This is a genomic window from Bacillus sp. AFS015802 (genome assembly GCF_002561455.1).
In the GTDB taxonomy this organism is placed as follows: Bacteria; Bacillota; Bacilli; order Bacillales; family Bacillaceae_B; genus Rossellomorea.
This window is the reverse complement of record NZ_NTUP01000019.1, coordinates 57672-106605: the sequence shown is the minus strand read 5'-3', so window position 1 is coordinate 106605 and position 48934 is coordinate 57672. Positions and strand designations below refer to the sequence as shown.

Genomic DNA, 48934 nt, shown 5'->3' with positions numbered 1-48934 from the left:
ATTAATTTAGGTTAGTCTAACCCTCTCATAGAGGATTCCGGAGGCTTTTCTATTTTAAAGCTGCGTCAACGTATTCGTCACCGTCATGACTGTAATGATAAACGCATTGATGAATCCTGCTAGATAAGGATTTCCCGTCACCTTGTAAATCTTTCGGGAGACAACGGCGGCCACCATCAGGATCACGATGATCGGGAACAACCAGATTCCGATGATGTGGGACAAATCATTGTAATATACTTCCCCGGTCACAAAGAAGGCAATATACTGGATGGCCACCAGGATGATGATGGCAAGTGAATTGAACAGGGTTAATACTGCCGTGTTCATCCATTCTTTCTGCCCGAGTTTGATAAAGTTAAAGCTATTGATGGCAATGGAGTTCGCTACATAGAATACCAGGAAGAAAGGCAGATACTTCAAAGCAATCAACAGCTTATCCGGCGTAAATGCTTTCACGGTCAACACCCATAACCGGAAGTCCGTCTTGAAGAAATAATCCGCTATGAACACGATGCTGTAGGATAATGCCGTGACACAAAGGGCAAGGCCGATTGTTTTGATCAGTGTTCTGAAGCTGATGACCACCCCTGTCGCCCTCAGGTCCATTCCGTTTTTCCTGGAATAGAAGAAGTAGCATGCCCCCACAACAATCACCGTAAATAGACCCGTGACCAAACACCACATCCCTATATAAAAAGGCGGGAACTGTGGAAAGAACGGCGTAATATGTTCCACGGACCAAGTGGATAATTTCAAGTAACTGAAGTAGGAAACGAATGCACCTGCAATGAGGCCACCCCAGAACCAAAGCTTCCCTCGTCCATCACGGAATGTCATCGGCTCTGCTTCCTTTTCAGCCCGCAGTGAAGCAAATGCTTCAGTGAAGAGAAGCCATTTGGTGATGCTCACGATGAAAATCACAAATCCTACCAAGCCCAAAGCATTAAAGAACACTTTGTACTGCCACACCTGATTGTCCGACGCTATTGGATGAGGCGCTCCAAGAGAATCCTCGAAAAACTCCAGGGTACTCGTGACCACATTCTTTGAAATATGGTTCCATGGATGGATCTGGGCAGGATTATAAATGACCCTCGCTGCTTCCTTACCGTCTACGTCTTCCTTATAAATCTCGTAGCTTTTCCTCTTCTCACCGCCGAATGGATCAATCCCGAAATTCAGGAATGATTGGGCAGCCTCTGTATTAATAAAGTCCCTCGGTACGGTCGCAGTTCCGTCCTCTTTCAAACTTCTAAAGAAAAATTCATCGTACTGGGCTGCCACGATGCCGACATCCCTGGATCCATATACATTCACATACTCACGATCCTTCGGCTGCATGGACCAATATAATGGCTCTGCCGGATCACTCGTATACATGGCATCATTGGCAATTAACAGCACCGACGAAATCAATGGCTCATCCTTTTTATTGTCTTCATTGATGGACCAGTTGGCGGCACGTGCCCCATTGGAATGACCCGTAACACCAATCTTACTACTATCTACATAAGGAAGATCTGCCAGAAGCTCCACGGCATCATACATGCCCGTGCCCCGATTCATCCATTCCTCCGGTTTCACGGCATCCGAATTCCCGTGCCCGTACATATCAATGGATATGACCACATACCCGCGCCTCGCAAGCTCCACATAATTCAGATCCTGCATCTCCCGCGTATTGTACCAGCCGTGACTTGTCACAATCCCAGGTACAGGATTGTCCTTCGACACCCCATCCGGCACATATAGCAAAGCACTCATCATGTGGCCCGAAGGCGTTTCCCAGCGAAGATCCTTCACAGTCACCTTCCCACCGGAAGTTTGCACCAACGATGCGCCTATCGCGCTAATTAAACACAAGACCAAAGCAATGACAACCCAACGGAACGACTTTCTCCTGCTCATCTGTTTACCCCCTGTAGCTCATTCTTATAGGCTTGTGATATGGATAACCCTACAGTATAAGGATATTGGGGTTGTCAGAAAAAAAGACCAAGGGCAACAGATTGATTGCCTATATGTGTGAAGGTCCGTCCCTCCCTCTCGAGGGACGGACCTTCTTCCTTACTCATTCATCCGATTCCAAAAACCGGTCTGTCACTTCGTCGTGTTCTTCTAAAAATGTGGCTATGTTGATGTCACTTAGTTCGAGGAACTTCTTTCTTGATTCGTCTCCCCATGTGGTTCAACAGGAGAACATACCCATTCCTTTTTATTCAGTTCACCCTGAAAAACAAGTAAAATAAAAGAAACATAAAGGGAGGAATAACATGATTCAACTTCAGCAAAATTCTAGTACGCTAGTGATAGTGATCCACGAAATCTATGGAATCAACCAACACATACAAGACTTCTGCGCATTCATCTCATCCCAAGGAAAGGACGTCATCTGTCCGGATCTTCTAGAAAAGGGATCGGCTTTTGATTATTCCCAGGAAGAGATGGCTTACCGTTATTTCGTCAAGGATATAGGCTTTCACGTAGCGGTTGTCAAAACAAAGGGCATTCTCTCAATCTATCGACAGAAATACAAGCGAATTGTGATCATAGGGTTCAGTGCAGGGGCGACGGTTGCCTGGTTATGCAGCGATGATGAAAGGGTGGACGGTGTCATCGGCTACTATGGTTCACGGATACGAAACTATTTAGAGGTCACACCACTGTGTTCAACCATGTTGTTTTTCCCCGAAGAAGAACCCTCTTTTCAAGTGGATGACGTGGTTGCCACATTAGGACGAAAGCACATCGACATTGAAAAATATAGTGGTAAACATGGATTCAGCGACCCCTATTCGACAAACTATCATAAAGAATCCGCACAAAAAACGAGGCACAGAATCATCGATTTTCTGGATGAAGGTTGAATGGATATCTAAGTCATGATTGTTTTCGTGCCCCCATTCAGAACGCGGAAACAATTTCCCCACGCGCGCCCGCTACACGCACGTTGTTGGTGTTTTCTCTCTTCTTTCTCTAAAGATCTACAGTCTGTTTTCGTTTGGGTTCCATGGGTGATTCACATCGTTTTGGGCAAGGGAAATAGGGGGTCGCAATATTGAGTCAAGACCCTTGAATGATGTTATTGTTCTACCTTACATATGTATTGCCCCCATTCACCCTCGACCTTAATATACTGACTTGGGTCTAAACTGGATACCTTGTGATACAAGTTTTCCGACTTGATTAATTATCAGAAAATTAACTTTATTTTTCTTCATCCCCATCATACAATGAATATATCGAAATTAAAGGAGGCTGTTTTCATGAGAAACATCGCGATGGTAACCGTACCTTCGTATAAGGGTGGGATACCTTTTTAAAGATGACGGTCTTCCCCCTTATATGTGTTTTGTGAACTAACACATAAAGGGGTATGTTATGACTTTTCCTGTGAAAAAGTTTTTTTCGTATTACAAACCGTATCGTTCGATTTTTCTGATTGTGTTGTTCTGTGTATTGATCACGTCTTCCCTCACTCTCGTTTTTCCGTTGCTTGTCCGCTATGTGACGAAGGATGTTCTCTCAGGAAGTCTGTCCACGGCTTTTACCGATGTCCTTTTGGTTGGCATTGTGATGGTGATTCTTGTCGTCGTCCAAAATGTAGGAAATTATATCGTGGATTACAAGGGGCATGAGATTGGGGCACGGATGGAGACCGATATGAGAGGTGAATTATTCGCTCATCTGCAAAAGCTGTCTTTCAGCTTTTATGATAAAGAGAATACCGGCCGGTTGATGAGTCGTGTGACGAATGATTTGTTGATGGTATCGGAGCTTTATCATCACGGACCTGAAGATTATGTGAAATATCTGGTTCGTTTTCTTGGGGCGTTTGTGATTCTGTTCTGGATCAATGCTCCTCTTACCCTTATCGTCTTTTGTTTCTTTCCGGTCCTGGGCTTCTTCTCCCTTTATTTCAATAAAAAACTGAACCGTGCGCTGACGGATAATAAAGAGCGGATCGGAGACATCAATGCCCAGGTGGAGGATTCCCTATCAGGCATCCGGGTCGTTCAGTCGTTTGCCAAAGAATCTCTTGAAATCAGTAAATTCAACATGGAGAATGAACGGTTTTTGGAAAGCCGAAAAGGAACCTATCGTGCAGAGGCGTACTTCTATAACGGGACGGAAGCGTTCATTCAACTGATTACGGTCACCATTGTGATCTTCGGGTCCATTCAGATTGTGAATGCGTCCCTTGACCTGGCCGACTTGATTACGTTTCTTCTGTATATCGGCTTTATGATCGAGCCCATCCAGCGGCTCACTCATATGAGTACTCAATTTCAAGAAGGTGTGACAGGGTTTCAGCGATTCATGGAGATCATGAATCTCAAGCCTGACATCGAGAACGCCCCTGATGCAAAGACTCTTTCAAGCGTAGAGGGCCATATTTCATTGAAGAACATATCATTTCATTATGATTCTGACTTAGAACCTGTATTCAAGAATTTAACTCTTGAAGTCCTCCCAGGGGAATTCGTCGCAATCGTCGGACCATCGGGAGTGGGAAAAACGACGCTCAGCTCCCTGATTTCCCGTTTTTATGACGTTTCTGCGGGTGGGGTTTTTGTAGATAAGGAAAATGTGAAAGATCTGGACTTGAATTCTCTCAGAAGCAATATCGGGATCGTGCAGCAGGATGTGTACCTTTTTTCCGGAACCGTCATGGATAATATCCGATATGGGCATCCGGTAGCGACAGACGAAGACGTGATGATGGCGGCTCAACAGGCGAACGCCCACGAATTCATTTCCCGTTTACCTCAAGGATATCATTCCGAAATCGGCCAGCGCGGCATCCGGTTATCCGGCGGGCAGAAACAGCGGCTCAGTATCGCCCGTGTCTTCTTGAAAAACCCGCCCATCCTCATTCTCGATGAAGCGACGAGCGCCCTTGATAATGAAAGTGAAAGCATCGTCAAGGAATCCCTGGAGTTGCTGGCAAGGGGAAGAACGACGCTCGTCATCGCCCATCGTTTATCTACGATCCGGAACGCCGGAAGAATCGTGGTGTTGTCAGATGGAAGGATTGTCGAAGAAGGAACACATGATGCGCTGCTTGAGCAAGAAGGTCCATATTCCAGACTGTATTCGAAGCAGCTTGAGATTCAGATGTAAAAGGAGAAGGCTTTCATATCATTTTGGTATGAGGGTCTTCTTTGTTTTGACATAAGATATTCTTATAGATTTCTATAAAATAATCATTATTACCTTATCCGTTGAATTCAGTTAGCATTAAACCTATCAATAGGTTTCACTTAGAGGAGGATTCATTTGGAGAGAGATTGGCAGTTTAGGGAAGCTACTGAAAAAGATGTAGAACGTATCGTCGAGATGCTCGCTGATGATGTGCTCGGAAGGAAACGGGAACGTTATGAACATCCCCTTCCTGAAAGCTACTTACAAGCGTTCAAAGCCATTGATTCTGATCCAAATAACGAATTGGTGGTCGCTTGTGACGGAGAAAGAGTAGTCGGGGTGCAGCAAATCACGTTCACTCCATTCCTCACCCATCAAGGCGGGTGGAGAGCAACGATTGAAGGCGTGAGAACCGCTGCTTCCGTAAGAGGGGAAGGGGTTGGAACGAAGCTGATCCAATGGGCCATCCGACGGGCTGAAGAACGCGGGTGCCACCTCATTCAACTGACCACGGATAAGCAAAGGCCGGATGCACTGCGATTTTATGAGAAGCTGGGCTTTAAAGCCACCCATGAAGGATTGAAGCTTAAGCTGTAAGACATGACAAAACGCTTGGGGCTCCAAGCGTTTTTTGGGTATTATTTTACTTCCACCGAAAACACATAACTCCCATCCCCCTGCCTCCAGTGGGCCACTAGATGATACACATAGACCCCTTTCTGCTCAGGAACCAAGAGCATATGATCCTTTAGCTCGACTCTTGTCACCTCTTCCTCCCCGATCCATTGCTCTGCATCGATCTTTTGAGGTTTCTTATTAAATTTCACTGTGATCTTTTCACCTGGTGACACGACGGTTGGTTTCTCTTCCCCCGCCATCGCTACTACACTTGAATACTCCTTATCTACGCAGTGACCTGAAAACAATCCATTCCAGCAATAAGAACCTTCATCTGTCGGAATGAAAATCTCTCCTGCTGTGACATTCGGTGTCGGCGGAGAAGTTCGGAATGGTTGGATGATAAACAGAATAATAGCGAACACGGCAATGATATTGCTGATTGCCAGTATCTTTTTCATAAACGTCACCCCTTTTCTATTTTGACGTATTTAGTGAGAAAAGGGTTACCCTTTGACCCTCTCCCTCTTCACAAGCACCCCCATTGGAATATACGTCACGAAAAACACGACAAGTGCCGCAATTTCCAGATTAATATAATATATGATTCCTGTTCCGAAAAAGGACAAGATCGTCTTCGATTCTGTAGGGTTTGCAAGGTAAAAGAAATTTGTATCGAGAAGGAGGTTCAGGAAAAAGATCGGCAGGGCGAGAAGATTGACCATGAGGTATCCGGTCCATATCGCTTTTCTTGGGACCCGGTAACCCTCATACACGATGAAATAAAGGACGGACCATGCAATGGCTGCATGATGGAGGAAGTATTTAAGAAAACGGTAATGAGGAAATTGATAGGTCATTTCAGGTGTCACCATGCTTAGGATCGGAGGGAGAAAACCGATAAAGAATAGCAGATAAAAGGCCTTCTGATTTTGTTTCATGAATAAATAAATGGCGATGAAGGTGCTGACGGAGCAAAGCTGCAGAGGCATATCCCCTACTTCCCACTGGCCTGTTGCCACGAGCCAGATATGCCATGACACTTCACTCAGGACCAACATCGTGAATAACGTCCACTTCAACACGGATTGATACCTCTTCAGGTAATGCCGAAAGGTCACCAGCCAAAACGATAATGCCACAAACATCAAAAGCACCGAGATATGGGGAACAGAAAACAACTCGAACGTCTGCATCTCTGTCACGGAAAACATCACGCCACCCCTATTCCTTTTGAAAAGTGGTTATCATGAATAGTGTATTCGGCTTACAGGATGGCTAAGAACGGATTTTAGAAATAGAAAAAGCCCCCTTTAAGAGGGGACGTCCATCCTACATCGTGAACGGCGGAACATACCGCCCATCCACATCTGTAAAGTCGTATTCCTTCGCAAGATCTCCTGCCTTCAACGCCTGACCCGTCTTCTCCATCACATTTGAGTCCATTGCGAGTGCCGTAATGGCACGCCCCACATAATAAGGGGTTTCGGATTTCTTCAAGTCCTCTGATTCCTGCCAGTTTTCCTCGTCCACACCCATATGTTCAAGTACAAGCTCTGTCCTCATGAATCCGGGGGATACGGCCATGACCGCAATTCCGTCTTCCTTTAACTCCTCCGACAGACCGTACGCCATGCGGATGAGGGCATTTTTGGCCAGATCATAATAAAATTGTCCCGTGTACTTGCCATCATCCCAGAATGTCGTATGAATGATGAGCGCCCCTTCACTTTCCCGCAGTAGAGGGATGGCGAAATGATTGGTCGCAAGCTGAGCCCTCACGCCTGCTGTGAACATCGTATCCCAATTCTCAAGAGACTGTTCCCAGAATGCTCCTGGATTCACGCCGATATCATGTGCGCCCCATACGTTATTGATGAGAATATCAAGCTTCCCCTGCTCTTCACGGATTTGCTCGATGACTGCTTTCGTTTCGGCATCGACCGTATGATCACAGCGTACCGCGATCCCTGTACCACCGGCTTCATCAATCTGGGCTGCCGTGTCATCAATCGTACCCGGAAAGTTCTGTGTTGAATTCCCTTTCGTACTGCGCCCGGTCACATAAACCGTGGCTCCTGCTTTCCCAAGTTCTATGGCGATTGCGCGCCCCGCGCCACGGCTTCCACCTGTTACGAGTGCTACTTTTCCTGTCAGTGTTTTCATCCAACCATTCCTTTCATCATCTAAGATAACCTCATTATACGATTCCATTCTTGACATCCTTTGTCATATTTCATTAAATAAAAGAAAATCCAAGAAAAAGGTGAGACATTTGAGAGGCGATCGATTGGTATCCATTCTGTTACTACTGCAAACTCACGGCCGAATGACCGCAAAGGATTTGGCGAAGAAATTGGAGGTATCCGAGCGGACCATCCACCGGGACATGGATGCCCTGAGCGGCACCGGGATTCCCGTTGTGGCGGAGCGTGGACAAAACGGGGGCTGGTCGCTTCTGGAGGACTATCAGACAGATCTGACCGGTTTGAAGGAATCGGAAATAAGGGCGCTGTTTGTGTCCCCTTCCGTCCATCTTCTTGAGGATCTCGGCCTGACCCGCACATCCGAGGAAGCCCGGAACAAGCTCATCGCCTCCCTCCCATCCACCTACCGTGAAAACGCGAAGGACGTATGGAACCGGATCCACATCGACACGAGTTCCTGGCGAAAGCAGAAGGATAAGACTGCCTCCCTTGAAATCATCAAAGAGGCGATTTGGAAGGAAATCAAACTTAGGATCACCTACCAGCGTGCGGACGGAGAAACGGACGAACGCGTGGTGGAACCACTCGGGCTCGTGGCGAAAGGGGATCTCTGGTACCTTGTCGCCGCCAAGGAAAATGGGGACCTCCGGAATTACCGGGTCTCCCGTATCCACGGAGCCGACCCTTTGAACGAAACGTTCGTGAGACCAGGGGGATTCGATCTTGCTCAATACTGGTCATCTTCTACTCAGTCCTTTGTTAAGACGCTGCCTTCTTTTGAAGTGAAAGTCGAGGTCTCACAGCAGGCATTCTCGAGGCTGACATTTACGGGACGATTTGCCCGGGTCATGGAAGTCGGGGAACGAATGAGTGCATCCTGGATTCCCGTGACCCTTTCGTTTGATACAGAAGAAGAAGCGACGGGATATCTCCTCGGATTTGCGGATCAGGTCAAGGTGATAGAACCCGTCGACCTTCAGGAGAGGATTGTGGCGATGGCAGAGGCTACAGTCGCATTTTATCGTCGAATGGAATAATTCCCCTCTTTCTCAGATAATTTATAGAAATACGATTATCGTGAGGAGAATTTCAATGAAGAACATCATATTATTTGCCGATCCGGGTATCGATGACTCTGTGGCCATCATGTATGCTCTCTTGAATCCTGATATTAATGTTCTCGGCATTGTGTCCAGCTACGGAAATGTGAAGAAAGAACAGGCTACCGATAACATCGCTTATCTGCTCAAGCTTGCCGGAAGGACGGATATCCCAATCATAGGCGGTTCCAATAGCCCTTCGTCAGGAAAGATCCCCACCTACTACCCGGAAATACACGGACAAGAGGGTCTGGGTCCGATCCGACCACCCGATAACTTCTCAGGTGAACTCACTAACTTTTCAAGGCTCTATACCATCATAAAGGAACACGAGGACATCACCATTGTCGATGTCGGAAGAAACACGTCACTCGCCGCCCTTTACATTTTAGGTGAAAATATCGCCAGGGAAGTCAAGGAGTTTTATATCATGGGCGGAGCCTTTTTCGTACCCGGCAATGTCACACCCTCAGCCGAAGCCAACTTTTACGGAGATCCCATAGCATCGGAGCTCGTGGTCAAGAATTTCGACAACCTCTACATCGCTCCCTTGAACGTCACAAACAGGGCCATCATCACCCTGGAACACATCAACATCATCCAGGAGATGAACGGTAACCCCCTCGTCGAAATCATCGATGACGTCATGAACTACTACATCGATGCCTATAAGAAGCTGGTTCCCGGCATAAACGGGGCTCCCCTCCACGATGTCGTCACCCTCTCCCTGATGGTGAACCCGGACATGGGGAAAGCGATCAGAAGGGACGTCGAGATCCTGACTTCAGGACTCGGACAGGGTACTTCCATCGCCGATTTCAGGGTCAGTTCCAAACCTGCTGAAAAGAATATCAACATCTACATGGAACTTGACTACCAGATGTTCGTCGAGGATTTCATTCAGGTCATGACAGGAAAGAAATAGTGTCATCAAAGAAAAGGGATGGGGCGTTTACTTCACCCCATCCCTTACCATTCAGCTCTTCTTCCCAATCGTGATCAATTCCTCAAGGAACACGTCTATGTCACCCACCAACACGCCGCCATGTCCTGTACACAGCACATCCGCATCATAATCCTTCATGATTCTCAGTCCGTTCAGGAACACAGGAAGGTCACTAACCCCTCCGCCCCGAAGATACTCCATCCACGCTTGTCTAAGGTCGTCCCCTTTTGACACAAGTCCACCCTCCGACAAAGGATCCCCAAAGAAACAGAGGAAGTCCCCCGTGAACAGTGTTCCGCTCGGCCGATGGAAGAACACGACAGAACCCGGAGTATGATAGCCGACTCTCGTATAGTCGTAATCCCCTATAGTCCCTTTATCCACGAGCTCCCCGGTGATGGAAGACCCGGGCGGCAGCATCTCGTCAGCATGAATGACCTTCCTTGCCTTCGTAAATAACGTCTCCCCTCCCACATGATCCTCATGACCATGGGTGACGAGCATCAGCTTTACATCGTCTGCCGTTTTCCCGATTTTATGCAGGGCGTGCTGTAGAAACACCAAGTGACCCTCTTTACACGAATCGATCACGGTCAGACCATCTTCTTCCTCAATCAAGTACGCATTATTGTATGAATTCCATTCAGCATCCCAAACCGCCAATACATATAGTTGACCGTTCACCTGTTCCAATCGATAATCCACTTTCCATTCCCCCTTCAGATTTCCACTTGAATCCATTCCACAAGCAGGGGACATTCTCCTTTATATGACGGAGAAGTCAGTGGATAAAGTCTTTGATCGTGACCAGGATCAAGAAAAGGGATACGGCAAAAAACAGGTAGCTTCGATACGATTTCCTATCCTTTTGATGCTCCTCCGCTCCCATGATGACCATCATGACCGCTAAGCCTGCCATCGTAAACGGCAGTAGATCGTTATGATCCGAAAAGAGACCATAGAGTGCTACTGCAAGGACGACGATGCTTATTGTTTTCCTTATCTTTGTTAACATTGGATTCCTCATTTCTTCAATAGAAACAACAAATTCAACAAAACGGCAGAAATAAATCCCAACCGCTTTTTCATCTTGTGTTGCTCACTGGTTCACGACGTATATAGTCTCACCTATTCATGAATTCCCTCACAACCGCTGCCATTTTTTCCGGTTCTTCCATCTGGATATAATGGCCGCTTTCCAGGAAAATCTCAATTTCGCTATTAGATAGATTCCGTTTGATATCCCTTGCCATATCAATCCCTGTATTCCCATCATAAAGCCCTGTCATGACAAGGACAGAACACTCAATCTCTTTGATCCTTCCAATCAGATTTGAGAATGGAACTTCTTGGATTTTCTGCTTCATCTTTTCATTCCCCACTTTTGGGGCATCATCCGTACTGATTTCAACCAGCTTCGCATAGGATTCCTTTTTAAAGAAGGAGAATGCCATTGTCGTTTGTTCATCCGCTAATTTCCATGCCTCTCCGTTCCTTCCAGTATAGGGACCCTCTTGTTCGAGAAGGTTCCTAAGCTTTTCTTGGACCTCCCCGTCGGTGATGGATATAAAACTCATAATCTGATTGAGTGCCAATCGTTCCCAATCACCAATGGCGGGTCCCTCAAGGATGATCTTCTCTACATTTTGAGGGTATTTCAACGCATACTCCAGTGCCAGCTCCCCGCCAAACGAATGGCCGATTGGGATGAAACGGTCCACCTTCAGGGCTTCTCTAATTTGTTCCAGATCATCGATGAGCACCTCAATGGAATATTCCTCTGAATCTGCCGGGGGATCTGAACGTCCGCATCCCCGCTGGTCATAATACACAAGCGTTGCGAATTCCTCGAGCAGCTTTCCCCCTGTCTTCTCCAAAATCCATTGATGTCCCCCAGGCCCACCATGAATCGCAATCAAGGGGATGGTATTGTGTTCTGCTCCTGCAACCCTCACCCAATGCTTCACACCATTTGCCTGTATCCACAACTCTCCATTTTCCATTACCTGTTCCTCCACGATCTCAACTCATCTATTAAGATTCTACTTGGCGTCCTTATCCGGCTGATGAATCCCGAACACATTGCCTTCCGTGTCTATGTAATACCCTTGCCATGCCATTCCCGGCAGAGCATACTTCGGCATGGCGACCTTCCCGCCGTGCTCAAGTATCAGTTTCTCGGTTTCATCATAATTCCCGACGCCCATCGTACACGAATACCCGTTCATCGGCTGATTCGGCTGAGGTGGAGGACTTTGACGCTGCATTAGAGCACCATTGATCCCCATCTCATTCTCATCCCCTGTCACAGCCCCCACATAAGGCATTCCGGCGTATTCGCTCCAGTCCTCGAACTTCCATCCGAATACTTCCCCGTAAAACGTTTTTGCCCGTTCCATATCATCCACATGCACTTCGAAATGTACCATTCTCCCCATTGTTCATCCCTCCCATATAGTGTCTTTCATTATAATGATTTCGATGTTGAGAGGAGAAAACCTTTTTAATATTTTTAAAATTACGGTTCATTCTAGTAGACTTGTTTTCTGATAAAAAAATCACAGAAGAATAACAATAACAAACAAAATAAACGGGTAATAAATAAACATTTTATGATCCAAACCCTCTATTATTACGTATTCTCCATATAAATCATTTGTGAGGAAATTCAAAAGTTTCTATGACGTTTATGTTACATATCAACATTTCTTCACTTTTTTTCACACAAAATCCATTGAACAAAGGTTGGAGCTTATCTATTATGAATCTAGTAAACAAAGAAGAAAGGATGATCACATGCTGCCGATCGATCGACAACAACAGATTTTGACATGGCTAAAAGAAGAAGGAACACTGCGAGTAACAGACATCAGCTCCCGCCTGGAGGTATCGGAAATGACGGTCTACCGGGACCTAAAGCCACTGATGGAAGCGAACAAAGTCCGTAAGACTTCAAACGGCATTTCGGCCATGGAATCTGAGGGCATCCCATCTGATTCCTGTGTATATTGCCTGAAACCAACGACCTCAAGAAGATCGGTCCAACTCGTTAAAAAGGATCATACGATCGAACAGGCCTGCTGCCCTCACTGCGGATTACTCCGCTATGAAGACATCCAGGAGGAAGTCATGCAGATCCTCTGCCGGGACTTCCTGACGGATATGACGATCAGCGGAAAGACAGCCACATATCTGATTGATGCGGACCTGAACCTGAACTGCTGTCAGCCACAGGTCATTTCCTTTGAATCGAGGAAGCAGGCTGAACAGTTCCAAACCGGATTCGGAGGTAAAATCTACACGCTTCCACAAGCCATCATGGCGATTTCGAATGACATGCAAGGATCGGGCTGTTGCCACGACTAGGAAAAGAGGAAAAAACGATGGACAAAAAATCATATCAAACGATTTGGAGATGGCATTTTTATGCGGGCCTCATTATCACCCCATTTCTATTGATTTTGGCTGTAACGGGATCGATCTATCTTTTCAAGCCCCAGATCGAACAGAATCTTTATCAAAAATACTACGAAGTCAATCCACAGGGTGAGAAGCTTCCTCCAACTGAACTTATCGATAAAGTGAAAACGCTTCATCCCGGTGCACAGATCACGAGCTTCCGACCCGGGGAGAGAGCCGACCGTTCCAGTGAAATCGGTATCAGTACAGAAGAAGGTTCTAGTACAGTCTTCTTGAACCCATACACAGGGAAGTCACTGGGAGAATTGAAGCCTGAGGACCGGATCATGAATAAAGTCGAGGAAATCCACGGAGAGCTGATGGCAGGTACCATCGGCGACCGCATTGTCGAACTTGTTGCCTGCTGGGCCATCGTCCTGATTGTAACGGGATTATTCCTGTGGTTCCCGCGTAAGAAAGACAAGCTATCAGGCGTGTTCCTCCCCCGCTTCAATAAAGGAAAGAATATCTTCAGAAGGGATCTTCACGCAGTACCGGCTTTCTGGGTCACAGCGGGAATGCTGTTCCTGATCATGACGGGACTGCCTTGGTCCGGCTTATGGGGAGCCAATTTCCAGAACCTCATGACGAACGCAGGAGCGGGGTACCCTCCTTCCATCTGGAGCGGGGAAGCTCCACAGTCCGTCGTCCAAACAAAGGAAATTGCCGACGTCCCTTGGGCGGCGGAAAACCTGGAAGTCCCTGTATCGGCACTTGAAGGGTACACACCACTATCATTGAATGATGTCGTCAATATTGCTGAAAGAGAAGGCATCGATCCAAGTTACACCGTATACATCCCTCAGGATGAAAAAGGGGTCTATACTCTATCCGCCTTCCCGGCCAAAGCACAAAATGAAGTCACGATGCACCTTGATCAGTACACAGGAGCCGTCCTTGCTGATTACCGTTTCGATAACTACGAGATCGGTGGCAAGATCGTCGCCATGGGGATCACCCTTCATACAGGAACCCAATTCGGCTTCATCAATCAGCTGATCAGCCTGCTCATCTGTCTTGGCATCATGCTGGTCGCAGTCAGCGGATTCTATCTGTGGCTGAAACGGAAACCGAAAAAAGAAATGGGAGCACCTAAATCACCTGGGATCTTGAAAATGAAGTACTTCCTGCTTGTCATGATTGTACTCGGGATTCTGTTCCCACTTGTGGGGGCTTCCTTGATTGTCATCCTGCTTCTTGACCGGTTATTGATCAAAAAAATCCCTGCTACGAAAAGATTCTTCGGTGCAGCATAAGAAAGGACGATGAGATATGAAAACAATCTTAAAATATGGTAGTATCCTCTTTCTTTGCACGCTACTTGGTGCCTGCGCCCCGAAGGAAGATGCAGCGGAATTGTACCATCAGGAATCACCTCTTCAGGCGGATATTACGATGCCTGACGATTTTTCCGGAAATGACCCGATCAAGATTGAACTTACACAAGACAACAAAACAGTGGAGGATGCCGACTTTGTTCACGTGGAAATCTGGAAAGGCGACGGATCCTTCCATGATGGAATGGAAGAAGCAGAGAATGCAGGAAAAGGCATTTACACATTCAAAAAGGACCTGTCTAAAGACGGACTCTACTACATTAAAGTCCATGCAGGAAACAACGGATCCACCATCATGCCGACACTGCCCTTTGCCGTCGGTGAATTATCCAAAGCAGACGTGGAAGCCTTAAATGATCAAGCTCCGGCTGAGAGTGGAGATCACAGTCAGCACCACTAACGTTCCAAGATCGAAAGCCTACGCTGCTTTCGATCTTTTTTTGACAGAATACGAGATGTCTTGTTTGCTATAATGGTCATAGAAAGGGGATGTTCATTTTATGATTATCCGGGAGACCGAGGACTCCTTCCTCATGATCAAACAGCACGATCACGCTTTCGTATCCGGTGAAACGATCAAACATATCAATCGCAATCTATTAAAATCCGATCAGTTTTTCGATGACTTCGTATACGCATCCCATCAGCACGACCGGAGCTGGATCGGACTCGACGACACGCCGGTCTGGAACGACGGGAAGCAGATTCCCTTCACCTTCTCAGACTATCCCCTCCTCCCCAAGCTTGCATTCTATCAAATCGGGCTGAATGAAATCGAGGAGGTCAACCTCTATGCGGCACTACTATGCAGCCTTCATTTCTGTTCATTCTTCGCCAAATCGAAGGACCCGCACTGCCTGCAATTTTTACAGGATGAAGCAAGTAGGCAACAGAAGATCCGAAAGCAGCTGCCAGAACTCGAGGAAGAACTGCTCATCCAGCACTTTCAGCTCCTTCAACTGTCAGACAATCTATCCCTCTATTTTTGCCTGAACGAGCCGGGGGTGGAGAAAGAAAACGAGCACCCGTGGTTCAAGGACGGATTTAAGAATACGGAAGGTTTCCATTCTGGGAATCAAAAGCTTAAAGCCAGGTGGGTGAATGAACATGAGGTGACGTTGGATGATTATCCTTTTGAAACGGATTTTCAAGTAACCTTGCCTTATAAAAAAGTGGACAAGTCGGCGATCCTGAAATCGGGCATCGCAGAGGCTTATGGAGAGAGTCAGTTGGAGAAACATACAATTTTCATCAGAAAGTAAAGAAGACCCTGCGATTAGGGTCTTCACTTGTTATCTTGCTTTCTCGTAAATGGATGGTGCAGGAAGTCAAAGTGAAGGCTTCGGTTCCTTCTATTTCTTTTCACTCATCAAACGCCCCGTTCATCCGAACCAGAAGTTCCCCGAACATTTTCTTCTCCCCATCTGACCAGCCTTCTAGCAGTCCCTCATACCACTGGAGCCTCATCCGGCTGTCGACGGCAAGCTTTTCTTTCCCAAGCTCCGTCAGGTCAAATAAGCTTACCCGTCCATCACTTGGATCGGAAAATCGCTGGATGAGCTCCTTCGATTCAAGGGCGGCCGCTTGCCTTGATAGCGTCGAAATATCAAGTTGGAACGCTTCGGCCAGTTCCTTTAATCGTGATGGTCCATGTTCATCAAGCTGCCTCATCAACAGGTATGCCGACCGCTCCAATATCCCGATTTTCCGTTCGGATTGATCCCGGAAGACCGCTTTTCTGATGAGACTGGTCAATTCATATTCAATCCGTTTAATCTCTTTGGACATAGATATCCCCCCTTTTCATTGACAACGGTTCAAGTACTTGTATAATACAAGTATATAGTTGTATAGTACAAGTAATCCCAGAGAATGTAAAGCGTTTTCATTGAAAGGTGGGAAACTAGGTCTCTTCTTAAGAAAGACCTGTATCATGAAAATCATTCGAATCATTTTACAAATCGGCATTCTATATGTCTTTTCCTTTATAGGCAGCGTCATTGAACAGCTCCTTCATATCCCGATACCCGGAAGCATCATTGGATTGATTCTGCTCCTAACTTGCTTATCGTTAAAGGTCGTCCCTGTGATCATCGTGGAGGATGGAGCAAGCTTTCTACTCGCCATCCTGCCGTTATTATTCATCCCGGCCATGACGGGGGTCATGAACTATCCCTCTCTTTTATCCGGGAAAGGTGCCACACTCTTTCTCATTGTAGTGATAAGCACCGTTGTGACCATGGCCGTATCCGGTTTTGCCAGTCAGCACTTAGAGAAACGATCTGAAAGAAGGGAACAAGCATGCAGCAAGCACTGATCGCCATCCTGATCATCATCCTGACCTCACTCCTTTATTTTGCCATGGTGAAGGTGTATCAGCGATTCTCCTATCCGATGCTGATCCCTGTCCTGACCACAACGATCGTGATTGTCGGACTATTGGTAAGTATGCATATTTCATATGATGATTATATGATCGGCGGTCAGTGGATCCATTCCCTGCTTGGCCCGGCAGTCGTCGCCCTTGCCTACCCCCTGTATAAACAGCGGACGATTCTGATGAAGTATCGTTTCCCCATCATCGGCGGCGTTTTCGCGGGACTCTTGACGGGAATGGTAAGCGGACTCCTGTTTGCACGGATTCTCGGCATCGACCATGACCTGATCCTGTCCATTGTGCCAAAGTCCATCACCACACCCGTCGCCATCCAGATCGCATCGGGTCTTGGAGGCATTCCTTCCATGACCGTGGTCTTCGTCATGATCGCCGGCTTCTCAGGGGTCATCCTTGGTCCACTCATCCTCAAATGGGGACGCATCCACAGCTCCCTCGGCCGGGGAATCGCCCTCGGCAGCGCATCCCATGCCCTTGGCACTTCGAAAGCGATGGAGTACGGGGAATTGACGGTCTCGATGAGCTCGGTGTCCATGACGTTGAGCGCCCTTCTAGGTTCAGTGTTTGGTCCGATTGTGGTGTGGTTGTTTCAGGTTTGAGGTTGAGCACAAAGATTTTTTGACAAACCGGTTGAAATACCGGGAAGCGGGATGAAATACCCGCCCAATCCTACAAAAAGACCCGTTCACAACGGGTCTTTTTGTATTTTTCCGTTTACGCGCCAGCAGGAACGAACAGAATGATACCAAGTATCCAACATTGAAAGGACCAACAATATGTCAAAAAACAAAATTGGCTATTCCCTTTTGATCATCATGATCTTAGTCATCATTCTGTCGTATTTCGCCATCAACCCGATCGGGGGTAAAAACCGGGAAGATGACGCCCATTCCCTGATCTCGAACATGACCCTCGATGAAAAAATCGGTCAGATGCTCGTAGCCGGCGTCAATGGCACCCAAATGGATGAACCGACGAAGAATTTGATCCAGAAGCACAAAGTCGGGGGATTCATCTTCTTCACGGATCATTTAAAGGAACCCGATCAAACCATTCAATTCCTGAATGAAATGAAGAAAGCCAACAAAGAAAACGCCCTTCCTCTTCTTTTGAGCGTCGACCAGGAAGGCGGGAATGTAACAAGGCTGCCCGGAGGACTCGCGGACTTCCCTACCAATCAAAGAATTGGGGAGGCAAATAATTCTGACGTGTCATACGAAGTGGGGACCCTTCTCGGCAAGGAATTGAAAGAGTTCGGATTCAATTTGAATTTCGCCCCCGTCCTTGACGTAAACAGCAACCCTGATAATCCGATCATCGGCGACCGTTCCTTCAGCCCCGATCCTGAAATCGTCAGCAAATTAGGGATTCAGACGATGAAAGGGATTCAATCCGAGAACATCTTGTCATCAATCAAGCATTTCCCTGGTCACGGTGATACTTCGGTGGATTCACATCTGGCCCTTCCCGTTGTCAACAAGAGCCTTCAGGAGCTGGAATCCATGGAACTGGTTCCATTCAAGCGAGCGATCAATGATGGAGCCGACCTTATCATGGTGGCACACATCCTGCTTCCCAAACTAGATGACACGTATCCGTCATCTTTATCAAAGGCCATCGTGACCGATCTTTTACGAAAAAAACTGAACTACCATGGGGTCGTCATCACCGATGATATGACCATGAAAGCCATTGCGGACAACTACGGAATGGGTGAAGCAGCAGTGCAAACCGTCAAAGCCGGCAGCGATCTGGTCCTCATCGCCCATGACGCCCGTAAAGCAGAAGCTGCGATTCTCGCTTTGAAATCAGCAGTGAAAAACGGCGAAATATCCGAAGAACGAATTGATGAAAGCGTCATGAGGATCATTCAGTTGAAACAAGCCTACAATCTGGAAGATACCCCAATAGATAAGGTAGACCTGTCGGAACTGAATCAAGAGATCCAATCAGTGAATAAAAAAATCCAGTGAAAAATAAAGCGGATTCCTCTATTTAGAGAAATCCGCTTTTCTTAAGACAATGCTCTTTCAAATATAATCTCATAATCCGTCGGCTTTCCATGCCCGTTTTACTTGAGGGGAAGCACCTGGACGAGCCGCCACCCGTCAGCGGCATACTCCTCGATGATCTCCCTGTGTTTAGGCTCGGTGAAAAATCCGCCCAGACTGGTTTGGACGTATGTGTATTCGTACATGGTTGCACCTCCGTGGGTTTTCTTTCTTTACGGATAGACAGTGCTGATGGTTTCATTTTTTTCATTGGAACAGACCAGCTCAACCAACTTTTCAACTGCTCTAACCACGACCTCAGGTTCATCCCGTTGAATGTAATGGGTACTATTCTTCGCAAGTTCATATTCCCCTTTTGAAGAAATCAGTGCCATCTCCCTCTGCATGTCATTCCATAAATCCTGGGATGCTTCGGAATAGTGATCTTTTTTCCCGGCTGCAAGCACGATGACAGGCATGCTTAAAGTCTCCTTATATCCTTTTAACTGCCCCAGGCTTTCCATAAATTCTTCGTAATTTCCTTCACGGACAAATTGCTTGCGGTACGCTTCCTGGAAATCTTCCGGCATCGTTGGGAGAAATCGTTCCCGATAATCCACCGGTGTGGCGTCCACCAGCACCAAACCTGCCACCTCTTTAGGATATTCGTGGGCATACACGCTCACATTCACTCCACCGAAAGAGTGCCCGACAAGAAGGTAAGGAGGCTTCATGTCCAATCTGTTTAGCAGTTCTTTCAGCTCTTTTACCATCTCAAGGCTCGTCCGCGGATTCGGACTCTTCTCGCTTTTGCCAAGTCCGGCACGGTCGTATACGACAACTTGGGTGGATTTTGATACATCCTCCATGATTGAATCCCATGCTTTGGAATAATCCCCGTAGCCGGCATCCATCACGACAGTGGGTTTACCGTTTTTCTTCCCCATCAGTTTGGCGTATAATTTGAAGCCGCCAACTGGCACTAGTACTTCTTTATTCATTATGTGAATTCCTCTCTATGCTATGATTTCTATCCTCTTCCCCTGTCACACGCTCAATCTCCCCGATCTTCCATTCTATGATTTCGCGAATCCTCTCTTCGGACAGATACCCTTGAAAATACTTCTCCACTTCCCAAGCAAGCATCATCGTCAAATGGTCTATGTATAGATAGCTCAGATCACTCCAAAAATCGTCATCATCCAGAATGATCCCACGTTCTCTCATGCATCTCAGGTAGAATTCAGGGACGAACGCAATCAACTCATCTTCGTATACATCCTGCATCAGAATCGTCACGTCTCTTAAAGGAGACCCGATCGCTGCCCATTCCCAATCGATGAGCCAGATCCCTTCATCTTTATAAAAGACGTTTTCCAGATGTGGATCCCCGTGGGTTATAACAGGTGTACATTTTGTTTGATAATGAGGGATGTCCAACCGCTCATAGGCTTCCAGGATTGTTCTCTTCCATTGTGGCCGTGCCCACGATTTTCTTGAGTCCAGTTTACCTAATTGATCTAAGCACCAATCCAGCCATTCCGAGCTTATTTGATGAACAGGAAGTTTATCTTTAACGGGATTCAACCCATGAAAAGAAGCAAATACTTTTAAAATATCACCAATCATGATCCTCTTTTCCTCTGCAGGCATTGTATAAAATCCTTCTTTTAGAGGGGACCCCAGATCCTCCATCAGCATCGCTTGAGGTGAAGCATCCCAGACGTGCACGACTCTACTGAATGGCCTCACAATGTCTGCTATGTTTCTATGTATCTCTACTTCCTGATTCCGTCCATCAGCAAATTCTTTGTAAATATATCGGACTCTTCTATTTCCACTTAAAGCTTCTATTCTATAGATATTTCCGGCGTGGGCACCGCCGATTTCCTCCATACTCAGAAGATCCCGGTCCATGTCCCTCAATCTGCGGATCATAAGATTCACTCGCATCCCCCTCACCTAAACCTTATAATGTCATTATTTCAAATTAATGGTACGAACACAAATAAAGACAGCCCCTACTCGAGCCGCCTACTGTCCTTCTTTTCTTATTTATCTGTTGTTTCCTATGTACGATATTCCATCAACCAACAATCTTGATATACCCCTTCATGAAGCTCACGCTCAGGGAGTAGCTTCACTTTTTTAAATCCACACTTTTCATAGCATTTAATCGCCCTCTTGTTTCTTGTTTGAGGATCCATAATAATATAATCAGCGTGCTTATCGCTCTTTAAAAATTTGATCATTCCTTCAACAAGAGACGATCCAATTCCTTTGTTCCAATATTCTGGTTCGCCTATGAATTGGTCCGTCCCATAAATGCTTCCGTCCCCATATCCGTATTGTTGTTTCGTTTCATCATCGACTGGATAGAATTGAACATATCCCACTTCTATTCCTCCGAATTCCACTATACACTTTACTTCATCCACTTCGTCATCAAAGAAGACCTCGTTCACTTTAACGAGATCAAAGGGGTTATCCCTTCCTTCATAAAATTCCAGTACCCTTGGATCGGATAGCCACTTGGCCAACAAGTGTGCATCCTTACGCTCCATTTCGCGAACTCGCAAACCCTCATTCTGAAACAGCATCAGTATCTCCCCCTTAATTCATACAAATACAAGAACCGATCAAGAGTCTGCTCCCAGTTCACATGCCTGCTCTCTTTCACAGCATACACCAGCTGATGAAAAATCGGCTGAAGTCCATAAAAATCCTGTACTCGTTTGAATATCGCTTCCTTACCTTCTTCCCTGTAGTGAGACAACACTTCCTTCGTTACACAGGGCCCGTAAGACCAATATAATCCTGCAAAATCAAAGGCGGGATCTCCCCATTGAGCGTCCGTGAAATCAATGATCCCACTCACGACTCCTGCTTCAGGTTTATATAGTATATTTGCAGTCGTTAGATCACCATGGATGACTCCTAGATTAATCGATTCCTTTTCATAATCTATCAGGTACTCTTCGAAAAAATCTTGGACTTTCGTTCTATGTTGGGGAATCAGGTGAGGAAACACAAATGTCTGGACCGACAGAAATAATTCATTCCAATATTCTTCGGTGTGATTCGTCTGTAGATTCGGCAAATCTGATTTCCTTATGCTGTGCAGCTTAGTCAAAAAATCCCCGAGTAACTCAGCACTTTGAGCTGCAGAAGGTGAAGATTCACCCAATGGCTTACCCTTTAGATAAGGATATTTCACCCCTGCCAGCTCCCCATCCATATGAATGGGCTCATATTGGGGAAATTCAAGCAACGGTTTCTTTGCTGCCAATTGTTTCAGCAAAACGACTTCATCTACTACTTTAGATGCTATCTTTCTTGTCTTTGGGAATCTGAATACCATTTCTTCGTTGATAATTAGGATGTCATTGTCCCAGCCCATTGAATTGTTTTCTACACTATGAATTTGATCTTTTGGAATGGTTTCGTTCACAATTTGCAGCATTCGTTCCATATTCAACGAACTATCCCTCCATCTTGATCATCAAGTTAAGATAGACTAAAAGAGATCGCTTCTTTGATTTTCTCATAATACTCTTCCCAGTCCCCATCACCATTCTCAATCAGCTCGTGCCTAACCGGTAAACTTCCAAGTATCTTAAGCTCCTGATCCCTGCGCATTTCAAGATACTCCAATAAACCTTGGTACCCCTTCAAGCCATTCACTTTCCCAAAACCTTGATTCACATGATAATCCGTAAAGAACTCACGCCATTCCTGACTGCGCTCTTCATAGACACGATGGAAAGATTGATCAATATTCTCCTGGTAAAAATAGAATAGCAGAGGATGTAATGGCCTGATCAGAGAGCTGACCTTCATTAAGTAATTCTCCAGCCTCTTTGGTTCTGCATTATGCTTGGCTATGAACTTGGTAAACGGATTTTGAAGGAAACAACATTCAAATATGTACACGTCCTCCCCAAATTCCGTTTGTTCCATGAATTCCTTCCAGTAGTTCAGGGAAACTTCTTCGAAGGTATCCAGATCCAATTCGTAGACATCATAAGAAGCCAACGACTCAACCAGGGAAGAATCTGTTTCAAAAAAATCACGGTATGGAATAAAATATTGATTTCCCTTCTTCTTTGCACACTCTTGGATAGTCTTCCGGTGTTCAGGGAATTTTTCGAGTATACCTTTGAACTGTTCCTCATTTAAACAAGCTGTCGATTCATAATCAGCAGGATGACGGCTGTCTCCTTCTTGAAAAAGCTTAACCTCGATTCCTTCCCTCTCCAAGTGTTGCTTAATGAACTTAGCCGTGGTCGACTTACCTGACCCCGGTATCCCCTCGACGATTATTAGATTGGTATGCACCCCAATCCCCCCATTCTGTATATAAAAAATGCCCTGCAATCCACAGGGCATTCCTTCTTATTCACTTAGCTATACGCAACCTCTTTATCCCTTAAACCCAACGCCTTCGCAGTCGACGTATGGATTTCCCTGAAGAGTTCAGGGTTTTCACCCAATGCCACTCCATAGGAAGGGATCATTTCCTTGATTTTCGGCTCCCACTCTTTCATGTGCTGCGGGAAGCATTTGTCCAATACTTCTAGCATGACGTGAACGGCTGTGGAGGCACCTGGTGACGCACCAAGAAGTGCCGCGACGGATCCATCGGCGGCGCTCACCACTTCCGTACCGAACTGAAGGGTTCCTTTGCCTGCTTCGGTGTCCTTGATGACCTGCACACGCTGGCCGGCTACGACGATATCCCAGTCTTCGCTCTTCGCGTTCGGGATGAATTCGCGTAATTCTTCCATGCGTTTCTCATTGGACAGGAGTACCTGTTGGATCAAGTATTTGGTCAATCCCATTTCCTTTACGCCTGCAGCAAGCATGGTGAAAAGGTTATTTGGTTTCACGGAGGTGATCAAATCCATATTCGATCCCGTCTTCAGGAACTTCGGTGAGAATCCGGCAAACGGCCCGAACAGAAGTGATTTCTTGTTATCGATGTAACGGGTATCAAGATGCGGAACCGACATCGGTGGAGCCCCGACCTTGGCTTTTCCGTACACTTTCCCGTGATGCTTTTCGATGACTTCAGGATTGTTGCATACCATGAAGAGTCCGGATACTGGGAATCCGCCGATCTGCTTGGACTCAGGGATGCCGGTTTTCTGAAGTAACGGAAGACTTCCGCCACCGCCTCCGATGAAGACGAACTTCGCTGTATGATATTCCATCTTGATGCCGTCGATATCATGGACCTTCACTTCCCATGAACCGTCGGATTTGCGCTTAATGTCTTCTACACTGTGGTTGTAGTTGATTTCGACGCCTTTCTCACTCAGGTGATCGAACAATTTGCGGGTCAGCGCCCCGAAGTTGACGTCCGTCCCAGAATCGATCTTCGTCGCCGCGATCGGTTCCTCCGATTCACGGCCTTCCATGATCAGTGGAATCCATTCCTTTAATTTCTCAGGATCATCGGAGAATTCCATGCCTTCAAACAGGGGACTCGCTGACAGCGCTTCCAATCGTTTTTTCAAAAACTCCACATTTTCTTCACCTTGGACCATGCTCATATGCGGGATCGGCATGATGAATTCCTGTGGTTGACCAATGAGATTGCGGTTGACGAGATAAGACCAGAATTGTCTTGAAAGTTGGAATTGTTCATTGACTTTGATTGCTTTCGTAATGTCTATAGATCCATCAGGCTTTTCGGACGTATAGTTGAGCTCGCATAGTGCAGAATGTCCGGTTCCGGCATTATTCCATTCGTTCGAGCTTTCTTCACCCGGCTTCGCGAGCTTTTCAAACACTGTGATTTCCCATTCCGGCGCCAACTCTTTCAGGATCACCCCTAAAGTCGCACTCATGACACCAGCACCAATTAAGATAACATCTGTTTTCTTCTGTAAGCTGCTCATTATAACCTTCCTCATCCACTATATTTGCAGGCGCTTTCAACCAGGCACCTTCATGTGTCAAAAAAAATCATACCATCGTCTATTATAATGATTCATAGGGTAAAATATCTAGTATTATCTGATTATTATAAACTATTTTGCGAAAAAACAAAAGTGAAAATAGTGTCAAGAACGCTTGATGGTCAAGGTTTGGAAGTCCAACCATCTCCCGAAAAACCACGCATATCAATGGTAAACCCGACTATATTAGTGGAGATACTGATTAGTTTTTCAGAAAAACAATTTTCTTAGAAAACAACCCGCTCCTTCCATCAGAGCGGGCATCTATCAATCTACTTATCTGTCTTTGGTTTAAACGGCCACCAGACACCATTGCCGAATGAAACGGTCATGGCCGGGATCAATAGTGGCAGGACGATGAGTCCGTACAGAAGCAGTCCGGTGATGACGATGGTCGCGATCTGCACGAGGCTTAGGACCCCCGATGGCACCATGGCTCCAAATGTTCCGGCCAGGATGATGGCAGCGGTGATGATGACGGTCCCCATCTTCGCCATGGAAGCTTTGATGGCGTCCGTCACCGTCATGCCTCCTGCCGATTCTTCGCGGAAACGGTCCATAAGGAAGATCGAGTAATCGACCCCGAGTGCCACGAGCATGACGAACCCGAAGAACGGAACGGCCCAGCTGATGCCGTCATACCCAAGTCCCTCCACGAAAATCCACTCGGCTACGGCTACAGACGTGAAATACGTCAGAAGCAGGGAGCCAATCATATAAAGCGGCATGATGAAGGAACGGAACAGGATCGCAAGGACGACGAACAAACTGATGAGCATGATTGTCACCGTCTGTGTGAAGTCACTCGTGGAGATATCACTCAGGTCCCGGTTAATGCTTGAGACCCCTCCGATGGCGACTTCGGTATCTTCAAGCGGCGTATCCTTGATGACTCTTTCCGTCGTTTCATTGATGCGATCGACGGTATCAATGGCTTCCGGTGAATAAGGATTATCGGACAGAATAACTTCAAGCTTCATTCCCTTTTCGTCACCAAATGAATAGCGGTCGATCACCTGGGCAAATTCCTTATTCTCAAGCGTTCCCGGTGGCAGGTATAATCCCGTATCACGGATGGTCTGGCTATCACTCATTCCCTGCAGCTGGTCACCTGCCTGCTTCAATCCACCTGTGATCTGGTTCAGACCGTCCAGTGGATTTGGCGCTCCCGCTTGAGGTGCCTGACCCTGACCTGCTAAGGCTGCCTGCTGGCTAAGTCCTTTTACCGCCTGATCAAGACCATCCGCGGCTCCATTCACCCCTTCAGCAATCTTTCCGAGCTGATAGTCTGCATCGAATTCTTCGATCGCATCGCCGGCAGGTCGTGTAATGGAGCGAACGTTCTTCACACCGTCGACTTTTGCAAGCTCCCGGCTCAGTTTTTCCACATAAGGGACGATTTCCTCCGTCACAAGCTTCTCATCGCTTGAAAGCAGGACCTGCACCGGCAGGGAATCTCCTTGACCAAAGCCATCCTCTATTGCTTGTAGACCTTTGACGGAATCATAGCTGTCCCCTATTTCATCCACCGTATTGAATGAAAGGGCATCATCATACGTAAATAACAACGGAACCGTAATGATTGCCACTACTGCCATGGAAAGCAGGGGACGATTGACGGAAAGCTTGCCCATCCATGCCCATAATTTACTGTCATTGTGGGAAACAGACTTCTTCGATGGCCAGAACAATTTTTCCTTCAAAGTGGCCATAAAGAACGGCATAACAGTGCTTAATACCAAGAGCAGAACCGCAATCCCGACCGCCACGGCAACGGCTGATTTAAAGATTGGGAAATCGGCAAACCCGATGGCGAAGAATCCGATGAATACGGCGAGTCCGCTTATGTAAAGCGTGCGTCCCGCAGTCTTATACGTACGGATGATCGCTTCGTTGATGGGCTGACCCGCTCCCAGCTCCTCCTTGAATCGGCTCAGTAACAGTATGCAATAATCCGTCCCGATCCCAAAAAGGATGGCGACAAGGAAGATTTGCGTGTAGTTCGATACGGGAAACCCGAACCAATCAATGAAAAACGCCACGATCGATTGACTAAGTAGATAAGTGATCCCAACGGCCACTAACGGAATCAATGGAGTCACAATCGAACGGAATACGGCTAATAACAGGGCAAAAATCAGCACGACCGTAATGATTTCCGTCCGTTTCAATCCTTCCTGTGCGCTCAGATTCACATCGTTATTGATGATGGCTTCCCCTGTAAGGTACACCGATGACTGCCCTTTGAGGATATCTGATGTAATGGAATCAGCAAGCTCCACGACTTCCTCCTGTGTTCCATCGACGGTGATGGGAACGAGGACGGTCTTTTGATCTTCCGAGACGAGCTGGTTTTCCAATTCCTCGCTTTCAAATGGATCAAGAACCGAGCTGACAGGATCCCCAAGCTCTTTCAATTCATCTACATCCGACGCTATGTCTTTCTTTTCGGAATCCGTTAATTTTTCATCCAGTGAGTACACCAGGGAAATCGTTTCTTCCCCTGCACCGGCATCATTCAACATTTCCATCGCTTTCTTCGATGCTGCATCATCCGGGAGCTGGAACGTGCCCGCATCTTCTGCCTGCTTCGTGAGGTTCGGTGAGATGACAAATAGTAATGCCGTTATGATGAGAAGGCCAATCGTAATCGGCCACTTGAACTTAATAATGGATTTCATTCTTTTTCACCCTCCAATTTTAAAATGGATCTGATCTTCCGGAACATCATCAGGAATTGATCCAGTTCCTCCTCCTTCACCTGATCGGCGAATAAGGCTTCAATATAGGCATAGACCGCTTGATCGGACTCCGTTACGACCCGGTGTCCTTCCTCTGTCAGGCAGACGAGTTTCGAACGCTGATCTCCCTCTGCCTTCACGATCTCAATCAGCTTCTTTTCCTCAAGCTTCTTCAGACGGTTGGAAACCGCACTCTTATGGACACACTGTAGCTCTGCAATCATACCGGCAGGAATCGGTCCGTTCTTACTGACAAGCTTCAGCATCTGGATCTGCTCAGGCGAATACTCCTGCCATACCTCAGCCTTCACATTCTTCAGCACCCGCTCTGTCCCGAATACCATGACATCCTCGAACAGCTCGACTGCTTCGATTAAACGCTTATCCAACTAGTTGACCCCCTAAACTAAATATCGCTATTTTATAGTTTAGGGGGTCAACTATACAGAGTCAAGTAATAAGATGGAAGGAGATACAATAAAAAACCTCGGACTGCCGTTTACTTCACCGCAGCCCAAGGCTCTTTTAATCCCGGTATCCTTTCCCGATCACTTTCAGTTTGTCTTTTGAAACGTATACATCAATATCCCCTATTGAATGGTTGTCTCCCGTATAGAAGATGATGATATACGCTTCTTTCCCATCATAGTGCTGATTCGTTAAGACCCCCGTATGGTTACTCACAGTCGCCTCTTTCAGAATGGCTTTTTTCCAGTCCCCTTTTATCTCACTCTTTTCTGACCGGGAAAGGGAGTCATAGGCGGTTTTGATCACGGGATTTGCGTCTTGATCCTCCTCCAGGCTACACCCGCTAATGAAAAAACTTATGATTGCTATAGCCATTAAGACCTTCCTCATCGGGATCCCTCACACTTTTCCTTTATTATCTCTAATGATAATAAGGAACACAATATTTTTCAGAATATATTGACAAATGCAAACACCGGAATCATACAATGGTATTACCATTGTTGAAATTGGTATTACCACTCAGGAGGTGCCTACATGAAAGAACGTTCTTCGGATATAATCGCCCAAAATATTTCCCGCTCCATATTGGCAGGTAGCCTGAAGATGCAGGAATCCATTCAATCTGAGAGGGAACTGGCTGCTCAATACAAAGTCGGTCGCCCCACCATCCGCGAAGCTCTGCAGCGCCTGGAACGGGACGGCTGGATCACCGGCCGTAAGGGTATGCCCGCAGTCGTGAATGATTACTGGAAGCAGGGGAACTTGATGACGATCGTCACCATCCTTCAGCACGAGGAGGAGATTCCGGATGAATTCATCGTCCATATGCTGCAGCTGCGGGTCTCGATTACACCGGCTTATTTCAAGGATGCCCTGGAAAACAGCAGGCTGAAGGTCGTTTCCCTCTTTGCCCCGTTTGAGGACATACCGGACGAAGCCAATGCCTATGCGGCATTCGACTGCCAGATTCAGCACGGGGTCGCCATGCTGTCGCCGAATCCCATTTATCTCTTGATCCTGAACAGCTTTAAGGATATTTATATCAGGATGGCAGAGAAATACTTCTCGGAACCTGAACACAGAACCGCTTCACGTGACTATTACAACAGACTTCTGGAATGGATATTGGCCGGGGACATCCAACAAGCAGGGCAAACCATACAGGACATGATGGAAACAAGCATTACGCTTTGGAAACAAAAAATGGATGGAGGCATGGAGAATTGAAGGAGAATCGATTGTATCGGGATTTCTTTTTACACTTTGATATTTTGATCATGATGGCCATTTTTCTTGTGGTACTCGGCTTTTTAGTCACGATGGAGATTTCCCTGTTCAGTCTCTTATTTTTTGCCGTGGGGATCGTCACCTACATGTTCAGTGAATACCTTACCCACCGCTTCCTCTTCCACATCAAGTCACCGAAGAACCCTTTTTTACTGAATTTAATCAAACGGCTGCATTACGATCATCATAAAAAGCCGAATGACCTGAAGTTGCTCTTTCTGCCGATCTGGTACAGTGCACCCAACCTCTTTGTCCTGTGCCTGTTGTTTTACTTCATAACCGGGTCGATGTCATCTACCCTTGCTTTCACCACCGGAATCCTCTTCATGTTCTTTGTGTACGAATGGAAGCACTATGTCGCCCACCGGCCCATGAAGCCGAAGACACGTTTCGGCCGCTGGCTCAAAAAGACGCATATCCTGCATCATTATAAGAATGAAAACTATTGGTACGGGGTATCCACTCCATTTGTCGATGTGTTGTTCGGAACCTACAAAGAGGGAAATGACGTGGAGATGAGTGAGACGGCAAAGGATTTGGAGAAGAGGGCATGAAAAAAGTCCAATCGGGTGATCCGATTGGACTTTCTTTTCTATTCCCACTTAAACACATAACTGGCAAGGGCAAATCCGCCAACGAGCCACGCCCCCAATATCAGGGTCTCTGTTCCAAGCTCCAAAAACGGCGTCCCGAGATTCATCGTCTCCCTCAAGGCTGAGCTGAGGTGAGCGATCGGCAGCACCTTCACGATGGGCTGAATGATGTCCGGCATATCATTGATCGGGAAGAACACCCCGCCAAGAAACAGCATCGGAAACGTCACAAACCCCGCAATCGGCCCCGCACTTTCAGGATTCTTTGCCATCCCCGCAATGATGAAGCCGAGGGACATAAACGCAAGTGTCCCGAGGATAATAAAGAAAATCATCGCAAGCCACGAGCCCGCTACGTTGATGTCAAAAATAAGATCGGCAATCAGTACGACAAGGAGTGCCTGGGTCCCGTTCAGCATCAGGCGCGCCGTGATTTGAGCTGCGATGAAGGTGGATGCCTTCAGTCTCGTGCCCTGCATACGTCGGAGGATTCCACGTTCCCGCCATGCGGAGATCTGACCTGCCACCCCGTTCATATTGTTGCTCATGATCATCATGGCGACGATACCAGGAACAAGGAAATCCACATAGCGAATGTTCAATGCTTCGATCCCGACTTTTTCCACCGTCACGACAGGCTTGTAGTCGACAAGGTCCTTACTGTATTGATCGATGATCCCATTCACAACCGTAAGTCCAAGTTCAGCGGTCGCCAGGTTCTTTTCGTTATAGTAGACGGGGATCGAGAACGCTTCTTCCCTGTCCTTCACATTTTCCCCATATCCTTCCGGGATTTCAATCAGAAGCTGGATATCGCCATTTTTCACGGCTTGCTTCCCCGCTTTGACATTGTCATATGCCGATGTTTCAATGCCTTCATTTTTATTGAATAATTCCTTTACATCCTTTGAAGCATCGGTTTGATCATTGTCGACCATTCCCACTGTCATTGAAACGGAATTCCCACCGCCAGCGAATGAACCCAGTGCTACCATCAGGATCACCGGGAAGAGCAGGGTAAAGAATAATACTTGTTTGTTTCGTGCAAATATCCTTAACTGTGCCAGTGTCAGCTGCCAATATGCTCTCATGATTCCCGCAGCCTCCTTCCTGTCATATGGATGAAGACATCTTCGAGTGTTGCCTGACGGGTCTGAAGGTCCTCGATTTTCAAGTCATGCTCTGTTGAAAGTGAAATCAATGAAGTCAAGGCACGCTGAAGTTCATCTGTATAGAGCTGGACGAACGTATCCTTGATGGCGACTTCTTCCACTCCATCCATCTTCATGAACCAAACTTGCTCAGGAGGATTGTCCAGATGGAATTCGATCGTGCTTGTCGACTGCAAGGTTTTCACGAGATTTCCAGGTGTATCGAGGGCAATAAGCTCCCCCTGGTCCATGATGCCGATCCGGTCGCAGAGCACATGGGCTTCATCCATATAGTGAGTCGACAGAATCACCGTCTTCCCCCGCTCCTTGAGTCGCAGCACAATATCCCATAGCGTCCTTCTTGCCTGAGGATCCAGTCCCGTCGTCGGTTCATCAAGGAACACAATATTCGGATCATGAATCAGTGCCAGGGCAATCGCCAGACGCTGCTTCTGTCCACCGGAAAGTCCCTTGATCCGGTCCTTCCGTTTCTCCGTCAGCAGCATGTCCTCAATCAGTTGATCGATGTCCACATTCTTCGGATAAAAGCTCGCATACAAATGGAGGATTTCCTCCACCTTGAGCAGTTCAAACAATGAGGTCGACTGAAGCTGGACCCCGATCACTTCCTTCACTTTATTCACATCTTTCTTCACGTCAAATCCGGCTAAGCTTGCCGTCCCCGCGTCAGGCTTCCGGAGTCCCACGAGCATCTCGATCGTCGTCGTCTTCCCGGCCCCGTTCGGCCCGAGCAATCCGAAGATTTCCCCCTTCTCCACCTGAAAGCGGACTCCCTTCACCGCCGTAAAGGAACCATATCTTTTCACTAACTCTTTCACATCCACCATGATTTCGTTCGGCATAACGAGCCTCCTTCTAAAAAAACGTAACCGCCCATGAATGAGCGGTCCAATCCTTGTTGTTTATACGCGATGATGATCTGCACGCCAGTTCTGCACAGCTTTTTTAATGTCATTGGGTGTTAAGTTTTCCGACAGTGTTCGTTCGACCAACACCGGGAATTCTTCATCCGGAGCAAACCTGAGTGCGATGATCTGCTTCAGGGATAGCCGGCCATCCAGTTCATTCCCTGTGAGACGGTAGTAACGGAAATTCTCTTCCGTACGGATCACCCGGTCCTGCACCTGAAGCGCATACGTCCGGAGTCTCACCCCGATCAGGATGATGGTGATCACCGCTACGAGGACTAAAAAGCTAAGCAGTGGTTGACCCCCCACATTCTTCACGAAAAAGGTGATGGTCAAAATGAGTGTAATAAGTGCTGAGAGGGCAATTCCTACATGGAATACCGGATCTACCTTACTGTGATTTTCATAGTTTTGCTGTTTCATATGTACCTCCTGAAGGTGATAGATTCATTATATACCAGATGAACGGCGGATAGGACCGTCCTGTATAAAAATCATATTCGGCAACATCTCGGGGTATGCGGGGGATAAAGGAGATGCCTTCCCGGAATGATTATCTATATTTTTCCATATCATATGTGGTACGATAGTATCAGATATGACAACAGTTGGAAGTTCACCTGCTTTTCCTACTAAAAAGGAGGTTGTGCTGATGGTTTGGTTATTCGTTCTGATCCCCATGTCGTTCATGGTCGGAGTTGTCATCGTGGGCAGCATAAAGGAGAGATACTTTTCACAAGGGTATCTTAAAGGAGAAAGCTACAATACTCATAAAACAGAAGGGTTTAACACCTCCTGCCGCGGGCAGTCCAATTCTTACAAATGGTATACAGGGGGTAACTGAAAACGACACGAATCTTTTCAATGGCCTGGGTTTCCCCTATAAAAAGGGAAAGATAAAATTACTATTTATAACACCCTGATATACACCTTTGTTTTTAAAAAAGGAGGTTGTGAAATGGTTTGGTTATTCGTTCTGATTCCCTTTTCCTTCATGGTCGGAGTCGTCATCGTGGGCAGCATTAAGGAGGCCTTTTTCTCTCAAGGATACCTTAAAGGTGATTGTTATGATACTTATAGAGGTGAGGGATATGATGCTCATTGCAGTGGTGAGTCCAACCATTTGAAGTACTTAGTAGGCGGACGATAGTGATAAAATGGTTACTTTTGGGCTGTGATCAGGCCCTTTTTTTGGTTCATTCTTCGCGACGCCTCAATCCCCACTTTCGTGCACCGAACGCATAAATAATGATCATCAATAACCCTGCCACCATGGCAATGAGTAAGCCCACGAACCCGATCAGACCAGCCCATCCAACGGTCGTCACTTGAAATAAAAAGGCATACCATACCCCACCCACTATCATCGCAAGTGGAACATTAAAAGGAAACAGCTTCTTCCATCCGAGAATAAGGAGAAGGGTAATGCTCCCCAGAATCAAAGCTAAGATGGTCTCTGGCTGTTCCCACTGAACTCGAAATCTCGATTGTCCCTCTGTTTCTTGTTCCGGTGTTAAGTTTTTTAATTTGGTGAGGGTGCTCCCGGCAGAAACGAGACCAGCTAATGTCATCACTCCAAACAGGGTCCAGTTTATCGTCTGTACTTCTTTTCTTACATTCAACAGATCGCCTCCTATTTATGATGTCCGAATGGAACCTCCCGTAGACACAACTCCCTCTCCCTTACAAGCTCCTTCTGTGAATCAGACATTCTCTCCAGGTCTTCATCTTCCATCAATTGAGACACCATCCTTGCTTTTTCAAAATAGCCTTTGGAAAGTTCATTCTCTGATTGATCCCTATACACCCTCCCCATTTGAAAATATAACTCTCCCATACCGTAGAGGATTCTATTTTCACGGCACTCCCTGATTCCGTTTAGAGCAAATAGAAGTGATTCCTCCAACTCTCCATTCAAATACAAGGAACGCGAATAGTTGTAATACACCTTGATCAATAATTCCTTATCCCGGATGACAGGCAGCCGATTGATATAAGTCAGGATGTCTTTATACATGGAGTGTGCTTTATTCAGATCCTTTCGTTCAGTATGTATATTCGCCTTCGTTAAATAGATTTCGATTTCCTTCTCGGAGTGACTCTTTGAAGTGGTATGCCTCATGGAGAGTGCCTCATCCAGAAGCATTAAGGCCCGATGGAAGTCATCGTGAATTTTATAAAAATAGATCGCTTCATACCAAAGCAGCTGCTGCCTGTTCCTCCCATGTACAAATAGAGGGTTGCCCCGCTCATGATTGACCAATTCTTTAATCTGCTCATAGTTCTTCTTCTTTAAGGACTCGCTTAATTGCAGGAGAACCTCCTGTACATAATCTATGCGGGGAACATAGACGCTTTCAAGGAAATAATTCATATCCACCCCCAGCCTCATGGATAATCGATACAATAGGCCCGCCGACGGAGAAAGATCGCCGCTTTCAATCCTGCTTATAAACGATTGACTGCAGATATTCTTGCAGAGCTCCTGCTGGGATATCCCGAAATGGTTTCGCAGTTCCTTGATCTGCACCCCAATCCTGCCTTCCTCCACCTACCTTCACCTCCAAACCGATGACTCTCTTCTTCATTCGGCTATCAATATAGAAATCCCTTCCAAATACGTAAAAAAAGCCTCCGGTTCTGGATGCTTTTTTTCATTCTTTCATTGAAGCCCTGGCCTTATTTATTTTATATTCCGAGACCTGAACGAGCCCGATGGAATCCTCTTCTCCGTCACACCCTGTCAAAGAGATGAACCCGCTCCTTTCTTCGATTCCGTCGCAAACCGCACTCCTCTTTTCTTCCCCGCCCCCAGTCTTCAATACATAATTCACTTTACTTCCATCGTACGCTATTTCATTCACGCTTACCTGGTTGTTGAAAAAGTTTGATACCGTCAATTCAGACTCTTTTTTCTCCTGTATCCCGTCTACGAAACGCAATAATTTGTCCAGATTGGTTACTTCCCCTTCTTCATCCACGATCGTGTCACCATTGTCAGTCGCTTCCTTCACGGTGTATGCATCAGCTTGTTCTGTATTCGAACACCCTGCAAAGAGTAAAGAGCCCGTTAGGAACATAAAAGTCATTCTTTGCACGATTTCCCCACCTCCCATCACATTCATTTATTTGAGTATAGTTGATTTGGAAAATGGGTGGAAATCTGTATCATGAGGTTCCTTCCAATTTTTCTTGACATGAGCTTCTATTTCCAAGTGGTTTCGTCGAAAATTATGAAGATAGTAATAAAATACAAGCACCCGACCACTGCCGGATGCCTATCATTACTTCAGCTCATTAATCCGCTTAGTCAATTCAATAAACTTCCTATCGAGTTCTGCATACCCCTCATCCTCATGTCTCATAAAACTGAGGCGCCCCAGCACTTCCTGCCTCTCCGTCTCGAGTTTCATCCGCTGTTCTTCTTTGTCATCCCGCTCAGATGCCGGCTCATCCAGCTGCTTTTTAATGGTCCCGCTTTCGATCAAAAGCTGGACTTCTGTCGTTTTTTCAAGAAAATAACGGTCATGGGAGACAACGATCAAGGTACCATTGTACTCGGACAGGGTTTCCTCCAGCTGCTCCCGGGAAGCGAGATCCAGGTGGTTCGTCGGTTCATCGAGGATCAATACGTCCCTTTCTTCGAGGATGTATTTCATCAGTTTCACCTTCACCCGTTCCCCCATGCTCATATTTCGAATCGGGGAATGCCAATGAGACGTCTGAAATCCGAGATGCTTCATCAGCGTCTGAACCTTCCCTCGCTCTTCATAGGTTTCTTTATGAAAGAGCTCCCCCGGCGTCTGGTCGAGGGGCAGATCGAACACTTCCTGGGTCAGGTAGCCGATATTGGCAGATGGTGACATCCATACGTCGCCTTCTGCCGGTTCCATTCCCATGATGATCTTCAACAGTGTCGTTTTCCCGCTGCCGTTCGGTCCAAGGATCGATATCTTTTCACCGTGTTGGACGGTGAAATTTGCGTTTTCAAATAAGGTCCGTCCCTCAAAAGATTTCTTAAGTCCCTTTACTTCAAGGAAACGCTTCCCCGTTTTGTGGGTGGATTGGATGGAGAAGTGGACGCTATGCTCCTTTTCGACTTCTTCTACTTTTGTTTTTTCCAGTTCTTTTTCAAGACGCTTTTGCTTGGATTTGACCTGGGTGTCCATACGTTTTGCTTTGACGCGGTAATGTTCTTTGTATCCTTCCTGTTTCGTGGACTCGGCATGGGCTTTTTCAGACCAGGAGGTGAGTTCCTTCATCTGCTTCTCAATCCTCTCCACCATCTTCTGTTGCTTTTCATACTCCCGTTGTTGAGTCATCCTACGCTCTTTGCGCGCCTCCATGTAGCTGGAATAATGGCCTTTATGCTCAATCAGCTTCTTCCCTTCGATGGACCATATCCTCGTCACCGCTTCATCGAGAAAAAATCGGTCATGGGAGACAAGGAGAATAGTGCCTTTGTACTCTTTAATCTGTTTAGTCAGAAGCTCCAGACTCTGTCGATCCAGGTGATTCGTCGGTTCATCCAATAAGAGAAGGTCTGATCTCTCTGAGAACCCTTTGGCGAGCCTTGCCTTCAGTTTTTCCCCGCCGCTCATCTGCTGGAATTCTTGACTGGGAACTTGCCATTTTTCCAGTAAAGCGGCTTGTGATGGTGTCATCCCTTGTGAGGAATGGGTTTCGGTTTCCTGCTCTACCATGGTGATCGTCACATCGTGGTGAAGCCATTGGATCTGTCCCTCCGTTGGTGTCCGTTCACCCGCGATCAGTTGCAGCAGGGTCGACTTTCCGGCCCCGTTATTCCCTATGATTCCGATGACGTCCCCTTCCTGCACGCTGCCATTCACCTTTTCAAATATGGTGTGGTCCATGAATTCATACCGTATATTCAATAATTTCATTATTTCTCTCATAGTATCTTCCCCTTTCTTTAAAAAGGGAGAACAAAAAAATCCTCCCAATCGTTCTGGAAGGATTAGCCGTACCGGTCACGTACACAAAGAAAGCTATCAATCGTTCAATAGCTAAAAACGCATATAAAAATGGGCAGACTAATCCTATTTTAAGTTAATTTGAAATATGAAATTTCAAACGTCTCGAAAATAAGATTAGTTCTTCATCGTCCACCCATCACTCCTGTCATATTTAGTAAATACACTATACCATGAAACTCTCTGGGGATGCAAAAACATTTTTGAATCGTATTTAATAAGAATTAAGTGGTAAGATAAGTTCAGGACTCATTTTTGTGAAATCCTGGGCTTGTAAAAGCTCACTTTGTATTGGGGAGTGATACATATGGATTCAATCTGGCTGGAATATGGATGGACTTTATTAATCCTGATCGGCCTCGAGGGCTTATTGTCAGCAGATAATGCCCTGGTTCTCGCTGTCATTGCGAAACACTTGCCTGAGGATGAAAAGAAGAGAGCCATCAAATACGGGATCTTCCTGGCATTTGCCTTCAGGTTTGTAGCCCTTTTTGCCATTTCGTTCATCGCAAATGTCTGGCAAATTCAGGCGATCGGTGCAGCTTACCTGCTGTATCTCGGTCTCAAACATGTCATCAAAGCGAAGTTTGGGAAGGATAATGAGAAGAATCAGGAAGAAACGGAAGAAGAAGCAGCCGGCAAAGGATTCTGGCCGACAGTTGGGAAAATTGCCCTCGCAGACCTTGCGTTTGCCATCGATTCCATCCTCGCAGCTGTTGCCCTTGCCCTTGGCCTGCCTGACTCTCCACTTGGGGATTTCGGAGGTATGGACGGTGGACAATTCATCGTGGTCGTCCTTGGTGGGATTGCAGGATTGATCCTGATCAAATATGCGGCAACCTGGTTCGTTCAGTTATTGGAAAAACGCCCTGCACTGGAAACGACGGCTTATGCCATTGTCGCCTGGGTGGGAGTGAAGCTTGCGGTCATTACCCTTGCCCATGAAGATATCGGGGTGCTGGATCATGATTTTCCGCATAGTACCGTATGGACTTTGATTTTCTATGGAGTACTGGTGGGGATTGCCTTGTTGGGCTGGTTTGCTCCCGGTAATAAAGGATCTAAGCAAAGTTCAGTTTAAAAGAAAACGGATCAAGGATGCTGTTTTGGTGTCAATCTTAAGAGAAAGACGTATGAATGGGTATACGTCTTTTTCTTTATCTATGATTGACATTACGTATAATGATGGAAAAAGAATTGCACTTTAAAAAGAGGGGAAGCACTTACCGATTGGGAGATAAGGTTAAGCATCAGAGCGGAAACATAGACGGAAAAATTCCGCTTAATTGGTCATTACTATTAAAAAAGGGTTGAAATAGACGGAAATATTCCGCCTATTAACTTAAAAAAACACAAAAATGGGGAAGATTTATGTTCTTAAGCGGAAAAACTACCCTTATTCACCTCAAAATAAGTTCCATTCTGAGTTTAGCCGGAAAATTTCCGCTTAATTTTCGGGAATTCTGATGACCGTATCACCTATCATAAGCACTTAAGGATTCCTAACAAAAAAACTCGCTAAATCTGCTGCGTCAAGTTCTCCTTTTTTCTACAGCTGTGATTCCGGCACATATTATTTTAAAGCACACAAAACGTCCTGCGAACGAATCACAGGACGTTTTTTCATATTATACTCCTGGGAACCAGCCAGGAGTATTCACAATCGCATTCCATAACGGATCAGGAACGACCAATTCTTCCTGCTTTCCTTTATCGATCTCCGTCACGATTTCATCTTCTCTTCCTTCTTGGATTTTCTTCAGCCAATCAGGATCAATGATGAGTTCGCGGCCGAGGGCAAGTAGTGGAACGCCTGACCCAAACGCTTTATGTGCATCGTCTGCAGAGTAGATGGAACCTACCCCGATCAATGGCGTGCGGTCACCGATCGTTTCCAACAGATAGTCCATTCTTGTTTTCTCCAGGTCCTCTACGCCTTTTCTTGGTTTCGAGAAGAAGTCAAAGAGGGATACGTGAAGGTAATCTAAATCTTTATCTGCAAGGGCATCCACGAGAGTAAGGGTATCCCCCATCGTAAATCCATTCTCTTCCGGCTCCTCAGGTGAGAAACGGTATCCAACGAGGAAAGATGGATCGGCATGCTCTTCTACCACGCTCTTCACCTTATCCACAATGGCAAGTGGGAATGTCATACGGTTCTCAAGACTGCCGCCGAAACGATCTTCTCTCTGATTCGTCATCGGGGAGAAAAATTGATGGATCAGATATCCATTCGCTCCGTGAATCTCCACGCCGTCATAGCCCGCTTCAATGGCGCGGCGGGTCGTCTCACCGAAGGCTTCGATGATATTCTCGATCTCTTTTTCAGATAATCCTCTCGCTTTCTTCTCTCCGTTCTCGCCCATTACGTCACTAGCACTCACAACATCCCCGTCCGGAACAAGATCAGGCGGGCATTGTACACCTCCGTGGAAAATCTGGAGGACGGCTTTTGCCCCTTGATCCTTGATTCCCTTCGCCAATCGTTCAAGGCTTGGGATCATTTCATCCGTATCCCCTCCAAATTCACCCGGGAACCCCTTTCCATCAGGCGTTACATAGGTGCATGCCGTGATGACCATACTCACATCTTTCGAACGCCTTTCATAGTAGGCAACCTCTGCATCCGTGACATTGCCTTTCTCATCCGATGAAAAGTTCGTCATCGGTGCCATGATGATACGGTTCTTTAATTCGACTCCGTTTTTAAATGTATAGGGAGATAATAATTCTTTATATTTGCTGTTCATGATTTTTTGCCTCCTTGTGGTTGTTCAAAGGAAATCTTAATAGATGTTAAGCTATTTGAACAGACATCTGCTTGAAGGATGTGCCCGCAAAATTCAAAATGGGCATCCCTTGGTGATGGAGGGATGCCTGTAATTTGTACTTTTTAATAGAGAGATATTATAAAAACATTTTATATGTTCTTGACCTGAATCCATCTTCAATTAGTTCTGGGTTTAATGATTCAATAATTTTCAATCCTGTCTCAAGACTTAGTAGTGATAACACAATTTCTTTTATTTGATCTTTGTTTGCATCATGTCCATTGTTACTAAAGTGTTCGGTTATTGATTCTGTCATTGATAACATGATTTGTTGATATCTTTCAGCCAGCTTTTGTTTAGCACTTTCATTTCGCAGTGCGAACAAAGTGAACTCTAACATCAACATTGTCCATTGGGTATCCACATTTCTTTTCTGATGGGTTATAAGCAATTCCTCTACTTTTTCCGCCCTGGATGCATTATCTAATTTTTCCTCAAATACGTTTCCCCACTCACCTGCCTCTATATTAAAACGTCTATCAAATAATGCTAAGAATAAATTCTCCTTATTATTAAAGTTTGAGTAAACTGCTCCCTTTGAATAACCTGCCTCTTCGGCAATCTCTTCTACAGATGCTCCGTTATATCCTTTTTTAGAGAATACAATCTCTGCTGAATCGAGTAGTTTTTCTATGGTTAGTAATTTTTTCTCTTCCATTGTTAGTCTTTTCGGCATAAATATTCTCCTTATTTCTGTTTGACATACTAATAAGTATTATTGTACCATAAAAAAGAAAATACTAATTAGTATCTAAATTCTATATAGTATATTTAAGGAGAGTATTTATATGTTTAAAGAATTAACAGTAAAAGAAAAATGGATGGGAGTATTGTTTTCAATTGGAACATTGGTGGTTGTGATGATTTCTGCAGGACTAGGTTTTCATTTTGCACCTCCGAACGAAAACCTAGATACTGCTCCAGGCGAATCCTTTTTTTGGGTGGCATGGTTAATCGTCATACCCACTTTTGGGATTGCAACATGGCTTGTTTGGTTGAAGAGGGAAGAAGAGGATGTACGTGGAGCCATGGTTATTTTCCTGTGGTTTATACTGGGCATTATTTCTTTTTTTCCAAATACCGCCGTTACTGAACAAAGCGTGTTAGCCATTTTTATTAGTGATGTAATGGGTATCATACAGAGTTTAATCATTTTATGGTTATATTCACGTTATTCGAAGGTTGCCATCTGGTGGTTACTACCCCTAGTTATCTGGTTTCCAATAACAACTTTTATTAAATTTATAAATTTGTAATAGTATTTTTCTTGAAGTTCCACGAACAAAAAATGAATAAGTGTAAAATCGAACATACCTTAAACAAGACGGTATAAGGTTGGGTTCACCGCTATCATTTTTTATTATATTTTCACCTAATCCAAGAAGGTATTCGACTAATTCAATACCCAAACAGGGCTAACCCATATGGGATAGCCCTGTTTTCCTAATGTTTTTTAACGAAATCTTATTCACTTGTGGATGAAATCAGGATAGTGAGCTAATTGGTTAGTTACAACTTAAGAACCAGCTTCGCCACAACCTCCACATGGGCGGTCTGCGGGAACATATCCACCGGCTGCAAATACTCGACACGATACTGCTTCTTCAAATAATCAATGTCTTTCGCGAGGGTCGATGGATTGCAGGAGACATAGACGAACGTCTTGGGCTTCACTTCTTTCAACGTATCGAGAAGCTTGTTGTCACAGCCCGTCCTCGGCGGATCGACCACGACGACGTCCGGACGCCACCCTTCATTTTTCCATTTTGGCATGAGCGTTTCGGCACCGCCTACGAAGTATTCGGCATGCTCGACTCCAAATTTTACAGCATTCTTCTTCGCGTCATCGATTCCTTCCTTGATGACGTCCATGCCTCGGATCTCTTTGGCACCGTCTGCCAGCCATAACCCGATGGTACCGACTCCGCAGTAGGCATCGACAACTTTTTCTTCACCTGTGAGGGCAGCTGCTAGTTTCGCTTCGTTATACAGCTTGCTCGTCTGGATCGGATTCAGCTGGAAAAATGCCCGTGCGGACAGTTCATAGGTGAACTCTTCCAGACGTTCTTCAATGCTTTCTTTTCCGGACAGATGGATTGTTTCGTCCCCGAAGACAAGGGCCGTTTTCTGCGGATTGATGTTTTGGGCAATGGAAACGACTTCAGGAAGACGTTTCTGAATTTCCGAAATCAGCAATTCCTTTCGTGGGATCTTTTTCTCGGACGTCACGAGTACGACCTGAACTTCCCCTGTTTCAAACCCGACACGCGTCACGATCGTTTTCAGGATCGGCTTTTTCTTTTTTTCATCAAAAACAGGGATATTGAAGTCGTTGATGATCCGCTTGATTTCGTTTGTCACTTTATTCGTGAGCGGGTGCTGCACGATGCACTCATCGATGTCGATCAGCTTGTTGGAATTCATGCTGTATAAGCCTGCAATAGCTTTCCCGTTTTGCGTACCGACCTGGAACTGGCTTTTGTTCCGGTAGTGCCACGGGTTGTCCATTCCGATCGTCGGACGGATATCCATGTCATCAAGCTTGAGCTTTGTGTGACGCTCGAGTGATTGAAGTAGGATGTCGCGCTTGGCGTCAAGCTGTCCTTCGTAAGACAAATGCTGAAGCTGGCAGCCCCCGCACTGCTCGTATACCGGGCATGGTGCTTTGGTACGCTGTGGTGACTTTTTCCGGATCTTCTTGATGCGGGCTTCGGTGAATTTCGGGTGGACCTTGGTCACTTCCACGACTACTTCTTCGCCTGTAAGGGCTCCCGGAACGAAGACGATTTTACGTTTGAAGAAACCGACCCCTTCCCCGTTGATGCCGATTTTCTTTATGGTCAGAGGAAACTGCTGTTTCAGCTCGATTTTCACTTCATTGTGTTGTGGTTTTTTTGCGTATTGCTTTTTCATTGGTTCACGTCCGTTCTATTCGATACTTCTCCATAAATACAGTGATGCGTAGCTTAAATAAGGATGCCAGGCTGCGCTGAATTCATCCAGCTCGTCCATGGTCGGTTTCTCTTCCATCTGGAATAGCTTTTTGATGGCGTTTTGGATGCCGATGTCCGCTTTCGGAAACAGATTCGGGCGGCCGAGTCCGAATAGGAGGAAGCTCTGGGCGGTCCAGGGTCCGATTCCGCGGATTTTGGTCAGTTCTTTGATGACTTCTTCGTCGGATTGACCGGATAACTGTTCAAGATCCAGTTCACCACTTGATACCTTCTGAGCGACTTCAATCACATACTCCGCTTTCCGCTGACTGAACTGAAGCTCCCGCAGTTCTTCCACCGTGAGGTCCACTACTTTTTCCGGTGATGGATAAAACCACACTCCATCCTTTTCCCATCCATATGTCGTGACAAAACGATGGGTCAAGGTGAAGGCGAACTTCAGGTTCAGCTGCTGATGGATAATGCTTTTGATGATGGTGGCGAAGGGATCGAACTCCAGGACGAGCGGGGTTCCGATATGTTCCTCAAAGATAGGTTTCAGGTCGGTTTTAAGAAAATGCGCGTGCATATCGTGGAGACCGGTTTGCCATTGGAATATGTTTGCGATTCTCTGTTGCTTTTCTTCAAGATTCTCGTCATTCTCAAAGGTGATACTAAACTGCGGCTCGTCCGTTGTGCCAATTGCCTGAACCTCTATGACCTCTCCCATCCCATCCGGGAGATAGTAAGGGACCTTCACGCTCCGGTTGACCGGATCCACAGCATTCAACGGATCCAGCGCCAACCGCTCCAGCACCCGATCAAAATCATACGGACCATCTATCTTAACATTCCTGACTGCCATCGTCCTCATCCTTCCGCACAAAACTTGTATGTGTATTATAGCATAAACAGAAGAGGGACGGACCTTCATTCCTAGGACCAAGTCCTAGGAATGAAGGTCCGTCCCTCTTATTCAGGCTCTTATTTCATCATCGGATGCTCATCCAGGCTTTTGAAGGTGTAGCCCCGTTTTTTTAGGTCCTGGATGGCTTTTTCGAGTGCGTCTGCGTTGTCTTTAGAGACGGAGTGCAGCAGGATGATGGCACCAGGATGGGCCTGGGCCATGATGTTGTCATAGGAGTATTTCCATCCTTTTTGCTGATCGGTCTTCCAATCGATGAACGCGAGTGACCAGAAGACGTGTGTGTAGCCTTCCTCTTTTGCAATCTGGAGCGTACGTTCTGAAAACACGCCCCTTGGAGGTCGCAAATATTTCATCTTTTTTTGCCCCGTCAATTCCTTCGTTTTGACTTTCACTTTTTGGAGCTCTTCCCTGATCTTTTGATCGGAGCTTGCCGTGAAGTCAGGGTGATGCCAGGAATGGTTCCCGATGATATGTCCTTCTTTCACCATTCGCTTGACGAGGTCCTCTGCGCTGAGCAAATAGTGACCGGTCACGAAAAACGTGGCTGGCACTTTTTCCTGTTTCAGGACATTGAGGATTTTTTCCGTATAGCCATTTTCATATCCGTTGTCGAATGTGACGTAGAGCACTTTTTTATCCGGTGAGCCTTTATAGAAGGCATCGTACTTCTCAAGAAGCTGATCATAGGCAGCTCCTGCTTCCGGCTGCTCTTCATTTTGACTCTTTTTGAATCCCCAGCCGATTGGATTATTCGATACTGCATAAGCCTGAGCCGGTATGAGCAATACTAAGATTGCCGCTATCATCAACACTTTTAGTGATTTTCGCAAAATTGAACCCTTCTTTCGCTTCCGTTTCCCTTAGTTTTTGAGAAGTGGAAGGATTCATGTGTACTAATAGTATCCATAAATGGGTGTTCGTGCAGAATCAGCCTGATGGGCAGTGGATTTATACGGTTTGTTGCGGCTCTTGGGCGATCGTTGCGGCACCTTCACTTCAAATGACCATCAAAGGTCCCTCTACTCAAAAAACGTCTGATACTTTGTCGCCATTTGGGTCAATTTCCCTTTGTGTTCGTCGATGAAGGTGGAGACGGTTTTTTTGTCCCAGATCTTATCGCCTTTTGGAAAGTCGCTGAATTCTTTGGACAGACCGGCGACCATTTTGTCCCTGGAGACGGATACCATGGATTCATCGACGGTGAAGTGATATTCTTTTGCGTTGGGAATAAGGAGTGTTAAATAGATGGCGTTGTAGTAAAAGTTTTTCCGGTTGACGTTGGTGCCGTCGAACCAGTACTCATTCACATCACTTTCAGACAGCTTCCCTTCTTCCTCAAAGCCGTATGTCACCTTCACCATTTCACCGGAAAGATCGATTTCCTTTATCGTTTCACCGCCTGGAAGCTCTTGCAGGATCGCCTGAACTTTAGAATTATCCCCTACATAGGTTCCGCTATTTTCCTTTAATGTATCCACACTTACATCCTCGATGGAGGTGATATCCGCCTCTTTTTCGGGATTTGCGGCACACCCTGTCAAAAAGACCATCAAGCTAAGAATCAACATGCCAAATAGTTTATTGAAAATCATAGTAGCCCTCCACAACCTGTTTGTATGTAATACGGAAGAACGCACATAAAGGTTTCATCCTGATTTTAACATAAATACCCAATAGAAAAACCACCCCGCAACTGTGCGAGGTGGTTCCTTTTTCTTATTTGAAAACCTTCTCTTTGAACTGAGCCAGTTTTTCCAAAGAGGATTTGTCGACTTCTTCATGAAGGCTGTTCCCATGTGAATCCATCGTCACAACGGCTGTGAAGCCTTCTACATTCAAGTGCCACATCGCTTCAGGGATACCGAACTGCATCAGGTCGACGCCATCTACGCCTTTGATGCAGTCTGCGTAGTACTGAGCCGCTCCCCCGATGGCATTCAGGTACACGCCGCCATGATCTTTCAAGGCAGCAAGGGTTTTCGGTCCCATTCCGCCTTTTCCGATGACTGCGCGGATACCGAAACGCTTCATGATGTCCCCTTGATAAGGTTCTTCACGAATCGATGTTGTTGGGCCGGCTGCCTTCACATGCCAATTCCCTTCATCGTCCTTCAGCATAACCGGACCGCAGTGATAGATGATCTGTCCGTCAAGATCCACCGGTGCATCATTTTCGCTCAGATGTTTGTGGATCGCGTCACGGCCAGTGTACATGCGGCCGTTGATATGAACGACGTCTCCCACTTTCAGTTCACGGATTTTTTCTTCCGTGATCGGAGCTTCAAGAACGACAACATTTGGCTGTTCACCAGAACTTGCCGCTGCCGTTTCAAGCTCAGCAAGCGACCCTTGAGTCAGGTCGATCTTGTCGCCTTCCTGATAGAACCATTCGTCCACCCCACCAGTCGCCGGATCAAGCTTCACGCCCAGACGACGGAATGCCCAGCAGTTATACGCAACGGATACGAAGAAGCTCGCAGGGATGCGGTTCATCACGCCAACCTTACAACCAAGGAGCGTCGTTTCCCCGCCGAAGCCCATTGTGCCGATTCCAAGCTCATTGGCATTTTCCATCACGTACTCTTCCAGTTTACGAAGATCTTCATTCGGGTTCACGTCCTCAACGGAACGGAATAATTGTTCTTTGGCCAGATCATATCCGGAAGAGCGGTCCCCACCGATTCCAACGCCGATGAAACCGGCGCTGCAGCCTTGTCCCTGTGCCTGATACACAGAATGCATCACGCATTTGCGGATCCCATCGAGGTCACGTCCGGCACGGCCCAGTCCTTCAAGCTCACAAGGAAGGCTGTACTGGATGTTTTTATTTTCACAACCGCCGCCCTTTAAGATCAGGCGCGCGTCGATATAATCCTTTTCCCACTGCTCGAACTTGATGACCGGCGTCCCGAGTCCAAGGTTGTCCCCTGAGTTAGCCCCCGTCAAAGAATCAACAGAGTTTGGACGAAGCTTCCCGTCCTTCGTCGCCTGTACCATGGCCGCATAGATCGCTTCTTTGATCTGGAGCTGATTCACGCCGACCGGTGTTTTTATTTTAAATGTAGGAAGACCTGTATCCTGACAAATCGGGGATACATTGTCATCCGCCATCTTCACGTTATTTGAAATCGTATCCAAGCTCATCGCTGCACGAGTACCGGCGTTCTCACGGGCTTTCGCAGAGCGGATCGCTCGGCGCACATCCTTTGGCAGATTCGTGGACGTTTCCACAATCAAATCGTACATGCTTTGCTGTAATGTCTCTTTATTCATCGTTCTCCCCCTCTAAAGATCTCAAACAGTCTCAATTTTCATTCATTATTATACTCCTATAAGAATGAGATTGAAAGGGATTTCACAATGGAATTTCCTTCTCGTAATAACACGAAATCTCGTCTTCTGACTTATATGTATAACCGTTTTTTTCGTAAAATTGGATGGCGTCGGCCCACTGCTTATTCGTTTCAAGAATGAGCTTTCGTGCGCCAAGGGAGTGTGCTTTTTCTTCCAGATGTTTGAGCATGATGCCACCTAGTCCACGCTTTCTGAAGGAGGATAGCACCGACATCCTCACGATCTGATACGTATCTTCCGCTTCTTGCCGGATTGCGCCTGTACAGATGATGTCGTCCTTTTCTTTCCCGACAAAAAAATGATGCTGCGTGCCGTCATACTCAAGTGTGATGTCATGGATATCTGGGTTCAGGGTGTGGTCGATGAATCCGAACCGTTCGAGGAACCCGGAAAGTATGACATTTTTCGCCTGCTCGCTTTGATGTTTTTTAATGGGGGTGATGATCATGGGGTGTCGCTCCTTTAATAGATGGTTTTATATTAAAGTTAGACGTTTTGGCGGGGAAATCCTGCTTGGGGCAGGTCTTTACGGGGTGAATGGGTTGAACTGCGTGGGTTGTCAACCGTTTCTACAAAAAATGACATATTCCGCCTCCGGCCACCCAGGACCGGTCTCGACACCCCACACCATCCAAGGTCCGTCCCTCCAAAAAAATAAGAGCCCCATCCAGGACTCCTACTCACTTTTCTTAAATTGCTCGCATTTTACTTCTATGTCATCGATCATGGCGATCAGGCGATCGATATCGTCAATGTCCGCTTGTTCGGGGTCGATCGAGTCCAGAACGTCGACGAACAGATTCAGGCGTTGTTTTAAATAGCTCACTTGTGAGTCTTTATCGTTGATAGCTTTACCCAAGAGTTCTCTCTCCTTTCAATACGTTTACTATGGTAACCAATAACTTTCCGATTGACAAGGGCTGGCCCTTTCTCAATAATGGATGAGTGACTTAATCATAAAGGAGCTTTTACGAATGAAAACTGAACCTCTCTCCAAGAAAATGTCCATTGATCATGATCCTTGGGAGGCTTACCTGGATGTGGATGAGCATGGTGACATCACGCTCTCCAATATCGAATTCACCACCACGACGCTCTGCAATATGAGATGCGAGCACTGCGCAGTTGGTTATACCCTATCACCGAAGGATCCGAGTGCCCTGCCCATTGAACTGATCCTCGGAAAACTCGACGATATCAAAACTCTCCGTTCCCTTAGTATTACCGGCGGGGAACCGATGATGTCCAAGAAATCCGTAGAAAATTATGTACTTCCATTACTCAAGTATGCACATTCCAGGGGCGTACATACCCAAATTAACTCGAATCTCACCCTGGATCTTGACCGCTATTTGATGATTGCCCCGTACCTTGATGTCCTGCACATCTCCCATAACTGGGGAACGATCGACGAATTCATCGATGTCGGGTTTGCCAATATGGAACGGAAACCAACGAGGGATCAGCGCCGGAAGCTGTTCGACCGCATGATTGAAAACAGCCGTGCCCTTTCAGAACGCGGGGTCCTTGTCTCGGCAGAAACCATGTTAAATAAAAA

The 48934-nt window shown here is 46.3% G+C and carries 54 protein-coding genes (1 of these 54 running past the window's edge); 19 read left to right on the top strand and 35 right to left on the bottom strand.

Going from position 1 to position 48934, the window contains the following annotated elements:
• Positions 1 to 54: 54 nt before the first annotated feature.
• A complete protein-coding gene (locus CN378_RS13570; protein WP_098352745.1) occupies positions 55 to 1911 on the bottom strand; it encodes a dienelactone hydrolase family protein in 1857 nt (618 codons plus the stop codon).
• Between the two features lie 365 nt (positions 1912 to 2276).
• On the opposite strand from CN378_RS13570, the gene CN378_RS13565 reads away from it, so the two are divergent.
• The 3 genes from CN378_RS13565 (at position 2277) to CN378_RS13555 (ending at position 5745) form a co-directional block, all read left to right on the top strand.
• The gene (locus CN378_RS13565) at positions 2277 to 2870 is read left to right on the top strand and encodes a dienelactone hydrolase family protein (protein ID WP_098352743.1); all 594 of its coding nucleotides are present in this window, start codon (positions 2277 to 2279) and stop codon (positions 2868 to 2870) included.
• Between the two features lie 514 nt (positions 2871 to 3384).
• Entirely contained in the window at positions 3385 to 5127 is a 1743-nt protein-coding gene (locus CN378_RS13560) for an ABC transporter ATP-binding protein (protein ID WP_098352741.1), read from the top strand.
• 156 nt (positions 5128 to 5283) lie between these two features.
• Entirely contained in the window at positions 5284 to 5745 is a 462-nt protein-coding gene (locus CN378_RS13555; protein ID WP_098352739.1) for a GNAT family N-acetyltransferase, read from the top strand.
• Between the two features lie 41 nt (positions 5746 to 5786).
• Here the strand turns inward: CN378_RS13555 and CN378_RS13550 are convergent, their stop codons facing one another.
• The 3 genes from CN378_RS13550 to CN378_RS13540 all read right to left on the bottom strand — a co-directional run bounded on the left by CN378_RS13550 (position 5787) and on the right by CN378_RS13540 (position 7932).
• On the bottom strand, positions 5787 to 6227 hold the full coding sequence (locus CN378_RS13550; RefSeq protein WP_098352737.1) for a hypothetical protein: 441 nt from the start codon (positions 6225 to 6227) through the stop codon (positions 5787 to 5789).
• 45 nt (positions 6228 to 6272) lie between these two features.
• Complete coding sequence (locus CN378_RS13545; protein ID WP_098352735.1) at positions 6273 to 6980, bottom strand: YwaF family protein; 708 nt, start codon at positions 6978 to 6980, stop codon at positions 6273 to 6275.
• Between the two features lie 118 nt (positions 6981 to 7098).
• Complete coding sequence (locus CN378_RS13540; protein ID WP_098352751.1) at positions 7099 to 7932, bottom strand: SDR family NAD(P)-dependent oxidoreductase; 834 nt, start codon at positions 7930 to 7932, stop codon at positions 7099 to 7101.
• A gap of 109 nt (positions 7933 to 8041) precedes the next feature.
• On the opposite strand from CN378_RS13540, the gene CN378_RS13535 reads away from it, so the two are divergent.
• Both CN378_RS13535 and CN378_RS13530 read left to right on the top strand, forming a co-directional pair.
• Entirely contained in the window at positions 8042 to 9010 is a 969-nt protein-coding gene (locus CN378_RS13535; protein WP_098352734.1) for a helix-turn-helix transcriptional regulator, read from the top strand.
• Between the two features lie 55 nt (positions 9011 to 9065).
• Positions 9066 to 9998, top strand: coding sequence for a nucleoside hydrolase (locus tag CN378_RS13530; RefSeq protein ID WP_098352732.1), 933 nt, complete (start codon positions 9066 to 9068; stop codon positions 9996 to 9998).
• Positions 9999 to 10049: 51 nt separating this feature from the next.
• Here the strand turns inward: CN378_RS13530 and CN378_RS13525 are convergent, their stop codons facing one another.
• The 4 genes from CN378_RS13525 to CN378_RS13510 form a co-directional block, all read right to left on the bottom strand.
• Positions 10050 to 10724 carry an MBL fold metallo-hydrolase gene (locus CN378_RS13525; RefSeq protein WP_179884920.1) on the bottom strand — a complete coding sequence of 225 codons (675 nt, stop codon included), beginning with the start codon at positions 10722 to 10724 and terminating at the stop codon, positions 10050 to 10052.
• 76 nt (positions 10725 to 10800) lie between these two features.
• The gene (locus CN378_RS13520) at positions 10801 to 11034 is read right to left on the bottom strand and encodes a DUF3953 domain-containing protein (protein ID WP_098352728.1); all 234 of its coding nucleotides are present in this window, start codon (positions 11032 to 11034) and stop codon (positions 10801 to 10803) included.
• Positions 11035 to 11143: 109 nt separating this feature from the next.
• Positions 11144 to 12022 (bottom strand): alpha/beta fold hydrolase, encoded by an 879-nt coding sequence (locus CN378_RS13515; protein WP_098352726.1) that lies wholly within the window; start codon positions 12020 to 12022, stop codon positions 11144 to 11146.
• Positions 12023 to 12061: 39 nt separating this feature from the next.
• The gene (locus CN378_RS13510; RefSeq protein WP_060673648.1) at positions 12062 to 12457 is read right to left on the bottom strand and encodes a VOC family protein; all 396 of its coding nucleotides are present in this window, start codon (positions 12455 to 12457) and stop codon (positions 12062 to 12064) included.
• Between the two features lie 358 nt (positions 12458 to 12815).
• Between CN378_RS13510 and CN378_RS13505 the strand changes: the two genes are divergently transcribed.
• The 4 genes from CN378_RS13505 (at position 12816) to CN378_RS13490 (ending at position 16077) form a co-directional block, all read left to right on the top strand.
• The gene (locus tag CN378_RS13505) at positions 12816 to 13385 is read left to right on the top strand and encodes a DeoR family transcriptional regulator (RefSeq protein WP_098352724.1); all 570 of its coding nucleotides are present in this window, start codon (positions 12816 to 12818) and stop codon (positions 13383 to 13385) included.
• Positions 13386 to 13402: 17 nt separating this feature from the next.
• Complete coding sequence (locus CN378_RS13500) at positions 13403 to 14734, top strand: PepSY-associated TM helix domain-containing protein (protein ID WP_098352722.1); 1332 nt, start codon at positions 13403 to 13405, stop codon at positions 14732 to 14734.
• 16 nt (positions 14735 to 14750) lie between these two features.
• Positions 14751 to 15215, top strand: coding sequence for a FixH family protein (locus CN378_RS13495; protein ID WP_098352720.1), 465 nt, complete (start codon positions 14751 to 14753; stop codon positions 15213 to 15215).
• 100 nt (positions 15216 to 15315) lie between these two features.
• A complete protein-coding gene (locus CN378_RS13490; protein ID WP_098352718.1) occupies positions 15316 to 16077 on the top strand; it encodes a DUF3891 family protein in 762 nt (253 codons plus the stop codon).
• A 100-nt stretch (positions 16078 to 16177) separates the two neighbouring features.
• On the opposite strand, the gene CN378_RS13485 is transcribed toward CN378_RS13490, so the two are convergent.
• The gene (locus CN378_RS13485; protein ID WP_098352717.1) at positions 16178 to 16603 is read right to left on the bottom strand and encodes a MarR family winged helix-turn-helix transcriptional regulator; all 426 of its coding nucleotides are present in this window, start codon (positions 16601 to 16603) and stop codon (positions 16178 to 16180) included.
• Positions 16604 to 16748: 145 nt separating this feature from the next.
• Here CN378_RS13485 and CN378_RS13480 point away from each other — a divergent pair, with 145 nt between their 5' ends.
• From CN378_RS13480 to nagZ, 3 genes are all read left to right on the top strand, one after another.
• Positions 16749 to 17132, top strand: coding sequence for a CidA/LrgA family holin-like protein (locus CN378_RS13480; protein ID WP_098352715.1), 384 nt, complete (start codon positions 16749 to 16751; stop codon positions 17130 to 17132).
• Positions 17117 to 17809: an LrgB family protein gene (locus tag CN378_RS13475; protein WP_098352713.1), complete on the top strand. Its 693-nt coding sequence runs from the start codon at positions 17117 to 17119 to the stop codon at positions 17807 to 17809. Before CN378_RS13480 ends, CN378_RS13475 begins: the two co-directional genes overlap by 16 nt.
• A gap of 177 nt (positions 17810 to 17986) precedes the next feature.
• Entirely contained in the window at positions 17987 to 19183 is a 1197-nt protein-coding gene (nagZ, locus tag CN378_RS13470; RefSeq protein ID WP_098352711.1) for a beta-N-acetylhexosaminidase, read from the top strand.
• A 98-nt stretch (positions 19184 to 19281) separates the two neighbouring features.
• Here the strand turns inward: nagZ and CN378_RS13465 are convergent, their stop codons facing one another.
• The 10 genes from CN378_RS13465 to CN378_RS13420 all read right to left on the bottom strand — a co-directional run bounded on the left by CN378_RS13465 (position 19282) and on the right by CN378_RS13420 (position 28748).
• On the bottom strand, positions 19282 to 19407 hold the full coding sequence (locus tag CN378_RS13465; RefSeq protein ID WP_098352709.1) for a DUF4177 domain-containing protein: 126 nt from the start codon (positions 19405 to 19407) through the stop codon (positions 19282 to 19284).
• Between the two features lie 27 nt (positions 19408 to 19434).
• Positions 19435 to 20202, bottom strand: a complete 768-nt coding sequence (locus tag CN378_RS13460) for an alpha/beta fold hydrolase (protein WP_098352707.1) — start codon at positions 20200 to 20202, stop codon at positions 19435 to 19437.
• On the bottom strand, positions 20195 to 21139 hold the full coding sequence (locus CN378_RS13455) for a phosphotransferase family protein (RefSeq protein ID WP_257141142.1): 945 nt from the start codon (positions 21137 to 21139) through the stop codon (positions 20195 to 20197). The genes CN378_RS13460 and CN378_RS13455 overlap by 8 nt, the downstream gene beginning before the upstream one ends.
• Before the next feature lie 131 nt (positions 21140 to 21270).
• The gene (locus CN378_RS13450; protein ID WP_098352703.1) at positions 21271 to 21801 is read right to left on the bottom strand and encodes a GNAT family N-acetyltransferase; all 531 of its coding nucleotides are present in this window, start codon (positions 21799 to 21801) and stop codon (positions 21271 to 21273) included.
• A complete protein-coding gene (locus CN378_RS13445) occupies positions 21801 to 22673 on the bottom strand; it encodes an aminoglycoside phosphotransferase family protein (protein WP_257141141.1) in 873 nt (290 codons plus the stop codon). Before CN378_RS13445 ends, CN378_RS13450 begins: the two co-directional genes overlap by 1 nt.
• A gap of 35 nt (positions 22674 to 22708) precedes the next feature.
• Positions 22709 to 23539, bottom strand: coding sequence for a P-loop NTPase family protein (locus CN378_RS13440; protein WP_179884918.1), 831 nt, complete (start codon positions 23537 to 23539; stop codon positions 22709 to 22711).
• Positions 23540 to 23604: 65 nt separating this feature from the next.
• Positions 23605 to 25104 (bottom strand): malate:quinone oxidoreductase, encoded by a 1500-nt coding sequence (locus CN378_RS13435; protein ID WP_098352698.1) that lies wholly within the window; start codon positions 25102 to 25104, stop codon positions 23605 to 23607.
• A 332-nt stretch (positions 25105 to 25436) separates the two neighbouring features.
• A complete protein-coding gene (locus CN378_RS13430) occupies positions 25437 to 27845 on the bottom strand; it encodes an MMPL family transporter (RefSeq protein ID WP_098352696.1) in 2409 nt (802 codons plus the stop codon).
• Positions 27842 to 28294 carry a MarR family winged helix-turn-helix transcriptional regulator gene (locus CN378_RS13425; protein WP_098352694.1) on the bottom strand — a complete coding sequence of 151 codons (453 nt, stop codon included), beginning with the start codon at positions 28292 to 28294 and terminating at the stop codon, positions 27842 to 27844. Before CN378_RS13425 ends, CN378_RS13430 begins: the two co-directional genes overlap by 4 nt.
• A gap of 136 nt (positions 28295 to 28430) precedes the next feature.
• Positions 28431 to 28748 (bottom strand): hypothetical protein, encoded by a 318-nt coding sequence (locus CN378_RS13420; protein ID WP_098352692.1) that lies wholly within the window; start codon positions 28746 to 28748, stop codon positions 28431 to 28433.
• Between the two features lie 162 nt (positions 28749 to 28910).
• Here CN378_RS13420 and CN378_RS13415 point away from each other — a divergent pair, with 162 nt between their 5' ends.
• Positions 28911 to 29603: a GntR family transcriptional regulator gene (locus CN378_RS13415; RefSeq protein ID WP_098352690.1), complete on the top strand. Its 693-nt coding sequence runs from the start codon at positions 28911 to 28913 to the stop codon at positions 29601 to 29603.
• Positions 29600 to 30217 carry a sterol desaturase family protein gene (locus CN378_RS13410; protein WP_483295084.1) on the top strand — a complete coding sequence of 206 codons (618 nt, stop codon included), beginning with the start codon at positions 29600 to 29602 and terminating at the stop codon, positions 30215 to 30217. Before CN378_RS13415 ends, CN378_RS13410 begins: the two co-directional genes overlap by 4 nt.
• 38 nt (positions 30218 to 30255) lie before the next feature.
• Here the strand turns inward: CN378_RS13410 and CN378_RS13405 are convergent, their stop codons facing one another.
• Genes CN378_RS13405 through CN378_RS13395 form a run of 3 tightly spaced genes read right to left on the bottom strand, consistent with a single transcriptional unit; the run spans position 30256 to position 32759 of the window.
• Positions 30256 to 31347: an ABC transporter permease gene (locus CN378_RS13405; protein WP_098352686.1), complete on the bottom strand. Its 1092-nt coding sequence runs from the start codon at positions 31345 to 31347 to the stop codon at positions 30256 to 30258.
• A complete protein-coding gene (locus CN378_RS13400) occupies positions 31344 to 32270 on the bottom strand; it encodes an ABC transporter ATP-binding protein (protein ID WP_098352684.1) in 927 nt (308 codons plus the stop codon). The genes CN378_RS13405 and CN378_RS13400 overlap by 4 nt, the downstream gene beginning before the upstream one ends.
• A 60-nt stretch (positions 32271 to 32330) precedes the next feature.
• Positions 32331 to 32759, bottom strand: a complete 429-nt coding sequence (locus tag CN378_RS13395) for a DUF6526 family protein (RefSeq protein ID WP_098352682.1) — start codon at positions 32757 to 32759, stop codon at positions 32331 to 32333.
• Between the two features lie 229 nt (positions 32760 to 32988).
• Here CN378_RS13395 and CN378_RS13390 point away from each other — a divergent pair, with 229 nt between their 5' ends.
• Positions 32989 to 33180: a hypothetical protein gene (locus CN378_RS13390; protein WP_098352680.1), complete on the top strand. Its 192-nt coding sequence runs from the start codon at positions 32989 to 32991 to the stop codon at positions 33178 to 33180.
• Positions 33181 to 33294: 114 nt separating this feature from the next.
• On the top strand, positions 33295 to 33486 hold the full coding sequence (locus CN378_RS13385) for a hypothetical protein (protein ID WP_098352678.1): 192 nt from the start codon (positions 33295 to 33297) through the stop codon (positions 33484 to 33486).
• 46 nt (positions 33487 to 33532) lie between these two features.
• On the opposite strand, the gene CN378_RS13380 is transcribed toward CN378_RS13385, so the two are convergent.
• From CN378_RS13380 to abc-f, 4 genes are all read right to left on the bottom strand, one after another.
• Positions 33533 to 33958, bottom strand: a complete 426-nt coding sequence (locus CN378_RS13380) for an RND transporter (RefSeq protein WP_098352676.1) — start codon at positions 33956 to 33958, stop codon at positions 33533 to 33535.
• Positions 33959 to 33969: 11 nt separating this feature from the next.
• On the bottom strand, positions 33970 to 34887 hold the full coding sequence (locus CN378_RS13375) for a helix-turn-helix domain-containing protein (RefSeq protein WP_098352675.1): 918 nt from the start codon (positions 34885 to 34887) through the stop codon (positions 33970 to 33972).
• Between the two features lie 103 nt (positions 34888 to 34990).
• The gene (locus tag CN378_RS13370; RefSeq protein ID WP_098352673.1) at positions 34991 to 35434 is read right to left on the bottom strand and encodes a hypothetical protein; all 444 of its coding nucleotides are present in this window, start codon (positions 35432 to 35434) and stop codon (positions 34991 to 34993) included.
• A 186-nt stretch (positions 35435 to 35620) separates the two neighbouring features.
• On the bottom strand, positions 35621 to 37252 hold the full coding sequence (gene abc-f, locus CN378_RS13365; RefSeq protein WP_098352670.1) for a ribosomal protection-like ABC-F family protein: 1632 nt from the start codon (positions 37250 to 37252) through the stop codon (positions 35621 to 35623).
• A gap of 385 nt (positions 37253 to 37637) precedes the next feature.
• Here abc-f and CN378_RS13360 point away from each other — a divergent pair, with 385 nt between their 5' ends.
• Positions 37638 to 38411, top strand: coding sequence for a TerC family protein (locus CN378_RS13360; protein WP_098352669.1), 774 nt, complete (start codon positions 37638 to 37640; stop codon positions 38409 to 38411).
• 547 nt (positions 38412 to 38958) lie between these two features.
• Here the strand turns inward: CN378_RS13360 and CN378_RS13355 are convergent.
• Both CN378_RS13355 and CN378_RS13350 read right to left on the bottom strand, forming a co-directional pair.
• Positions 38959 to 40080: an NADH-dependent flavin oxidoreductase gene (locus tag CN378_RS13355; RefSeq protein ID WP_098352667.1), complete on the bottom strand. Its 1122-nt coding sequence runs from the start codon at positions 40078 to 40080 to the stop codon at positions 38959 to 38961.
• 157 nt (positions 40081 to 40237) lie between these two features.
• Positions 40238 to 40837 (bottom strand): TetR/AcrR family transcriptional regulator, encoded by a 600-nt coding sequence (locus CN378_RS13350; protein ID WP_098352666.1) that lies wholly within the window; start codon positions 40835 to 40837, stop codon positions 40238 to 40240.
• 112 nt (positions 40838 to 40949) lie between these two features.
• Between CN378_RS13350 and CN378_RS13345 the strand changes: the two genes are divergently transcribed.
• Positions 40950 to 41417 (top strand): tryptophan-rich sensory protein, encoded by a 468-nt coding sequence (locus tag CN378_RS13345; protein ID WP_098352664.1) that lies wholly within the window; start codon positions 40950 to 40952, stop codon positions 41415 to 41417.
• Between the two features lie 253 nt (positions 41418 to 41670).
• Here the strand turns inward: CN378_RS13345 and rlmD are convergent, their stop codons facing one another.
• From rlmD to CN378_RS13310, 7 genes are all read right to left on the bottom strand, one after another.
• A complete protein-coding gene (rlmD, locus tag CN378_RS13340; RefSeq protein ID WP_098352663.1) occupies positions 41671 to 43074 on the bottom strand; it encodes a 23S rRNA (uracil(1939)-C(5))-methyltransferase RlmD in 1404 nt (467 codons plus the stop codon).
• A 15-nt stretch (positions 43075 to 43089) separates the two neighbouring features.
• Complete coding sequence (locus CN378_RS13335) at positions 43090 to 43959, bottom strand: DNA-3-methyladenine glycosylase family protein (RefSeq protein ID WP_098352661.1); 870 nt, start codon at positions 43957 to 43959, stop codon at positions 43090 to 43092.
• 119 nt (positions 43960 to 44078) lie between these two features.
• Positions 44079 to 44828, bottom strand: coding sequence for a delta-lactam-biosynthetic de-N-acetylase (gene pdaA, locus CN378_RS13330; RefSeq protein ID WP_098352749.1), 750 nt, complete (start codon positions 44826 to 44828; stop codon positions 44079 to 44081).
• A 213-nt stretch (positions 44829 to 45041) separates the two neighbouring features.
• Positions 45042 to 45614: a DUF4825 domain-containing protein gene (locus CN378_RS13325; protein ID WP_098352660.1), complete on the bottom strand. Its 573-nt coding sequence runs from the start codon at positions 45612 to 45614 to the stop codon at positions 45042 to 45044.
• A gap of 124 nt (positions 45615 to 45738) precedes the next feature.
• Complete coding sequence (locus tag CN378_RS13320; protein ID WP_098352658.1) at positions 45739 to 47295, bottom strand: fumarate hydratase; 1557 nt, start codon at positions 47293 to 47295, stop codon at positions 45739 to 45741.
• 82 nt (positions 47296 to 47377) lie between these two features.
• Positions 47378 to 47824 (bottom strand): GNAT family N-acetyltransferase, encoded by a 447-nt coding sequence (locus tag CN378_RS13315; RefSeq protein WP_098352656.1) that lies wholly within the window; start codon positions 47822 to 47824, stop codon positions 47378 to 47380.
• A gap of 228 nt (positions 47825 to 48052) precedes the next feature.
• Positions 48053 to 48235 carry an SE1561 family protein gene (locus CN378_RS13310; RefSeq protein WP_034761313.1) on the bottom strand — a complete coding sequence of 61 codons (183 nt, stop codon included), beginning with the start codon at positions 48233 to 48235 and terminating at the stop codon, positions 48053 to 48055.
• Positions 48236 to 48350: 115 nt separating this feature from the next.
• Between CN378_RS13310 and yfkAB the strand changes: the two genes are divergently transcribed.
• Positions 48351 to 48934, top strand: partial view of a radical SAM/CxCxxxxC motif protein YfkAB gene (gene yfkAB, locus CN378_RS13305; RefSeq protein WP_098352655.1) — the 5' portion only. It continues 544 nt past the right edge of the window; 584 of the gene's 1128 nt are visible here — the first part of the coding sequence; its start codon is at positions 48351 to 48353; the stop codon falls past the right edge of the window.

Excerpts from the sequence above, each read along its gene's own strand:
- CN378_RS13320 (WP_098352658.1), bottom strand. The coding sequence starts at position 47,295 with ATGAATAAAGAGACATTACAGCAAAGCATGTACGATTTGATTGTGGAA.
- CN378_RS13565 (WP_098352743.1), top strand. The coding sequence starts at position 2,277 with ATGATTCAACTTCAGCAAAATTCTAGTACGCTAGTGATAGTGATCCAC.
- CN378_RS13445 (WP_257141141.1), bottom strand. The coding sequence starts at position 22,673 with ATGGAACGAATGCTGCAAATTGTGAACGAAACCATTCCAAAAGATCAA.
- CN378_RS13500 (WP_098352722.1), top strand. The coding sequence starts at position 13,403 with ATGGACAAAAAATCATATCAAACGATTTGGAGATGGCATTTTTATGCG.
- CN378_RS13350 (WP_098352666.1), bottom strand. The coding sequence starts at position 40,837 with ATGCCGAAAAGACTAACAATGGAAGAGAAAAAATTACTAACCATAGAA.
- CN378_RS13355 (WP_098352667.1), bottom strand. The coding sequence starts at position 40,080 with ATGAACAGCAAATATAAAGAATTATTATCTCCCTATACATTTAAAAAC.
- abc-f (WP_098352670.1), bottom strand. The coding sequence starts at position 37,252 with ATGAGAGAAATAATGAAATTATTGAATATACGGTATGAATTCATGGAC.
- CN378_RS13415 (WP_098352690.1), top strand. The coding sequence starts at position 28,911 with ATGAAAGAACGTTCTTCGGATATAATCGCCCAAAATATTTCCCGCTCC.
- CN378_RS13400 (WP_098352684.1), bottom strand. The coding sequence starts at position 32,270 with ATGCCGAACGAAATCATGGTGGATGTGAAAGAGTTAGTGAAAAGATAT.
- CN378_RS13485 (WP_098352717.1), bottom strand. The coding sequence starts at position 16,603 with ATGTCCAAAGAGATTAAACGGATTGAATATGAATTGACCAGTCTCATC.
- CN378_RS13540 (WP_098352751.1), bottom strand. The coding sequence starts at position 7,932 with ATGAAAACACTGACAGGAAAAGTAGCACTCGTAACAGGTGGAAGCCGT.
- CN378_RS13315 (WP_098352656.1), bottom strand. The coding sequence starts at position 47,824 with ATGATCATCACCCCCATTAAAAAACATCAAAGCGAGCAGGCGAAAAAT.
- CN378_RS13520 (WP_098352728.1), bottom strand. The coding sequence starts at position 11,034 with ATGTTAACAAAGATAAGGAAAACAATAAGCATCGTCGTCCTTGCAGTA.
- CN378_RS13390 (WP_098352680.1), top strand. The coding sequence starts at position 32,989 with ATGGTTTGGTTATTCGTTCTGATCCCCATGTCGTTCATGGTCGGAGTT.
- CN378_RS13420 (WP_098352692.1), bottom strand. The coding sequence starts at position 28,748 with ATGGCTATAGCAATCATAAGTTTTTTCATTAGCGGGTGTAGCCTGGAG.
- CN378_RS13490 (WP_098352718.1), top strand. The coding sequence starts at position 15,316 with ATGATTATCCGGGAGACCGAGGACTCCTTCCTCATGATCAAACAGCAC.
- CN378_RS13545 (WP_098352735.1), bottom strand. The coding sequence starts at position 6,980 with ATGTTTTCCGTGACAGAGATGCAGACGTTCGAGTTGTTTTCTGTTCCC.
- nagZ (WP_098352711.1), top strand. The coding sequence starts at position 17,987 with ATGTCAAAAAACAAAATTGGCTATTCCCTTTTGATCATCATGATCTTA.
- CN378_RS13570 (WP_098352745.1), bottom strand. The coding sequence starts at position 1,911 with ATGAGCAGGAGAAAGTCGTTCCGTTGGGTTGTCATTGCTTTGGTCTTG.
- CN378_RS13450 (WP_098352703.1), bottom strand. The coding sequence starts at position 21,801 with ATGCTGTTTCAGAATGAGGGTTTGCGAGTTCGCGAAATGGAGCGTAAG.
- CN378_RS13345 (WP_098352664.1), top strand. The coding sequence starts at position 40,950 with ATGTTTAAAGAATTAACAGTAAAAGAAAAATGGATGGGAGTATTGTTT.
- CN378_RS13465 (WP_098352709.1), bottom strand. The coding sequence starts at position 19,407 with ATGTACGAATACACATACGTCCAAACCAGTCTGGGCGGATTTTTCACC.
- CN378_RS13510 (WP_060673648.1), bottom strand. The coding sequence starts at position 12,457 with ATGGGGAGAATGGTACATTTCGAAGTGCATGTGGATGATATGGAACGG.
- CN378_RS13530 (WP_098352732.1), top strand. The coding sequence starts at position 9,066 with ATGAAGAACATCATATTATTTGCCGATCCGGGTATCGATGACTCTGTG.
- pdaA (WP_098352749.1), bottom strand. The coding sequence starts at position 44,828 with ATGATAGCGGCAATCTTAGTATTGCTCATACCGGCTCAGGCTTATGCA.
- CN378_RS13435 (WP_098352698.1), bottom strand. The coding sequence starts at position 25,104 with ATGAGCAGCTTACAGAAGAAAACAGATGTTATCTTAATTGGTGCTGGT.
- CN378_RS13475 (WP_098352713.1), top strand. The coding sequence starts at position 17,117 with ATGCAGCAAGCACTGATCGCCATCCTGATCATCATCCTGACCTCACTC.
- CN378_RS13430 (WP_098352696.1), bottom strand. The coding sequence starts at position 27,845 with ATGAAATCCATTATTAAGTTCAAGTGGCCGATTACGATTGGCCTTCTC.
- CN378_RS13405 (WP_098352686.1), bottom strand. The coding sequence starts at position 31,347 with ATGAGAGCATATTGGCAGCTGACACTGGCACAGTTAAGGATATTTGCA.
- CN378_RS13505 (WP_098352724.1), top strand. The coding sequence starts at position 12,816 with ATGCTGCCGATCGATCGACAACAACAGATTTTGACATGGCTAAAAGAA.
- CN378_RS13325 (WP_098352660.1), bottom strand. The coding sequence starts at position 45,614 with ATGATTTTCAATAAACTATTTGGCATGTTGATTCTTAGCTTGATGGTC.
- CN378_RS13460 (WP_098352707.1), bottom strand. The coding sequence starts at position 20,202 with ATGAATAAAGAAGTACTAGTGCCAGTTGGCGGCTTCAAATTATACGCC.
- rlmD (WP_098352663.1), bottom strand. The coding sequence starts at position 43,074 with ATGAAAAAGCAATACGCAAAAAAACCACAACACAATGAAGTGAAAATC.
- CN378_RS13495 (WP_098352720.1), top strand. The coding sequence starts at position 14,751 with ATGAAAACAATCTTAAAATATGGTAGTATCCTCTTTCTTTGCACGCTA.
- CN378_RS13360 (WP_098352669.1), top strand. The coding sequence starts at position 37,638 with ATGGATTCAATCTGGCTGGAATATGGATGGACTTTATTAATCCTGATC.
- CN378_RS13560 (WP_098352741.1), top strand. The coding sequence starts at position 3,385 with ATGACTTTTCCTGTGAAAAAGTTTTTTTCGTATTACAAACCGTATCGT.
- CN378_RS13455 (WP_257141142.1), bottom strand. The coding sequence starts at position 21,139 with ATGATCCGCAGATTGAGGGACATGGACCGGGATCTTCTGAGTATGGAG.
- CN378_RS13515 (WP_098352726.1), bottom strand. The coding sequence starts at position 12,022 with ATGGAAAATGGAGAGTTGTGGATACAGGCAAATGGTGTGAAGCATTGG.
- CN378_RS13550 (WP_098352737.1), bottom strand. The coding sequence starts at position 6,227 with ATGAAAAAGATACTGGCAATCAGCAATATCATTGCCGTGTTCGCTATT.
- CN378_RS13395 (WP_098352682.1), bottom strand. The coding sequence starts at position 32,759 with ATGAAACAGCAAAACTATGAAAATCACAGTAAGGTAGATCCGGTATTC.
- CN378_RS13385 (WP_098352678.1), top strand. The coding sequence starts at position 33,295 with ATGGTTTGGTTATTCGTTCTGATTCCCTTTTCCTTCATGGTCGGAGTC.
- CN378_RS13335 (WP_098352661.1), bottom strand. The coding sequence starts at position 43,959 with ATGGCAGTCAGGAATGTTAAGATAGATGGTCCGTATGATTTTGATCGG.
- CN378_RS13480 (WP_098352715.1), top strand. The coding sequence starts at position 16,749 with ATGAAAATCATTCGAATCATTTTACAAATCGGCATTCTATATGTCTTT.